Genomic DNA, 54,962 nt, shown 5'->3' on the forward strand with positions numbered 1-54,962 from the left:
GGAAGGACAGTTGCAGGTCCGGGAGGCGGACGCGCGGGGTGATGTCGCAGAACCGGACGTCCTTGCGGGTGACCAGCCGCATCCGGGCCGGGCCGAGACCGACTCCGACGTCGCACGCCGCCAGGCCGATGATCGTGTGGATGTCGCGGGACGTCGTGGCGGCGTCCAGCGCGGCCGCGCCGGCGCCGAACAGGTCGCGCAGGCGCGCGGCCACGGCGGGTTCCTGCGCGGGCGCCGACATGATCAGCCGCTCGGCCGCGAGCTGTTCGAGCCGGATCTCCGAGCGGCCCGCGAAGGGGTGTGCGGTGCCGACGGCGGCGACCAGGTGGTCGGCGCCGATGGGGACGGTCACCAGGCCGTCCACGTGCGCGCCGCGCGGGGCGCCGCGGCCGACCGCGACGTCGAGTTCGCCCGCGACCAGGGCAGCCGTCCCGTCCGGGCTGCTCAGCTCCCGCAGGTCGAGCCGGACGTCCGGGCGGGCCTTGCGGAACCGGCCCAGCACGCCGGGCAGCGGGTCCAGCAGGGCCGAGCCGATGAAGCCCATGCGCAGCTGCCCCGTTTCGCCGCGGCCCGCGCGGCCGGCCTCGACCGCCGCGGCCGTCATCTCGCCCAGCGCCCGCCGGGCCCGGGCCAGGAACGCGGTGCCGGCCGCGGTCGGGAACACCCCGCGGGGCGTGCGGTCGAACAGCCGCTCGCCGACCTCGCGTTCGACGGCCGCGATCTGGGTGGACAGCGGCGGCTGGGCGATGCCGAGGGACGCGGCGGCGCGGCCGAAGTGCTGGTGCTCGGCCAGCGCGAGGGCGTAGCGGAGGTGACGGGACTCCATACGTTCAGGATATCGCGCGAGGTCGATTCAGATATGAAAGTGGATAGCCTCCTTGTGGCGCGGTGGAGTGGACCTCATGACCGAACCCACCGCTTACGTACTCGTTCACGGTGCCTGGCACTCCTCGCTGCACTGGGCCGCCACCCAGCGGGCATTGGCCGCCCAGGGCGCCGTCGGCGTCGCCGTGGACCTGCCCGGGCACGGCGTGACCGCGCCGCTGCCCTCCGGCTACCTCCGGCCCGGCCAGCCCGGGCTCGCCACCGAACCCTCCGCGCTCGCCGGGCTGACCACCGAGGTGCTCGTCGACGCGCTGATCGCCGAGCTCGCCGAGGTGCGCCGGCGGTTCGCCCGCGTGCTCCTCGTCGCGCACAGCGCGGGCGGCGGCCCGGCTTCGGCCGCGGTCGAACGGCACCCCGACCTGGTCGACCACGTCGTCTACCTGTCGGCGTTCGTCCCCGCCGGCCGGCCGCAGTTCGGGGACTACGTCGCCGACCCGGTCAACGCCGGCGCCGCCCACGCACCCTGGACCGGCGACCCCGGCGTCCTCGGCGCCTTCCGGATCAACCCGCTCTCGCCCGACCCCGCCGAAGTCGAGGCCATCCGGCGGGCGTTCCTGACCGACTGGCCCGCGGACCGGCCGGGCTGGCGCCTGACGCTGCACCCCGACGAACCGGTGGCCTCGCTCGCCGGGGCGTTCCCGGTGACCGCCGGGCGGTGGGGCCGGGTGCCGCGCAGCTACGTCCGGCTGACCGGCGACCTGGCGCTGCCGCCCGCCACCCAGGACCTGATGATCGCCGAAGCGGACCGCCTGACCCCGGAGAGCCCGTTCGCGGTGCATTCCCTCCCCGGCGGGCACTCGCCGTTCCTGACCCGCCCCGCCGAGCTCGCCGAACTCCTCGGCCGGATCGCGAAGCAGGCATGAGGCCCGCCGCGCAAGCCGTGCTGCTGTCGGGGACGTTCGTCCAGCTGATGAGCGTCACCGTGATGCAGCTCGCCGTCCCGCGCATCCGCCACGACCTCGCCGCCGGCTCGGGCGCGGGACAGCTCGCGCTGGTCGGCTACACGCTGACCTATGCCTGCGCGCTGATCACCGCGGCCCGGCTCGGCGACCGGTTCGGCTACCGGCGGGTGTTCGTCACCGGTACGGCCGTGTTCACGCTGGCGTCGCTGGCCGCGGCCGCCGCGCCGGACATCGGGACCCTCGTGGTCGCCCGGCTGGTGCAGGGTGCCGGCAGCGGCCTGGTCGCGCCGCAGATCCTGTCGCTGATCCAGGCCGCGGTGCCCGCGGACCGCCGGGCCGGGGTGCTGGGCCGCTACGGGGCGACGATGGCCGTGGCGTCGCTGGCCGGCCCGCTGTGCTGCGGCGTCCTGCTGCACTTCGACCCCGCCCGGCTGGGCTGGCGGCTGGCACTCGCCCTGCCGGTGCCGGTGGGGATCGTGTCGCTGGCCCTGGTCCGGATCCTGCCGGTCGGGCGCGGCCCGGCGGACGCGAGCCGGGTGGATCCGGCCGGGGCCGCGCTGTCGTTGACCGGGCTGATCCTGCTCGTGCTGCCGCTGACCGTGGGTCAGGACGCGGGCTGGCCGGCGTGGACGTGGGCGAGCCTGGCCCTCGGGCTGGGGCTGCTCGCCGCTTTCGCCGTGGCACAACGGCGAGTGCGGCACCCCCTGGTGCGGCCGGAAGCGCTGACCGCGTCGAGGACCCGGTGGGGCATCGGCGCGGTGTTCCTCTTCAACGCCGGGATCCCGTCGTTCAGCCTGCTGCTTTCCTTGCACCTGCAGGGCGCGCTGCACCGCGACCCGCTGGTGACCGCGTTGACCGTCGCGCCGTACGCGCTCGGTGCTCTGCTGGGCAGCGCGGTCGCCGAGGCCGCGGCACGCCGGTTCGGCGCCGCGGCGCTCGCCGCCGCGTCCGCCGGGCTGGCCGCGGTGTCGCTGCTCCTCATCCCGGCGCTGGCCGGGCCCGCGCCGCTGCTGTGGACGGTGCTGGGAGCCGGCGGGTTCGCGTTCGGGATCTTCACCGCCTCGGCGTTTTCCCTGGTCCTGAACCGGGTTCCGGTGCCCGTGGCCAGTTCCGTGTCGGGGTTGCTGCCGACCGCGCAGCAGCTCGGCGGCACGCTCGGCGTGGCCCTGGCGGGGGTCGTCTACGCCGCCGGGGCGCTGGACGCGGCGATGGGCTACGAGGCCGTCGTGTTCCTGCTCGCGGCCGCGGCCACGGCACGCCTGCGGAAGCCCGCTGCGGAAACCCCCGGAGGTGTGTCGTGGACAAGCTCGCTCTCACGGCCGAAGAACTGCTGAGCACCACCCGCGCGGTGCGGCACCGGCTCGACTTCGACCGGCCCGTCGACCCGGCCGTCCTGCGCCGGTGCGTGGAACTGGCCCTGCAGGCGCCCACCGGCCGCAACCGCCAGGGCTGGCACTTCGTCGTGGTCACCGACCCGGACCGCCGCGCCGCGCTGGCCCGGCTCTGGCGCCTCGGCCTCGGCCGGGACGGCACCCCGATGTCCCCGGACGACCAGCGCCGCGCCGCCGTGAAGGCGGGCTCGATGGAGAAGGTCTGAAGCGGACTGCGCCACTTGGCGGAGAACCTGCACCGCGCGCCGGCGTTGGTGGTGCCGTGCATCGAGGGCCGCACCGACGGCCTCGGCGCGGATCGTCAAGCGGGCCGGTGGGGTTCGCTGCTGCCCGCGGTGTGGAGCTTCATGCTCGCCGCGCGCCTGCACGGCCTCGGCACGGTGTGGACGACCGGGAACATGCCGGTCGAACGGGAAGTCGCCGCGCTGCTGGGCATTCCGCACGAGTCGGTGATGCAGGCCGCGGTGATCCCGGTCGCGCACACCGTCGGAACGGACTTCCGGCCGGCGGCCCGGGTCCCGGTCGACGAGGTCCTGCACTGGGACCGGTGGTGACGCCGGTTCGGTTCCTCGCCGCGGTGCTCGTGTCATCGTGGTCGTTCGATGGCAAGGGGCGACACGGGGGGTGTGATCACGGTGCACGAGCTTTCCGGGAAGGTCCGGCGCTGGGTGGGCGACGTGGTCGGAGGCGGTGCCCCCGTGGCCACCGCCACCGGCCTGCGGCAGGGAGCCAACCCCTGGTTGCTGACGTTCGAACCGGGTGGCCGCCTCGACGCGGCTGTGCTGCGACTCGGGGATCCCGCGGACCCCGGCCAGTGCGGCCGGTTCGCCACCGAGGTCGCGGCATTGCGCGTGGCCGACGACCACCAGCTGCCTGCGGCCCGCCTGATCGCCACGGATCTGGACGGTTCCGTGGCAGGCGAGCTGGCGGTGCTGACCACCGCCCTGCCCGGGCACAGCCGGATCCCCTCGGTCGCTTCCGTCGAGCGGCTCGAGGGCTTGGGGGCCGCCGCAGCCGCACTGCAAGCCGTCCCGTTGGCGCCCCGTGCTGCTCTGCCGCGGCGGACGCGCTCGATCTCGGACGTGGACTTCGCCGCCCAACGCCGGGAAAAGGGCACCACCGCGCTGCTGACGGCTGCCGAAGAACGTCTGGCTCAGCTTTCCGCGCCCACCGGCCCGACGGTCTTCGTGCACGGTGACCTGTGGTTCGGGAACACCCTCTGGTCCGGTGACCGCTGCACAGGCCTGGTCGACTGGGACTGCGCGGGCGCCGGATCGCCGGGAATCGACCTCGGCGGCGCCCGCTTCGACGCGGCCCTGATGTTCGGGTTACCCGCGGCCGAGCAGGTCCGGAAGGGGTGGCAGCGCGCCGCCGGCCGGCGGGCCGAACGGCTCGCCTACTGGGACGTCGTCGCGGCGTCCGGCACGTTGGCCGACATGGCGTTCTGCGTGCCGGCGCTTCACGACCAGGGCAGATCAGACCTCGACGCCGGCCTTCTCGGCCGACGCCGGGACGCATTCGTCGGCGCCGCATTGAGCCGGCTCGATGCCGATGGTTGAACAAGCTCACGGGGCTGAAGAACGTCGTGCAAGGCCGGGACATCTCGGGGCAGATCCATTTCCACGAACGGTCCGACGCCCGCATGGTCGCGGAGTCGTCTCCCGGTGGGAGCCCGGAGGTGCCGAGCCAGGCGCAAGAGCGGAAGCCGCTCCACGCCTGAAAACTGCCGGATCCCGAGTCGGTGGCCTCGTTCTTCGAGGTGCCGCTGGACGCCATGATCAAAATCAAGAAAGAACAGTCCCTGAACCTCGTTCTGACAACGCCGCCGAACATCGGGGACAAATCCGTCCTGGCGGAATCCGGTGCGCTCTGGCTGCTCGCGGAAAAAACCGGCTTCGTGGTCGACCTGTCGTTCGAGCCCGCCCAAGCCCGGAACAACGGCGAATTCCGCACCCTCGCGACCAGTGCGGCCGGCCGTGGCCTCTTCGCTTGACCACGGGTCCGGTCTCAGCCGGGCTGTGGATCGCCGGAGCCGCCGGTGGTGCCGACGCGGTGCAGGACCGCCCCGGTGGCGATGTCCAGGACCTCGATCAGCTGTGGCGAGCGCTGCACCGCGATCCACGGCAGCTCGTGATGGCGGGTCACCGGTCCGGCGAACTCGACGACCGTGCGCACGTCTTCCGCCGTCCGAGCGCGGACGGCGGCTCCTTCGCGGGTCAACAGCGCCGGCCGGTCGCCGATCGTCGTCATGCCCAGTACGTCTTCGGCCGGTGGGACGGCGATGAACGCGTCGGGTCGTTCGTGCCGCCACGCCCGCCACGTGGGTCCGTGCTGGGCGGCGTACCAGAAGTCCGGCCCGAGAAGCACTTGGCCGGCACCGTCGACGGTGGTGTGGAAGGGCACGAAACCGGGCTGGTGCACGACCGCGGCCGACCGGGCGAGCGAGATCCGGCCGCTGTCCCAGCGCAGCTTCCACCACGTGCCCCCGCGGCGGAAGCAGACGCCGAATCGCCACGGCTCGTCCATGTCGAGGTAAAGCGGCGACAGGTCGCGGCCGGCCTCCTCGGCGACGCTGAAGTCGATCGGCACGCGGAGCTTGCGCACGTCGAGGTCTTGGTCGCCCTCGACGTGCACGACCAGCTCCTGCCCGGCTTCGATCAGCGTGATCAGCGAGCTGCCGGTGGAGTGGGACACGTGGATCGCGGCGAGCACGGGGCCCGGCAGCCGGAACTCGGCTGCCGGTGTGCCGCACCGCCACAGCACCAGCTCGCGCGGTCCGTCGCCGCGGGCGAGCATCGAGGGGCCCGAGCTCGGGAAGATCGGGAACCGCAGCCTCGTGCCCCGGACCCCGGATTCGAGCAACCGGACGCATTCCTGTTCGGACGGCGGGGAAACTTCGATCCGCGCGCCGTTCACGGCGACGCGTACGATCCCGTCGTCGCCGTCGGCCACGGTCACCGTGCGTTCGCTCGGCTGCTCCGCACCACCGTGAAAGGTGAACCCGCGTGCGGGCTCTTCCCGCGAGATCAGCCACTCGCGGCCGATCCGGCTCCAGTGGCAAGCGGTGACCGGCAGCGTTGTGACGCTCGCGGCCGTCCGCTCCAGCGCCACGATCACGGCCAGCCGCACCAGATCCAGGCGCGCGGAGGAGTCCGGCAGGCCGTCGAGCAACACCTCGACCCGGCCGCTCTGCGGCGGCACCACCACGGAAATCGCGTCGACCAGGGAGCGGAACTCGCTGCCCAGATCCACGCCGGTGAGTACGGGCAAGCTCGCTCGCGTCATCTGTCCCTCCCCGGACACCGTATCCGGTCCGACATGCTGAGCGGGACCGCGGAAGCCCCTCAGCGGGCCGCGAGCGCCCGGCGCACTTCGTCCGCGCCCAGCACCACCGGGGAGCGCAGCGATCCGACCTCGTCGATCTCGATCTCGACCACGTCTCCCGGCCGCAGGCCTTGGTCGAGGCCCGGTACGACGGACGTGCCCGTCGAGAGCACGGCGCCGTCGGGGAAGTCGTTGTCGCGCCACAGGTATTCGACGAGGGCGGCCGGCTCGCGGTTCAGCTGCGCCGTGCTGGCCTCGCCGGCGAACACCTCGTGCCCGTCGCGCAGGATGCGCATGCGGAGACCGAGCGACTGCGGGGCCGGCACCTCCCACGCCGGCCGCACCCGTGCCGACACCGCGCACGAACCGGTGTAGATCTTGGCCTGCGGGAGGTACAGCGGGTTCTCGCCTTCGATGCTGCGGGAGCTGACGTCGTCGACCACCACGTACCCGGCGACCTCGCCGGTGCCGGTCAGCAGCAGGCCGAGTTCCGGCTCCGGCACGTTGTTCGCGGAATCGGCGCGGATCGCGACCGGCTCGTCGTCGGTGACCACGCGCCACGCCGGCGACTTGAAGAACAACTCCGGCCGCTGCGCGCGGTACACCCGCGCGTAGACGTCCTCGTCGGCGCTCTCCTCGCGGCGGGCCTCCTCGGACCGCCGGTAGGTCACCCCGGCGGCCCACACCTCCATCCGCCCGTCCAGCGGCGGCAGCAGCCGCGTCCCGGCGGCGGGCACGGGCTTTCCGGCGGCCTCGGCCAGTTCGCGGATCTCCGCCACCGGGCGGCGCAGCAGGTCGCTCATCGACGCCACCGCGAGCGGCCGCAGCTGCTCGTCGGTGAGCAGGCCGACCCCGGTGGTCCCGGTTCCGTCGGCGAATCGCACCAGGTGGCTCATGCCGGACCTCCTCGTTCAGGAGCGAACCTACGGAGTGCGGAGCGCGGCGGTCAACGAGTGCCGGACAGCCGGAGGATCCGGCAAACCAGCCCGGTTCCGGGATGACACGCCGTCAAGCGGAGCGCCGGCGGAGAGCGGGCTGCGCGAGTGCCGGCGGAACGTAGGCCACGTCGACGGGCCCGACGTCCGTGCCGGGCGGCACGATCTCGTCGATGCGGTCGAGCAGGTCGTCGTCCAGCACCGTCTCGGCGCCCGCGAGCAGGTCGTCGAGCTGATCGAGCGTGCGCGGGCCGATGATCGCCGACGTGACCGCCGGGTGGGCGGTCGCGAACGCCAGTGCGAGGTGGGGCAGGGGCAGGCCGGCCTGCTCGGCGATCGGGACGAGCGCTTCGACGGCGTCGAGTTTGCGTTCGTCGGTCATGTGCCGCCGCGCCCAGTGCAAGCGGCCGGCCGACGGAGTTTCCGTGCCGCCCCGGCGGAGGCGGCCGGCGAGCAGGCCCATCGCCAGCGGGCTCCACACCAGGACACCGAGTCCGTAGCGCCGGCAGACCGGGAGGATCTCGCGTTCGATCCCGCGGTTGAGGATCGAGTAGTGCGGCTGCTCGGTGCGGAAGCGGGCCAGCCCGCGCCGCTCCGCCACCCACTGGGCCTCGACGATCTCCGACGCGGGCAGGTTCGAATGGCCGATGGCGCGCACCTTGCCCGCGCGGAGCAGGTCGGTCAGCGCGCCCAGGGTTTCCTCGACGTCGGTCCCGGGCTCGGGGTGGTGGACCTGGTAGAGGTCGAGGTGGTCGACCCCGAGCCGGCGCAGCGAGCCCTCGACGGCGGTGACGATCCACCGGCGGGAGCCGCCGCGCTGGTTCGGGCCGGGACCCATGGGGCCGCTGAACTTGGTGGCGAGCACGACGTCGTCGCGACGGCCGCGCAGCGCTTTGCCGAGGATTTCTTCGGTGTGGCCGTGGCCGCCGTAGACGTCGGCGGTGTCGATGGCGGTGATGCCGCCGTCGAGGGCGCGGTGGACGATGCGGGCGCAGTCGCCGGGGTCGGGGTTGCCGTGCGGGCCGAACATCATCGTGCCCAGGGCGTAGGCGCTGACCTGGATGCCGGTGCGGCCGAGCGGACGGGTCTGCATGGGGCTTTCTCCTGCGCGGCAGGTGGGGTGCGGCCGGCGGCGGCCGCACCCCACGGGGATGGTCAGGCCTGGGCGTGTTCGGCGGCGACGTCGACGATCCAGGTGACGCCGAAGCGGTCGGCCAGCATCCCGAAGGCGGGCGCCCACCGGGCGGGGCCGAAGGCTTCGATCACGGTCGCGCCCTCGGCGAGCCCGTCCCAGACGGGGGTGACTTCGTCGACGGTCTCGCCGCGGACGGACAGGAAGAAGGGTTCCCGCGTGATCGTGGTGCCGTTTTCGCGACGCGTCGTGGGCACGGCCGGGGCGGCGGGCGCGTCCCCGCCCGGCACGTCGTAGGCCATGACCCGGAAGCCGTTGTCCGCGGCGACCTGGCCGAACACGACGTGGGTGGCGCCGGGCAGTCCGGCGGGCATCCCGAAGTCGCCGTAGGTGACGACGGTGAGCTGCCCGCCGAACACCGACTGGTAGAACTCCAGGGCTTCACGGGCCTGGCCGTGGAAGTTCAGGTGGGCGACAGCGCTGAGCGACATGGTGATCCGGTCCTTTCCTGGCGCCGGGGGTTCCCGGCGGCGAGAGCCACGATGCCGCCAGTACCGGTCAGGGAACGTCCGCTACTCGTGGCAGTCTGGGGACATGCCTCTCGCGTCCTCGACGACGACCTCCAGCCGGCTGCTGTCGCTGCTGTCCATGCTGCAGGCCCGCCGCGACTGGCCGGGCGGGCTGCTGGCCGAGCGGCTGGGGGTGAGCGAGCGGACGGTGCGCCGGGACGTCGATCGGCTGCGCGAGCTCGGCTATCCCGTCCAGGCGGTCAAAGGACCCGACGGCGGCTACCGGCTCGAGGCGGGCAGCCAGGTGCCGCCGCTGCTGTTCGACGAAGAGCAGGCGGTCGCGCTCGCCGTGGCGCTGCGGATCGCGGTCGGGACGGGCGCGGGCATCGAAGAAGCCGCCGCGCGGGCCCTGGCGACCGTGCGCCAGGTCCTGCCGTCCCGGTTGCGGCAGCGCGTCGACGCACTCGAGCTCAGCGCGGCCGCGCGGGGCACCGAGCCGCAGGTCGACACCGAGGTCCTGCTCGCGCTGAGCGCCGCCGTCCGCGCGGGGGAGGAGCTGCGGTTCGACTACCGCTCACCCGGACGTCCCGGCGACGCCGAGCCCCGCCCGCCGCGCCGCGTGCAGCCGCATCACCTGGTGGTGCGGGGCGGCCGGTGGTACGTCGTCGGCTGGGACCCCGGCCGCGATGACTGGCGGACCTACCGCGTGGACCGGATGACACCGCGCGTCCCGAACGGACCGCGGTTCGCGCGCCGCGAGGTGCCGGGCGGCGACGTGGCCGCGTTCCTGTCGGCCCGGTTCAAGGGCTCCGAGAGCACGGACGCCTGGCCGTGCCGCGCCGAGGTGATCCTCGACCTCCCGGTGGCCGAGGTCGCCCCGTTCGCCGGCGACGGCGTCGCCGAAGAACTCGGTCCGGCCCGGACCAGGCTGACGGCGGGGTCGTGGTCCTGGGCCGCCCTCGCCGCGGCGCTGGCGCGCTTCGACGCGGAGATCGAAGTGGTCACGCCGCCGGAACTGCGGGCGGCGTTCGCCGAGCTGTCCCGGCGCGCCGGCCGCACCGCGGGGCTCGGGTAGCGCCGGCGTCGGCGGCGAGTCCGGCCATCCGGGTGAAGCCGGGACCGGAGCCGCCACGGTGCCGGGAGCCGGGGAGAAGACTGCGGGAACCGTTCAGCCACTGGAGGGAGCTCCATGTCCGCGGTCGCCGACGAAGCTCTGCTGTCCCTGTCCACCCCGGGCGGGCTGGCCGATCCGTACCCGGTTTACGCGCGGCTGCGCGACGAATCTCCCGTCTTCCGCAGCGAAGTCTTCGGCGGCTGGGTGCTCAGCCGGTTCGCCGACTGCCAGCAGGTGCTCGCCGACGGGGAGACCTTCCTGGTGCTGGACGCGCAGTGGCGCGACCGGCACACGCCGGACTGGCGCGACAACCCGGCCATGGCGCTGCTGGCGGACCTCCTGCCGTGGAAGAACCCGCCGGACCACACCCGCGAGCGGCGGCTGCTGGTGCGGGACTTCACCGTCCGGCGCGTCCAGGGGCTGGAGCCCGCGGTCCGCCACGCCGTCGACCGGCTGCTGGACGACTTCGCCGGCGCCACGGCGGACGGGACCGCGGCCGAGTTCGTCACCACGGTGCTCTACCCGCTCGGGATGGCGGTGATCGGCGATCTGGTCGGCGTGCCCGAAGCCGACCACGCCCGGCTCCGCCGCGTCACCGAGCTGATCGGCAAGCAGGTCGACCCGGCGATGCCGGCGGACCTGCGGGCCGAGGTCGACGCGGCCGCCGTCGAGTTCCGCGCCTACTTCGTCGATCTGATCGCGCGGCGGCGTGCGGAACCCCGGGACGACCTGACCTCCGCGTTGCTGGTCCGGCCGGCCGCCGACGCGGAGCTGATGTCCGACGGAGACGTGCTCAACGCGCTCCTCGTGCTGTTCGGCGGCGGCTACGAGACGACCGCGGGCGCGCTGGGCCTCGGGATCCACGCGCTGCTGACCCACCCGGCGCAGTTCGCGCTGCTCGCGGGCGATTCCGGGCTGGCGGCCGGAGCGGCCGAGGAGGTGCTGCGGTGGGACGGGGCCGCCCAGATGAGCCAGCGCGCGGCCGTCCGGCCGGTGGTCATCGGCGGCGTGGAGATCCCGGCGGGGGAGGTGATCGTGGCGCTCAACGGCGCGGCGAACCGGGACCCGGCGCGGTTCGCCGACCCGGACCGGTTCGACATCACCCGCGACGCCGGCCGTGGCCTGTTCTTCGGGCACGGCCTGCACTTGTGCCTCGGCGCGGCACTCGCGCGGCTGGAGATGACCGTTCTGCTCGAACAGCTCGGCAAGCGCTTTCCGGGGTTGCGGATCGCGGGCGAGGTCCGGCGGCGCCCGAACCCGGCCCTGCGCGGGATGGCGGCTTTGCCGCTCACCCGCTGATCTCCGCGGGCACCGGCACTAGGCGGCGTTGTACCGGCGTGCCGCGGGGGTTTCGTCGAGGGTGACGCGGCCGAGGTGGGCCAGGACGTCGAGGTGCGCCTCGATCTCCATCACCGCGGACAGCTGGTGTTCGAGCTGCAGCGCGTCGAGCCGGCGGCGGTGGCGGGTCCACGGCAGCAGCCGCGCGACCTCGTAGGCGTTGGTCGCTCCGGCCACCAGCAGTTCGTTGACTTCGTCGAGCCGTTCGCGGTGGTGCTCGAGGATCTCCCGGACGCGGGTGTGGGTGCTGGCGCCGACGGCTCCGTGCGCGGGCAGCAGCACCGTGTCGGGCCGCCGGAGCAGGAGCTTCAGGGAAGAGATGAACGAGCGCAGCGGAGTCGCTTCGGGAGCGACTTCGAAACCCAGCGAAGGGGTGATGGCCGGCAGCACGTGATCGCCCGCGAACAGCACGCCGGTCGAGGCGTGGGCGTAGACGACGTGCCCGCGGGTGTGGCCCGGCGTCGCGATCACTTCCAGTTCGCCGTCGCGGAGGGGAATCCGGTCGCCGTCGCGGAGCCAGCCGTCGGGCGGCCCGTACGGCGTCCCGGCTTCGGACACGCTGATCGCGAGCACCCGCTCGGCCAGCTCGCCGGCGCCGCAGCGGGCGAGCAGTCCGGGGTGGTTGGGGAACGGGCTGCTCGTGTCGAAGCCTTCGATGCTGAACCGCTCGTTTTCACCGATCCGCAGCGGGACGCCGAGGGTTTCGCGCCACGCGAAGGCCTGGGTGTAGTGGTCCCAGTGGTGGTGCGTCGCGAGGCAGAGCCGCACGTCCCCGAGCCGGTGCCCCAGCTCGGCCAGCGCGGTCGTGACGGCGCGTTCGTTGGCGGGGCTCGCCCAGCCGGGGTCGACGAGCACGAGACCGTCCGGGCCTTCGAGCGCGTAGGCGTTCACGGTGGACAGGCCGGTGATCGGCAGGGGCAGCGGGATGCGGTGGATGCCGGGCGCGACCGCGTGCGCCCCGGGCGTGGTCCAGTCGTCCGGCTGGTCGATCTCGTTCACGGGCATGGGGCTGTCCTAGCTGGTTGCGAAGCGTACGCAAGGACTTTACCGACCAGGCGACCCGCTCGATCACGCTTGTGACATATGTCGTCGGACCGCCGCAGCGTACTCCGTACGAGTGAACTTGAATTTTCAATTTCTCACCCTGGGTAACGATGGTGCGTCACTCGCTCACCGCAACCACCTGCGGAAATGATCGAGAACGTCCGCTTTCGAGGCCGTCCTGTGACCAAGTGTGGCCCCTGACCCCTGTTACGCGCGCGCTTCTTGGGGCGACGGATGGCGCAGAACGTCCCCGCGTGCGGTCGTGCCGCCGCTGCTCCGAAAGAGGCAATCCGTGTCCTACGCCCCCATGCCGCCCTCGTCGGCCATGCCCGTCCCGGCCCAGCCCAAGAACGGCCTCGGCACCGCCGGGTTCGTCCTCGGCCTGGTCGGCCTGCTCTTCGCGTTCATCCCGCTCATCGGGGTCGTCGCGTGGCCGCTGACGATCCTCGGGCTGATCTTCGGCATCATCGGGACGCTGCGGGCGAACCGCGGCCAAGCGAGCAACAAGGGCCTGGCCGTCACCGCGGTCGTGCTCTCGGCCATCGGCCTGATCATCTGCGTGATCTGGACGGCGGCGTTCGGCAAGGTCGTCAGCGACACCGCGAACGGCCTGCCCACCGCGGCGGCGCCGGCCGCCGTCGCCGACGCGGGGTCCGAGCCCGCGAACGCCGCCCCGACCGCGGCGGCGTCGGCCAAGCACACCGTCCTCCTGGAGGTCACGACGGCGGCGAAGGCCAATGTCCAGTGGAGCAGCGGGTTCACCCAGAATTCGCAGGAGGTGCTGGAGAAGGGCAAGACCTGGAGCCAGACCCTGACGATGGACGACCTGGCGTTCACCTCGGTCACGGTGACCGCGGTCGACTTCAAGCTGGGGGCCAAGGACAACACCTGCAAGATCACCGTCGACGGGAAGGTCGTCGTGGAGCAGCACAACAGCGTCGGGGCTTTGTGCACCTACCAGCCCTGACGGGTCGATGACCGGGGGCAAGCGGTCCGAGCTCAATGCCCCGAAGCGTCCGACACGACCAGGACAGGTTCTTCGCTCACGGTGATCGGGTCGCCCGGCTGCACCGGCTCCTCGGTTCCGTCCAGGCGGTCCAGCCGCCGGGTGCCCGCACCCGCCGTCAAGGTGGCGGCGCCGCGATCGGTCCACTGGATCGCGGCGTCGTAGGTGCGTTCCGGCTCGGTCACGGTGAATTCGCACCGCCAGACGTTTTCCGGCAGGCCCGCCGGCGTCCCGTGGCCGCACGACCGGCTCTGGGCGTGGTGCAGCCAGCGTTGCAGCACTTCCACCGCGAGCGCGGCCGCCGTGGGGGCTCCGCCGACCGGCTGCAGCACGATGGGTACTCGCGTTCCGCCCCAGTTGTAGAAGTACATGCGTTCGAGGTTGACCTTGCGCGCGTAGAGGCCGACCAAGAAGAACCTGACCGCGTGGTTGCGCGCGGCGACGTCGTCGAGCGGCGCTTGGGTCGCGATCGAATACGTCGTCCCGGTGTTCCACAGACGCGGGTGCACGCCGGCTTCGTGCAGCACCCGATCGATCGTCGCGGTCAGCTCCAGCATGGCTTCCGGCGGATCGCTCGCTCTCTTCTGGAACAGCTTGACACTCGCGACGTCGCATTGGCCGTACCCGTTCGCCTCCGCGAAGCGCTGGAGGAAGGAAACGCCTTCCGGCGTCCACAGCTGGCCCATGCCCGGGCACACCACCGTCGCTTTCGGGTCGGCCGACCGGATGATGGCAGCGGCCCGGCGGGTCATCTCGACCAAGGTTTCCACGGTGCCCGCGTAGAAGTGCCGGTCGTTGGCCAGCACCCACAGCTCGTAGGCGTCGATCCGTCCCCGGTAGCGGTTCACCACCGAGCTGACGAACAGATCCCAGTCGGCCAGGTCGACGGGCGGGGCCGGGGTGCCCTCCGGGTACGGTCCGGCCGGGCCGTCGGGGCTGGCCCACTTCGGTGTCCCGCCGAAGACGAACAGCGACGGCAGGCCCGCCTCCGCCGCCCCGGCCACCAGGCGGTCGAGCGTGGACCAGTCGAATTCCCCGCGCAGGCGCTGGACTTCCGACCACCTCGTCCCGCTGTCCCAGAACCGGACGGCGCCGACGTGGAACGACGGCATCCGCCCGGTGGCGCTGTTGATCGTGACCCCGAACGAGGTGCTCGGCACCGGGGCCGGCGGCAGGGTCCACGCCGGCCCGCCGATCCGCTGAGCCTGCGCGTCTTCCGCCGGACCCGGGCCGGCCGAGCTCGACGCGAGGAGGAGGGCCAGGAGCCCGGCCATCGCCGTGACGACGCCCGGCAGGAGCCATCGGCGCCGGCGGCGAGGGAAGTGCGCCGGTTCCGCCGGGATCGGAACAGGTGCGGCTTCCCGGCCGAGGTCGTCGGCGACGTCCTTCGCGGGTGCTGTGGCGCGCAGCCACAGGCGGTGCAGCGCGACGACCTCGTCCCGGTTCGCGCCGCACGCCAGCGCGATCCGCTCCACCACGCCGAATTCGCGTGGCGCACTCACCCCTGTGCAGTACCGGTGCACCGCGGACTTGCTCAGGTGGATCTTCCGGCCGATGCCCGTGTAGCTGTGTCCGCTCTCCGCCTTGAGCCGCTCCAGCCGGTCGCCCAAGTCGCGATAACGCGCGTCGCCGGCCATGGTCTCCCGTCCCGTCGGCCAGGCAGTCGCGGGTCCGCCGTCTTCGCGCCCGGCGGGCCCGCGACATCGTGGTGCACCAGTTTATGCGAAGGCGAGCCCGGGCACGGGTGGTTCCGGGCCGTCCCCGGGCTCGGCGACGGCGCAGGTCAGACCGGCCGGGACGTCCCACCGTCCCAACCTCGGACGACGCCGTTGCCGGGCGCGGGGCCCGCGAGCAGAGTGGCCGGCGGGACCGCGGGTGGCGGCGGCACGGGGGATGTCGTCGCACCCGGCGGTCCCTTCCAACGGGAGGAGCGACTGTCATGACCTGGTTCCACCTCGGATCCGCGGCACCCGCGCGCCGCTGGGTCTCCGCTTCCGTGCTGGCGATGACGGCTTGGGCGTCCATCGGCCTGGCGGTCTCGTCCCCGGCCGCGGCCCTGCCCAATCCCGACTGCACGGAAATCCCGGGTCCCGTCGAAGACCTGTGCAGCGTGACCTTGAACAAGACCGATCAGCAGATCGGCGTCACGAGGAACTTCTGCGGGCCGGACGACGCCGGCGGGCCCTGCCCGAACGCGGACCCGGACCGGGACTTCAAAGTACTCGGCCGCGGTGAACGGACGCCCGCCAACGAGGACTGGGACGCGTTCTTCGTGCCGCCGGGGTGCGTCTTCAGCGGCAACATCGACATCCGGCTGACGAACATCGACCGTGATTTCACGATCCCCGGCGGACCGGACGGTTTCTGGGTGCGGGTCCCGCGCACCGCGATCTACGAGATCGAGCAGACGGCCTGCGCCCACCTCACCGACCACGTCGTCCGCCTCCGCAACCAGAACTCGGGACTCTGCCTGCTCGCCCGCAACACACCGGGGGAGAACGCGGTCGTCCAGTACCCGTGCGGCGCGTACGCGGACCAGCGCTGGCAGATGCCGGGCAACGGCGTGGACCTCGTCCAGCTCCGCAACCTCGAGTCGCAGAAATGCGTGGCCACGCGCGGCACCGGCGAGTCACCCGGAATCGCGACCACCTGCGCTTCCCGGTGGGTGGACCAGATCTGGCGGCGCGAACCCGACCCCTCGACGGGGAACTACCGCCTCCGCAACCTCAACTCGGGCCTGTGCCTGGTCGTCCGGGGAACCGCGGCCGAAACCCGTGCACTCCAGTCGACCTGCGGCACTTGGCCCGACCAGTTGTGGACCATGCTGGTCTGACCACCGGGCGCAGGCGATCAACGCACTGACCACGGGCCCGCCGGGTGAGGCGAAGCGCATTCGCTGCCCGGTGGGCCGGGGCCGGGTGCCGGGGTGATCAGACGGTGAGGACGAGCTTGCCCCGGAGGTGACCGGCGTCGAGCGCGCGGTGCGCGTCGGCGATGCGCTCGAACGGGAACGTCTCCTCCACGTGGACCCGGAGCCCGCCCCGCTCCACGAGGTCGACGAGCCCCCGCAGGGCGACCGGGTCCGGGTCGACCGCGATGCCGCTGAAGCGCAGGCCGGCCGCCTCGTACTCGGCGGCGAGCTCCACGTCCTCCTCGGCGACCGCCGTCACCAGGTGGCCGCCCGGGCGGAGCACGCCGAGCGACCGCTCGGCGGTGTCGCCGCCGAGCGTGTCGAGCACGACGTCGACGTCGCGGACCACCTCGGCGAAATCGACCGCCGTGTAGTCGATCACCTCGTCGGCGCCGAACCCTTCGACGAACTCCCGCTTGCCGCCGCTGGCGGTCGTGATCACGTGCGCGCCGAGCGCTTTCGCGAGCTGGATCGCGACGTGACCGACCCCGCCGCCACCGCCGTGCACCAGGACGCGGTCGCCTTCGGTGACGCCGCCGAGGTCGACGAGGCCCTGCCACGCCGTCAGCCCGGCGACCGGCAGCGCCGCCGCCTCGACGTGCGACAGCGACGCCGGCTTGCGCGCCAGGTGCAACGCCGGCGCCGACACGACTTCGGCGTACGCGTTCGCCGCCCGTGGGAACAGCGGCATCCCGAACACCTCGTCGCCGGGCCGGAACCGCCACGTCTGCGGCGCCTCGCCGACCACGCCGCTGATGTCCCAGCCGAGGACGAACGGCGGCCGGCCGAGCAGCGGGAACTCGCCCGCGCGCAGGCGCGCTTCCAACGGGTTGAGCCCGATCGCCTCGACGCGGACGAGAACCTCGGCCGGGAACGGCCGGGGCTCGGGCGCCTCCACGACGGTGAGCACCTCGGGACCGCCGAGCTCCTGCTGGGTGATGGTTCGCATGGCTTCTCCTGGCTCTGGGGAACGAAAACCCAGGCTATGCACCCGATGGGAACCCTCAGGTACCTTTGGCGCCATGAGCGGTTTCGGTCCCGGCGGCCACTTTCTCGCCGACTGTCCGGCGCGGCTGGCGGTCGACCTGCTCGCCGACAAGTGGGCCGCGGTCGTGCTCTACGGCCTCAGCGAGGGCCCGGTCCGCCACGGCGAGCTGATCGAGCTCATCGGCGGCATCTCCCGCAAGATGCTCACCCAGACGCTCCGCCGGCTCGAGGCGCACGGACTCGTCCGCCGCCACGCCTACGCCGAGGTGCCGCCCCGCGTCGAGTACGAGCTCACCCCGCTCGGCGCGACGCTGATCGATCCGATCCACGTGCTGACGGAGTGGGCGAGGGCGAACGGCGACGCGGTGCTCGACGCGCTCGAACCGGCCGCCCGGCCGGACTGACGGCGTACGGATCCGGCGAAGGCACGGCACCGGCGTGGGGGAGTGAGCCTCAGGCGGTGGCCGTCCGGTGCGCGGCCGCGTAGTGCGCGGTGCCGATCGCTCCCGCGACCGCCAGGACGAAGCCGATGCCGGCCGCGGTGGTGAAGCCGGCCCGGACGCGGTCGTCCAGCAGGACCACGCCGATCAGCGAGGACACCGCCGTGTTCGTCGTGAACATGATGGCGGTGACCGCGGTGGCGCGGCCGCGCTGGAGGGCCATCGCGAACGCCGCCGCCGCGACGAGGCCGTTGGCGATCATCGACCACGTCGCCGGCTCCAGGGCGAGGCGCCAGACCGGCCCGGACGCGTCGAGTGTCCGGGCCGAGATCCCGACGGCGCTGAACCCCAGGCCGGCGCAGAAGCCCAGCACGATCGGCGACCAGCGGCCGGGACTGCGCTGAGCGGTGAACGCGATCGCCGCGATCGCGACCGCCACGCCCACCAGCAGCAGCTTCCCGGCGGTCGGCAGCGGCTCCGCCGGACCCGGGTCGGCGGACAGGCCGAGCAGGACCAGGCCCGTGGCGCCGACACCCAGCGCGGCCCACCCGGCGCCGGCCAGCCGGACGCCCAGGATCGCGGAGATCGTCGCGGTCACGCCGACGCTGAACGCGAGCACCGACTGGACGAGGAACAGCGGCAGGCGGTGCAGCGCGGCGGCGGCGAAGACGAACCCCAGCAGGTCCACCCCCACGCCGAGGAAGTAGAGCGGCTGCCGCCGCAGCGCGACCAGGTCCTGGGGCGAGCCGCCGTAGGCGCCGGCCCGCCTGACCCCGGCGGACTCCAGGATGGAGCCGCTGCCCGAGGCGACGGCGGCCAGCACGGCGAGGACGTATCCGAGGATCACGGCCTGAGTCTGTCAGCCCGCCCCCGGGCCACCTCACATCGGCGGCCGCTTCGGCCGCGCACCGGGCGGGAACCGCTACGGCGTCACCGCGAGGGTCGCGCGGTGGGCGAGGTTGGTGTCGATGAGCTTGTCGAGGGAGTCCCGGGTGCGGATCAGCTCGGCGATGTGGCCGGTCAGGCGGTCGCGTTCCTGCCGCATCCGCTGCTCGGCGGCGACGGAGGTGTCCTGGCCGGGGGAGTCGACGCAGGGCAGCAGCTCGACGATCGTGCGGCTGGTGAGGCCCGCGGAGAACATGCGCTGGATGAACCCGACGCGCTCGACCTCGTGCTCGGTGTAGGTCCGCTGCCCGCCGGCGCTGCGGGTGCTGGCGAGCAGGCCTTGCTGCTCGTAGTAGCGCAGGGACCGGACGCTCACGCCGGTCCGGGTGGCCAGTTCGCCGATCCGCACGCCTGCCTCCTGTGAGCCCCGCCACGAACGCTTTCCTCTGACACTGATGTCAGATTCTAGCGTGGGTGGCACGCCCGGTGCGGGCGCCGCCCTCTCAAGGAGCCTGACGTGACATCTCTGTTCGACCGCCACGAAGTCGGCGGCCTGGTCCTGCCCAACCGGGTGGTGATGGCCCCGATGACGCGGGTCCGCGCCGCCGCGGGCGGGCTCGCGACGCCGTCGATGGCGACCTACTACGCCCAGCGCGCGACGGCCGGGCTGATCGTGACCGAGGGGGTGCAGCCGAGCCTGCTCGGGCAGTCGAACCCCGGGACGCCCGGGCTGCACACCGGCGAGCAGGTCGCCTCCTGGCGCCAGGTGACGGCGGCGGTGCACGCCAACGGCGGCCGGCTCTTCGCGCAGATCATGCACGGCGGGCGGGTTTCCCACCCCGGCACCACCGGGCTCCAGCCGGTCGGCCCGTCGGCGGTGCCCGCGGCCGGTGCCGTCTTCACCCCCGCCGGACCCCGGCCGGCGCCGGTGCCGCGGGCGCTGGAACCGGCGGAGGTGCCCGAGCAAGCGCGGTCCTACGCCGACGCGGCCCGCCGGGCCGTCGACGCCGGCTTCGACGGGGTGGAGCTCCACGGCGCCAACGGGTACCTGATCTCGCAGTTCCTGTCGTCGAACGCGAACCTGCGCACCGATCGCTACGGCGGCTCGGTCGCCAACCGGATCCGGTTCGCCGTCGAGGCGGCCGCCGGCACCGCGGAGGCCGTCGGCGGTGCCCGGACCGGCATCCGGCTTTCCCCGGGCGGCACGTTCTGGGGCGTCGAGGAGGCCGACGTCGCCGAGCTGTACCCCGCGCTGCTGCGCGAGCTGGCCGGCCTCGGGCTCGCCTACGTCCACCTCGAGGCCACTGTGGACGAAGACGTCCTGCTGCGGCTGCGGCGGGCCTGGCCGGGCACCCTCGTCGTCAACCCCACGGTCCCGATGGGACCGAAGCAGACCGGGCGCGCCGAGGCCGATCACTGGCTCGGGCTCGGCGCGGACCTCATCAGCTTCGGCCGCGCGTTCATCGCCAACCCCGACCTGGTCGAGCGGCTGCGCACCGGGCTCCCGCTCGCGCCGGTCGACGAAGCGACGTTCTACGAAGGCGGCGACGCGGGCTACCTGACCTACCCGGCGTACCGGCACACGGCGTGAGCGCCCGGCCCGCCGGTCTTCGTCACCCCTCGGCGGCGCGGGCGATCGACCGGGCGAGCCACCCGAACACCAGGTCGTGCGCCGGTTTCTGCAGGTGCCAGTAGGCGTCGCCGAGGCGGCCGGCGGGGGTGAACCGCACCCGCTGCCGCAGCAGGCTCGCGGAGCCGGCCGGTTCCGCGAGCAAGGTCAGCTCGGCGACGCCGGGCAGGCGCATGTCGGCGGTCAGCACGAGCTCACGGCGGGCGTCGTCCCGGTGCCGGACGGTCCAGAAGTCGATGACGTCCCCGGTCCCCGGGTGGTCCGGGCGCCCGCGGTAGAGCCCCGCACCGCCGAGGACCTGGTCGAGCAGGCCGCGCAGGGCCCACGCGGGGCCGGGCGGGAAGCGGCCGCTTTCCCCGCCCAGCGCGGTGATCGCCCGCCACAGCCGCTCCGGGGTGGCGGCCGAGCTCGCGGTGTTCTCCTCCTGGTACGACCGCCCCGGCGGCGCGCCCGGCAGCGGAACTCCGAGTGCCGCCCGCAAGGCGTTGTCGAGGCTGGTGGCGCCGCCGGGCGGGGCGGGCAGGACGGTCTCCACCGGGACGTCGGCCGGGAGCAGGTCGTGCTCGAGCGACGCGAACAAGCCGGCCGCGACGGCGGGGGGAACGGGCGAGGCCACCCCGGCGACGCGGGCGGCGATCCCGTGCGACCACAACGGTGCCGGCAGCGCGAGGGCGGCGGGCCTGCGCAGCACGCGGGCGCACCGGCGAACCAAGTCGTGGTAGCTGATCGTCTCCGGGCCGCTGACGTCGAACCGGCCTCGCAGCGGCGCGGACTCGACGGCGGCCCGGAGGTAGTGCCGGACGTCGGCGAGCGCGACCGGGCGGCTCCGCCGGGCGGTCCACCGCGGCCGCGGCCGGATCGGCAGCCGCGCGGTCCGGGACAGCAGTTCGACCCCGGCCGATCCCGGGCCGAGGATCATCGAGGCCTGCAAGGCGATCGCCGGGACTTCGCCGCCGAGCAGGACGTCGGCCACTTCCGAGCGCGACGCCAGGTGCGGCGACGTCGCGGCCACCGGCCGTGGCCCGCCGAGGTAGACGATCCGCCCGGCCCGAGCCGAGGCGGCCGCGGCGGCGAGGCGTTCGGCGATGACGCGGTCCTGCTCGGTGAAGTCGGTCCGGGCCAGCGAGTGCACGAGGTGGAAGACCACGTCCGCACCGCCGACCGCGGTCTCGAGCGCGCGCGGATCCGCGGCGTTCCCGAGCGTCACCTCGACTTGGTCGGGGAAGCGGTGCTCGGCGGAGCGGGAGAGCACGCGCACCGGGTGCCCGGCGGCGACCAGGTCGGCGACGAGCGCCCGGCCGACGAAGCCGGTCGCTCCCAGTACCGTGCAGCGCGGTGGGCCGGTGCGTCGCGGGGATGTCATCGTGGTCCTGGTCGGGTGGCGGCGTCGGCGTGCGTCCGGCCGGCGAATGCTCCCAGTACCGTGCGGCGCGGTGGGCCGGTGCGTTGTGGGGATTTCATCGGGGTCCTGGTCGGGTGGCGGCGTCGAGCAGGTTCGCGGTCGCCGGTCGTGCGCTGGTGGCGGCGGTGCGCTGGTAGACGGCGGCGAAGCGGCTCGCGACCTCGTGGATGCCGAAGCGTCGCGTGACGGTGGCCCGGCCGGCGGCCGCCATCGCCCGGGCGCGGGCCGGGTCGCCGGCCACGCCGCGGACGAACGTCGTGAGCGCGTCGCCGAATGCGGCGAGGGTGGCGGTGTCGGCGAGCAGGCCGTTGCGGCCGTGGTCGATGTAGTGGCCGAGGCCGCCGCGGCGGGGGCCGAGCACGACCAGCCCGGCGTCCATGGCTTCGAGGACGGCGATGCCGAACTCCTCCTTGCGGCTGGGGCAGACGTAGAGGTGCGGGGTCGGCGCGGGCAGCCAGTGGGCCAGGCCGTGCTCCAGCGAGCGGACGTCCTCGTTGCTCACGGCGGCGAGCACCGCCAGGCGCCCCGCCGCGGCCGGGTAGCGGCTCGCCAGGTCCAGGATACGGGTGAGGATCCGGGATTCGTCGGCGGTCGGGTGCGCGGGGTCGCCGCCGACGAGCACGAGCGCGGTGTGCCGGTACAGGTCGCGGGTCAGCCACGCTTCGACGAGCAGATCCTGGTGCTTGACCGGGTGCAACCGGCCCACGGACAGCATGATCGGCAGGCCGCGGGCTTCGGGGACGAGCCGGGGCAGCCCGGAACCGGGCTCGAACAAGGACGCGATCAGCTGCTCCTGGCGGGCGTCGGCCGCGGCCACGGGTGAGAGCATCGGGATGCCCTCGGCCAGTGACTCCGGCTCCGGGCGCTCCCGCAGCCGGGGGAAGTACGCGGCGAGTTCCCCGGCCGGCCGGCCGGGCAGTCCGATCAGGACGTCGGCGGCCGCCACCAGCCGGTCGGCCACGTACATCCGGTGCAGGTCGAACCGCGCCGCCCCGCGGTCCACCGCGAGGCCGGGCCGGTACCGCTCGGCCAGCGCGCGGTGCGGGTCCGCGGTGAGGGTGAACACGGTCCGCGCGCCCATCGCCCGGGCGGCGTCGGCGACCGCGGCCGAACCGTCGTCGGAGTAGCGCACGTGGACGACGTCGGGGAGGCAGTCCGCGAGCCACAGCAGGTGCCGGGCGAGGAACCCGATCGCGGAGCGGTGCCGGGACAGTGCGGTCTGTGCCGGTGCCCCGGGGGAGTCGACGGGCAGCCGCAGCACCACGTGCCCGTGGTCGTCGGCGTCGATCAGCGCGGCCCGGTCGCGCAGCAGGTCCTGCCCGGCGAGGGTCAGCGTCACGACCCGCGCGATGCCGTCGTGGCGGGACAACGCCGAGCCGAGGTGCCGCAGCAGCACCGTGAGGCCGCCGCTGGCGCCGGCACCGGGCTGGTCGAAGCTGCCCAGCAGCATCGACTGCGCCACCGTCAGCCCGCCCCGGTCCGCCGCCGGGATCGTCCACAACGGACTTTCGAAGCCCTGGCCGGACTGCCGGGCGAGGCACACCGCGGAAAGGGCGTGGTCGAAGGGATCCGCGGCCCCGGCGTGCGCGGCGGCCAGGATTCCGGCCGCCTCCGGCGAGTCGCCGAGCTGGGAGAGGTAGCGCCACGCGGCGTGCCGGTACCCGCGATCGGCCGGAGCGCCGGCCACCGCGCCGACCGGCAGGCAGTGAAGCCCGTGCCGTTCCGCCAGGTCCAGCAGGAGCGCGCCGCGCCGGGGTGACGCACCGGCGAACGCGCCGGCGATCGCCTCGGCCGCGGCGGCCGCGCCGTGCACGGCGACCGCGTCGGCGAACAGGTCGAGGGCGACGGAGCCGGCCAGGTCGTCGAGGGCGGCGTCGCCGGTTTCCGGGGTCGCGGCGAGGACCTCGCCGGCGCCGGGCGCACCGGCTCCGCGGGTGAGGGCGCGCAGCCGGGCCACCGCGCCGTCGGGATCGGCCCCGCTCGGCGGGTCGCCGGCGTACTCGACCAGCGCGGGCCCGGCGAAGTCCGGGTGGAGGGCACGGCGGACCGCGCCGACCCGGACCGGGTCGGCCCCGGGCGTGAACGTGCGAAGGACCGCCAACGGGTCGGCGGTGACGGTGCTCCGGGTGTCCTGAACGATCACTGCGCTGCTCCGATGGCCGGGTCGTAGGGTTGCGGGGGAAGAGGGAGGTGGCCGGGATGACGGCAGCGCGGATCGTGGTGGTGAGCCCGCCGTTCGCTTCGCACGCGCGTCCACTCGCGACGGTGGGGGCGGCACTCGCGGCCGCCGGCGCCGACGTGACTTTCGCCTGTGCGCCGGCCTTCGCGGGCCTGGCCGCCGAGCACGGACTGCCGTTCGCGGCGCTGGCGTTCGGCGACAACGCGAACACGGGCATCGCCGAACGCACCCGCCAGGAAGCCGACGGCGTGCGGCGGCTGGCCGAGTTCCTCGACGCCACCCGCGCCGGCGCGGTGCCCGCCCTGCTGGCCCAGGCCGGGCACCGGCGGGCCGACCTGCTGCCCGACCCCGGCGGCGTGCTCGGCTCGGTCCGGGCCCTCGACGAGCGGCTGCGCCCGGACTGGTACCTGGTCGACCAGCTGGCCTACGCCGTCACGCTCGCGGTGTACGCCCTCGGCCGCCGCTGGGCCGCCTTCTGCCCCGGCCACCCCAGCTACGTCCTGGCAGGGACCGGCCGCTTCTTCGGGCTGCCGCCGTACTGGCCGGACCCGATCCGGCCCACCGACGGCGAACTGGGCCGGTTGCGCGCCGCGGCCGAGGAGAACGACCGGGCGTTCACCGGGCTGTTCGCCCGGTTTCTCGCCGATCACGCCCCGGACCGGCAGGTGCCGCGAAGCGCTTTCGGGCTGACTTCGCCGGAGGCGGTGCTGTTCAACTACCCCGAACTGCCCTGGTTGCCGGACCTCCCGGCCGGTCCCGCCCGGATCTTCGCCGGGCACTGCAGCGACGTCGGGACGGCGGTGCTGCCTGCCGACTGGGCCGAGCGAGCCGACGCGCTGACCGGGGGCGGGCGGCGACGGCTCGTGCTCGTGTCGTTCGGGACGTTCCTGTCCGCCCGGGACGACGTCGTGCGCACGGTGGTCCGCGGGCTGCTCGACGTGCGCGGCGTGTCGGTGCTGGTGGCCGCCGGTGACCGCGCGGCCGGTCTCCGTGCGGAGTTCGACGGCGAGCCGGGGGTCCACGTCGCCGACCAGGTGCCCCAGCGAGCTCTGCTTCCGCGCTCGGCCGCCGTCGTGCACCACGGCGGCAACAACTCCTTCACCGAGTGCCTGGCCGCGGGCGTGCCCGCGGTGGCCCTGCCGTTCTCCAGCGACCAGTTCGCCGTGGCCCACGACCTCGAACGGATTCCGGCCGGCCGGGTGCTCGATCCCCACGGCGTCACCCTCGGCGCGGTGACCGCGGCCGTGACCGAAGTGCTCGCGGCAGCTCGTGGGCACGGCGAAGCCGGGCGCCGGCTGCTCGCCGGACGCGGACCGCGACCGGCGGCGCTCGAACTGCTGTCGGCCATGCGCAGCCTTCCGGCAGTCGATGCAGAAGCGATGCGAAGCTGACCCTCGCGTGCCGTGCATCCACGGCTGATCGGCCACTTCGTGCTTCAATACGCGTTCAAGAGGAGGCCCGATGAGCAGTGCCGCCGGGGCGCGGTCCCTCAGTTCGAGTGAGGTGGCGCGGACGCTGGGCGTGTCGCAGGTGACGCTGCGCACCTGGGAGCAGCGATACGGGATCGGTGCATCGGAGCGCGCGGAGAACGGCCGGCGGCGGTTCACCCCCGAGGACGTCGGACGGCTGCGCCGGATGCGGGCGCTCCAGGCCCAGGGGACCGGCGCGCGCGAGGCCGCCCGGCTGGTGCTGGACCGGTCGGCCGCCGAGGTGACCGCCGGGCAGCGCCGGCAACGGCTCGCCGAGGCCGCGGAGTCGCTCGACCTGGCCACCATGGGCGGTTTGGTCGACGACGCGCTCGGCAGCCTGGGCGTGGCGAAGGCGTGGACCGAGGTCGTCGGGCCCGTGCTGCGAGCCATCGGGGAACGGTGGGCGAGGCACGGCGACCGCACCGCGATGGCCGCGGAGTGGGCGCTGGCCAGTGCGGCCTCCGCGGCGGTGGACCGGTACGACACGCCCGCCCCGGCCGGCCGGGCGCCGATCCTCTTCGTCTGCGGCCCGGCGGAGCGCCACGACCTGCCGGTCAAGATGCTCAGCGCCGCGCTGAACGACGACGGCGCACCGGCGATGTTCCTGGGCGGCCTGGTCCCGCTCGACGTCCTGCGCGTGGTCGCCGCCCGGTTCGAGCCGGGCGAAGTCGTGGTGTGGTCGATGACCGCGCAGTCGGCGGACGTGCGGATCCTGCGCGCCCTGCACGCGGAAGGGGTGCCGGTGCGCCCGGCCGGCCCCGGCTGGCGCGGGCTGCCGACGGTGGGCGAACCGCTCCCGCCGTCATTCACCGGGGCCCTCGCCGCCTTCTCCGCGTGAGAGCGCCGGCCGCGCGAGGGTGCGGGCGGCGGGCTCCTTCCGGCGCGCCGGGACGTCGTTGGCGATGAGCACGGCGGCCCACGGCAGGGGAACGGAGATCGCCAGGAAAGCCAGGGCCAGCCACCAGACGTGCGCGGTGAGCCCGGCGAGGACCAGGCAGGGGATCCGGCAGCCCATCATCACCACGTACTTGCGGCGCCGCCGGGCGAGCTGGTCGTCGGCCGACGGCGCGGCCGAGGTGATGAGGACCGGCCGGCTCACGCGGCGCTCCCGAGTCCGGTGTGGACGGCCAGGACGGCCAGCGGGCCGGCGGTGTTCGCCACGACCTGGACGAGGATCGACCCCGCCTGCCCGGGGAAGTGCGTCGCCGCGGACCAGAGCGAGCCGGCGAGGAGGAAGCAGGCGAGCAGCGCTCCCACGGTGATCGCCGTCCCGCGCAGCCGCCGGTCCCGGCTGTCCACAATGGTCAAGAACAGGGTGGCGTGGACGGTCAGCGCCAGGCCCGCGGCCACCGCCGGTGAATCGAGGGGCAGCCACGCGAAGCTGGTGGTCGTGGCGAAGGCGGACAACAGTGCCGCGCCGGCGGCGAACCCGGCCGCGAGCCGGGCGGTCACCGCGGTGCGGGGCGCGGTGACGGTCATCGCCGCCCCTGGTCCAGTGCCCGGGTTTCCTCCGGCGGGTCCGGGGTCAGCAGCGAGCCGGGGACGGCGTGGCCCGCGGAGCCGAGCTTGTTCATCTTCTTCGGCACCGGCGCGCCCTGGTACTCGAGCGGCACCGCGGCGAGCGGCTGGTGGATCTCGATGAACTCACCGTGCGGCAGCCGTTTGATGATGCCGGTTTCGATGCCGTGGTCGAGGACCTCGCGGTCGGCCCGCTGCAGGCCGACGCAGAGCCGGTAGGTGAGGAAGTAGGCCAGCGGCGGGGCGACCAGCAGCCCGATCCGCCCGGCCCAGGTCGTCGCGTTCAGCGACAGGTCGAACTGCACGGCGAAGATGTCGTTGAAGCTGGACAGGGTGAGCACGAGGAAGAACGCGATCGCCATCGCCCCGATGGAGGTGCGCACCGGGACGTCCCGCGGCCGTTGCAGGAGGTTGTGGTGCGCGGTGTCGCCGGAGAGTTTCCGTTCCAGGAACGGGTAGCTCAGCAGCAGCGTGACGAGGACGGCGATGCCGATGGCGCCCGCGAAGAAGACCGGGGGCACGGTGTGGTCGCCCAGGTAGAGCTCCCACGGCGGCCACACGCGCAGCAGCCCGTCGGCCCAGCCCATGTACCAGTCCGGCTGGGACCCGGCGGAGACCTGGGAAGGATTGTACGGGCCGAAGTTCCACACCGGGTTGATCTGGAACAACCCCGACATCAACGCCAGCACACCCACGACCAGCGTGAAGAACGCCCCGCCCTTCAACGCGAAGTACGGCATGATCCGCACCCCGACGACGTTGGTCTCCTTGCGCCGCACCCCCGGGAACTGGGTGTGCTTCTGGTACCACACCAACGCCAGGTGCGCCCCCACCAACGCCAGCATGATGCCCGGCAGCAGCAGGATGTGCAGCGTGTACAACCGCGGGATGATCTGATCGCCCGGGAACTCCCCACCGAAGAGCGCCCAGTGGATCCAGGTGCCCATCACCGGCACCGACAGCACGATCCCCGACAGCGTCGCCCGGATACCGGTACCCGAGAGCAGGTCGTCCGGCAGCGAATACCCGAAGAAGCCTTCGAAGCAGCCCAGGATCAGCAGCAGCCCGCCGATCACCCAGTTCGCCTCACGCGGGCGCCGGAACGCACCCGTGAAGAAGATCCGCAGCATGTGCACGGCCATCGACGCCACGAAGATCAGCGCCGCCCAGTGGTGCAGCTGCCGCATGAACAGCCCGCCGCGCACGTCGAAGGAAATGTCCAGCGTCGTGCGGAACGCCTGCGACATCTCCAGGCCCTGCATGTTCTTGAAACTGCCCTGGTACACGACCTCCTGCATCGAGGGGTCGAAGAACAGCGTCAGGTACACCCCGGTCAGCAGCAGGATGATGAAGCTGTAGAGCGCGATCTCCCCGAGCAGGAACGACCAGTGCGTCGGGAACACCTTGTTCATCTGGTGCCGCAGCCCCTTGGCCGCGTGGTACCGCTGGTCCGCGTTGTCCGCGGCCTCCCCCACGTGCCGCTCCACGGCACTCGACCCCTTGGTCGGCGTGGTGAGTGAACTCATCGGACTCTCCCGGGATCGGTCGCGTGGCTCTTCGATCGTCACACCGGTACGCCGGGAATGCACGCCGTTGCATCGAATGTGCATCGCAATGACCGGGCGAAATGAGCACAAAACCCCAGGACGACGTAGGGTTGTGCGTAGTACTGAGTCGTAACTGCATCGGAGGAGCGCGTGGTCGCGGAGTTCTCGGGCGTCGTCTCCGCCCCCTTGGCCGAGGTGTTCGCCTGGCACAGCCTGCCCGGCGCGTTCACGCGGCTCGCCCCGCCGTGGCAACCGATCCGGATCGGGACGGAGGCGGGTTCCCTGCGCGACGGGACGGCCGAGCTGGTCCTGCCCGGCGGGCTGAAGTGGGTCGCGGCGCACGAGCCCGCCGGCTACCGGCCGCCGCACCAGTTCGTCGACCGGCTGGCCACGCCGGTGCTCTCCGCCGTGCTGCCGTGGCGCCACACCCACCGGTTCGAAGCCGACGGCCCCGGCCGCACCGTGCTCACCGACCGCGTGGAGACGCCGGTGCCGGCGGCGGCGCTGCGCTCGATGTTCGCCTACCGGTACCGCCAGCTGGCCGCCGACCTCGCCGCGCAGCGGAGGTACTGGCACGAGCCGCTGACCGTCGCGGTCACCGGGGCGAGCGGGCTCGTGGGCACCGCGCTGACGGCGCTGCTCACCACCGGCGGGCACCGGGTGATCCGCCTGGTGCGGCGGAGCGCGCGCACCCCGGACGAACGGACGTGGCGGCCCGAAGAACCGGACGCGGACCTGCTCGCCGGCGTCGACGCGGTGGTGCACCTGGCCGGGGCTTCGGTGGCCGGGCGGTTCGACGAGCGCCACCGGCGGGCCGTGCGGGACAGCCGGATCGGCCCGACCCGGAAGCTCGCCGAACTGGCCGCCCGCACCGCGGACGGGCCGGGGGTGTTCGTCTCGGCCTCTGCGGTCGGCTTCTACGGGCCCGACCGCGGCGACGAGGTGCTGACCGAAGACAGCGAGCGCGGCGCGGGCTTCCTCGCCGACGTCGTCGAAGAGTGGGAGACGGCCGCCGAACCCGCGGCCGCGGCGGGGATCCGCCAGGTCCGGGTGCGCACCGGGCTGGTGCTCAGCCCGCGCGGAGGCGTGCTCCGGGTGCAGCGCCCGCTGTTCGCCGCCGGCCTGGGCGGGCCCCTGGGCAGCGGCACGCAGTGGATGCCGTGGATCGGCCTCGACGACCTGGCCGACATCTACCTGCGGGCGGTCACGGACCGGGCCCTGTCCGGAGTGGTGAACGCCGTCGCCCCCGAACCGGTGCGCAACAACGAGTACACGCGAACCCTCGCCCAGGTGCTGCGCCGCCCGGCGGTGCTGACCGTGCCGCCCATCGGCCCGCGGCTGCTGCTCGGCCGGGCCGGGGCCCGTGAGCTGGCGTTCGCCGACCAGCGAGTGTTGCCGGGGCGCCTGCTCGGTGCCGGGCACGAGTTCCGCCACTCCCGGTTGCGTGACGTGCTCGCCCACCTGCTGGGCGCGACGACCGGCGCGGACGCGAAACCGGTTGTGGAAGCACGGAAATGATCGCGCCCGGTCCGGTGTGGACAGAGCGCTGACCTGATCGGAGGATCCTCTTGCTGCTCGACACCCTGCTCGACCGCACCGTGGTCGCCGGCTACTCGCGCCTCGGCTACGTGCTGCGGCGCCGGGCCTGGGCGGCGGACGATCCCGCGCCGGACGCGCTGCGCGGCCGGGTGGCGCTGGTGACCGGGGCGAGCTCGGGGCTCGGCGAGGCGACGGCCGCCGGGCTGGCCCGGCTGGGCGCGGAAGTGGTGCTGGTGGTGCGCGACCTCGAACGCGGGGAGCGGGCGCTGGGCCGCGTCCGCGCGCTCGCGCCCGCCGCGAAAGTCCGGACGGCCCGGTGCGACGTCGCCGATTTCGCTTCGGTTCGCGAGTTCGCGGCCGGGGAGCCGCGAGCCGACGTTCTCGTCCACAACGCCGGGGTGCTGCCGCCGCGCCGGGAAGAAACCGGGGCCGGCCACGAGATCACGCTCGCCACGCACGTGCTCGGGCCGCTGCTGCTGACCGAACTGCTGCGTCCCGCGTTGCGCGCGTCGGCGGACGCCCGGGTGATCTGGGTGTCCTCGGGCGGGATGTACACCCAGCCGCTCGCGGTCGACGACCCGGAGTACCGCACCGGCCGCTACCGCGGCGCGACCGCGTATGCGCGCACGAAGCGGATGCAGGTCGAGCTCACGCCGGTGCTCGCCGAACGCTGGCGTGCGGACGGTATCGCCGTGCACAGCACCCACCCCGGGTGGGCGGACACCCCGGGACTGGCCGCGTCGCTCCCGTCGTTCCGGCGGCTCGTCGGACCCGCGCTGCGCAGGGCCGCGGAAGGCGCCGACACCGCCGTCTGGCTCGCGGCGACCGAGCCCGGCCCGCCGCCGGGCCGGTTCTGGCACGACCGCCAGGACCGCCCGGCGCACCTGCTCCCCGGCACCCGCCCCGCGGCGGGCGACGCGGAGCGGCTGCTGCGGTACTGCCTGGCTGCCGTGAGCCGCTGAGCACGGCGGACCGGTTCAGCGGCCGGCTCCCCGGGGTGCCGGCGACGAGCTGAACTGGTTCTGCCAGCTGGCCTGGGCACCCGAGTCGCCGATGCGGTAGACGTCGTAGACCGCCGCGCCGGCGGCCGCGATCGACAGCACCGAAAGCACCACCGTGACCGCCGTCGAGGCCGGGCCGAGGAACGTGCGGCGACCGGGTGCCTCCGCCGGGCCGGCCGCTTGGGCGCGCAGGCTTTCGCGGCGGCGCCACCAGACCGCGAGGGCCAGCACCGCCACCGGGATCGCGACCCAGAGCGCGGTGTCGCCGAGTTCGGTGTGGGTGCGCACCAGCGGCGTCGGGGCGACCCGGCGTTCGAGCCATTCCCCCGCCTCGGTGGTGATCGGCACCAGGACCACGACGAGGACCGACAGGATCGCGTTCGGCCCGGCGAGCTTGCCGCGCGCGGCGGGCCACAGGGCGCTGAGCACCAGGAGCAGGGCGGAAAGCGGCAGCAGCACGACGATGGCGTGCACGAGCAGGACGTGGGCGGGCAGGCCGTTGACGGTCGTCATGGGTTCCTTCGTGCCGGGGGTGACGGGTTCGGGGGCGGACGCCGCATCACGGCGCACGGGCGAGCGCGGCGACCTCGTAGCCGGGCGCGCGGGTGGCCACCCACGCCTCGACGTCCGGGCCGCCGCGCGCGAAAGCGGCGGTGGCGAACACGTCGGCCCACAGCAGGGTGGGCCCGGTGACCGTGACGGCGAGCAGCTCGCCCGCGTGGGTGCCGGTGTGCGGATCGACGATGTGCGCGCCGCGAGCGGCCGAGCCCGACGTCGCGACGCCGCCGGTGCGCAGGTCGAGGAGAGTGAGGAACGCGCCGGGGCCGGTGGGGTCTTCGACGGCGACGTGCCACGGCGGGGCGGTCGTGACCCCCGCCCGGGCGGTGATGTCGCCGCCGACGTTGAGGTAGTGGTCGAACCCGCGGAGGTGGTCGAGCAGCGCGGCGGCCTTCTGGGCCGCCCACCCCTTGACGAGGCCGGCCGGGTCGAAGCCGCCGGGCAGCCAGGCGTCGAAGTACCCGCCGGTGCGTTCGCGCGCCTCTTCGCACAACGCCGTGACTTCGCGGAGCCAGGGGTGCCAGTGGTCGCGGGGGGAGGGAGCCGCGGCGGAGCGCGCTCACCTGGCTGTCGGGGCGGTAGGTGCTGAACAGCTCGTCGGCCGCCCGCAGGAGCCCGAACACCGCCGTCACGGCCGGCTCGACCGCGGGGTCGGAGTCGATGCGCGGCCCGCGCAGGTGGAGGCTCGCCCGGGTGCCCATGACCGGCCGGGTCCAGGACCGGCGGTGCCGGTGCGCGGTGGTCACCCGTGGGCCTGGTCGATCGCCGACTGCAGGGACTGCCGGTAGCCCTCGGAGGTGTAGGTGGCGCCGGTGACCGTGTCGATCTGCGCGCTCTGGGCCTGCAGCGCCTCCTGGTTCAGCTCCGGTACGGCTTCGGAGTTGATCCGGACGTCGCGGCCGCTTTCCTGCGGGTACTCGACGGCCTGCGCGTCGGTGATCTTGCCGCCGGCCACGGTGATCCGGACCTGGACCGGGCCGTAGCGGGTGTCGGCGGCGTCGCCGGTGAACGTCCCGGCGCCGCCGGGGGGAGCGGCAGTGGCCGGGCTCGTGGTCCGCGACGGCGGGGTGGCGCCCGGCGGACGGCCGGTCGCGACCGGGGTCTGGCCGGTGCTGGTGCGGTAGCTGAACAGCAGCACGACGACCGAGACCGTCGCCGCGAGGGTGATGGCGATCCTGCGCATCGGAAGTCCTTTCCTACCAGGCGAACCGCTCGGCGTGGACGCGGTCGGCGGGGACTCCGGCGCGGCGGGCGCTGTCGAGCACCGCACCGGTCCAGGCGTCGGGGCCGCACACGTAGACGTCGTGGCCGGCGATGTCGGGGACGAGGTGGCGCAGCACCTGCTCGTCGGGCACCGGGGCGTACCCGGCGGGCAGCCAGGACGCGCGGTCCCGCGAGCGCCGGCCGAGCAGGTGGTGGATCCGGATGCCGCGGCGGGCGGCGAGGTCTTCCAGCTCCCGCCGGAACAGCAGGTCCGCCGCGCGGCCGGCCCGCTGGAACAGCACGGCCTCCCCGGGGCGGTAGGGGAGTTCGTCCAGGAGCGCGCGCAGGGGCGTGATCCCGATGCCCGAAGCGAACAACGCGATCTTCTGTCCACTTCGGACGGCTCCGGTCAGCCGGCCGTACGGGCCTTCGAACAGCGCGGGGGTGCCGGGGCGCAGGGTGGCGAGCCGGCGGCTGCCCGCACCGAGGTCCTTCGCCGTGATGCGCAGCCGGTGCCCGTCGGGGGCGGCCGAAAGGGAGAACGGCTTGCCGCGCGTCCAGCCCGGCCCGGCCGCGAACCGCCAGACGAAGAACTGACCGGCCGCCACGGGAAGGCGGTCGAGGGCCCGGCCGCGCAGGTACACCGAGACGACACCGCGGCCTTCGGGCACGACCTGCTCGACGACCAGGCGGTGCCGGGCGTTGCGCCACACCGGCAGCCCGACGCGGAAGACGAGCACCGCGCCCGCGGCCGAGGCGTAGGCGGTCCACCAGAAGGCGGTCGCCGCGGGGGACGCGGTGAAGTCGGCCCCCGTCCACAGCTGGTGCGGCAGGGCGAGGCCGGTACCGAGGTAGGCGTAGAGGTGCAGCAGGTGCCAGGACTCGTAGCGCAGCCGCCGCCGGGCCGCGCGCACCGACGTCACGGCGACCACGCCGAGCGCGGCCGTTCCGGCGGCCGCCAGGAGCATGCCCGGGTAGGTCGTGATCAGGGCCCACGCCTCGGCGACCACGCCGGACCGATCGGCCGCCGCGTACCCGAGGGTGATGAGCACGAGGTGCGCGGCCAGCAAGGTGATCGAGGTGAACCCGGCGAGCCGGTGGCGGCGGGCGAGCTCGTCCTGGCCGTAGCTGCGCTCGACCCAGGGGATGCGCGCCATCAGCAGCACCTGCAGCAGCAAGAGGTCCGCCGACAGCAGCCCGGTGAGCCGGCCGGCCGAGGTGAAGAAGCCGGCACCGAGGTCCTGCAGGCCGCGCCCGGACACCCAGAGCGCGACCACGAACAGGACGCTCAGCCAGGCGGTCAGGCCCGCGGCGTCCCGCCACCACGCGCGGGTCGCGGGCCGCGCGAGGCGGGGGACGACGAGAGTGGCGGACATCGGGCTCCTCGGGGTGATCGCTTCGGGATCCACCCTTCCGGAGCCCGGTGAGCCGTCGACGTGACCAGGGTGAGAGTTCGGTAAGAGCCTGATGCATCAACCAGGATTGATGTATGGTGCCCGGGTGACCGGAGCCGACCTCCCACCGCCGTTCGTGCGGCTGGCCGCGGACCCGCTGCGCTGGCGGATCCTGCGGGAGCTGGCGGTGAGCGACCGCCGCGTGCGCGAGCTCGTGGCCGCGGTCGGGCAGCCGCAGAACCTGGTCTCCTACCACCTGGGCAAGCTGCGCGCGGCCGAGCTGGTGACGGCGCGGCGGAGCAGTTTCGACGGCCGCGACACCTACTACCACCTCGACCTGCGCCGGTGCGCGGCCGCGCTGGCCGAGGCCGGCTCCTCGGTGCACCCCGGCCTGACCGTCGCGGGCACCGGGCCGGTGGCGCGGCCGTCGGTGCTGTTCGTGTGCACCGGCAACAGCGGCCGGTCGCCGATGGCTGCGGCGTTGCTGCGGCACCGGGGCGGGAGCGCGCTCAGCGCGGGCAGCCACCCGAAGCCACTGCACCCCGACGCGGTCCGGGCGCTGGCCGAGCGCGGCATCGCGCTCACCCACGAGCCCACGCACCTGGACGCGGTGCGGCGACGGCGGTTCGACTGGGTGGTCAGCCTGTGCGACAAGGTCCGCGAAGTCTGCCCGCCGTGGCCCGGGCGGCCGCGGACGATCCACTGGAGCATCCCCGACCCGGCGCGCGAAGCGGACTGCCTCCCGGCGTTCCGCCGCGTGGCGGCCGACCTCGACGACCGGATCCACTTCCTGGTCCGGCAGTCCGCCACCCCGCGAGACGAGGAGATCGGAGCATGACCGAAGAGCTGGTGAGTGTGCGCTACCTGGTCGACGACGTCGAGCGCGCCGTCGCGTTCTACACGGGACGGCTCGGGTTCACCGAGCGGTTCAGCGTGCCGGCCTTCGCGGAGGTGACCCGCGGCCGGCTGCGGCTGCTGCTGAGCGGCCCGGACAGCTCGGCGGGCCGCGCGCTGCCCGACGGCACGCGGCCCGCGCCCGGTGGCTGGAACCGGATCCACTTCGTCGTCGACGACCTCGACGCCGAGGTCGAGCGGCTGCGGGCGGCCGGGGTGCCGTTCCGCAGCGAAGTGGTCACCGGACCGGGCGGACGGCAGATCGTCTTCGACGACCCGGCGGGCAACCCCGTCGAGCTGTTCCAGCCGGCCCGGTAGGCGTCGTGGCACCTCGTTCGCCGGTGGCGCTGGAACGCCGGCTGGGCACCAAGGACGCCGTGGTGATCGGCCTCGGGTCGATGATCGGGGCCGGGATCTTCGCCGCGTTCGGCCCGGCCGCGAAGGCCGCGGGCACGGGCCTGCTGGTGGGCCTGGCGCTGGCGGCGGCGATCGCGTACTGCAACGCGGTCGCTTCGGCTCAGCTCGCCGCGCAGTACCCGGTGTCCGGGGGCACGTACGTCTACGGGCGGGAACGCCTCGGGCCGTGGTGGGGGTTCACCGCCGGCTGGGGGTTCGTCGCCGGCAAGACCGCGTCGTGCGCGGCGATGGCGCTGACCTTCGCCGCCTACGCCGTCCCCGGCCCAGGCTGGGCGCAGCGGCTGGTCGCCGTCGCGGGCGTGCTCGGCCTGGCCGCGCTGAACTACCGCGGGATCACCAAGACCGTGGCGCTGACGCGGATCCTGGTCGGCACCAGCCTGGTCGCGCTGGCGGTGGTGGTGGCCGGGATCGCGGCCGGCGACGGCACCACGACCCGGAACCTCGGCGGCTTCGCCGCACTGGCTTCGGGCGGCTGGTACGGGGTTCTCCAGTCCGCGGGCCTGCTGTTCTTCGCGTTCGCCGGGTACGCGCGGATCGCGACGCTGGGGGAGGAGGTCCGCGACCCGCGGCGGACCATTCCCCGCGCGATCCCGATCGCGCTGGCCCTGGCGGTGGCGGTCTACCTCGTCGTCGCGGTCGCGGTCCTGCTCGCCGCCGGGCCGGGCGCACTGGCGGACGCGGCCGCTCCCCTCGTCACCGCGCTCGACCGGGCCGGGACCGGGGCGCTGACCCCCGCGGTCCGCGTCGGCGGCGCGCTGGCCGCCCTCGGCGCCCTGCTCGCCCTGATCGCCGGGATCGGCCGGACCGGGATGGCGATGGCCCGCGAGCGCGACCTGCCCACCTGGCTCGCGGCGGTCCACCCGCGGTTCCGGGTGCCGCACCACGCCGAACTCGCGCTGGCCGCGGTCGTGTCGGTCCTCGTGCTCACGGTGGATCTGCGCGGGGTGATCGGCTTTTCCTCGTTCGGCGTCCTGGTCTACTACGCGATCGCCAACGCGTCGGCGTTCACGCAGCGGGCCCCGGACCGGCGGTGGCCGCGGTGGCTGAACGTCGCGGGCCTGCTCGGCTGTGTCCTGCTCGTCGCCACCTTGCCCTGGGTGTCCGTGTGCGCCGGCGTGGCGGTGTTCGCGGCCGGGCTGGGCGGCCGGGCGGTCGTCCGGTGGTTCACCGGAGGTGCTCGGCGCCGACGGTGAAGCCGACCACGGCACCGCCGCCCGGGCGCGGCTCGGCGAACACCGTGCCACCGTGGGCGAGGGCGATGTCCCGCACGATGGCCAGCCCCAGCCCGGAACCGGGCAGGCCGCGAGCGCTGTCCGCGCGGTGGAAGCGGTCGAACACGCGGGCCGGCTCGTCGTCGCCGATGCCGGGGCCGCGGTCGAGCACCGCCACGCGGCCGTCGCGGACGACGACCTCGATCGGGCCGTCGGGCGCGAACTTCACGGCGTTCTCCAGCAGGTTCGCCACCGCGCGTTCCAGCGCTTTCGCCTGGCCGGTCACCGCCGACGGACCGGCTTCGACGGCGATGGCGCGCCCGGACCGCCGCCGCACGCGATCGGCCGCGTGCCCGGCGATCTCGCCCAGGTCGACCGGCCCGGCCTCCTCGGCCTCGTACCGGCGCGTGGCCAGCTCGACGAGCTCGTCGACCAGGTGGGTCAGCTCGCGGGTTTCCCCGTCGACGTCGTCGAGCAGCCGGCCGCGCGACTCGGGGCTGAGCTCGGCGAACCGGCGCAGGACGCTGGCGTTGGTGCGCAGGCTGGTCAGCGGCGTCCGCAGTTCGTGGGCGGCGTCCTGGACCAGGCGTTCCTGGTCGGCGCGGGCGTCGGCGAGCCGGCCGAGCATCCGGTCGAACGAGGTCGCGAGCCTGCCGACCTCGTCGCGGCCGCCGGCGGGCACGGCGACGTCGTCGAGGCGGCCGTCGCTGACCTGCTCGGTCACCTCGGTCAGCCGGACCAGCCGCCGGGTGATCCGCCGGGCCAGCAGCCAGCCGGCCAGCGCGGCGGCGGCCAGCACCAGCGCGCTGACCCCGGTGATGCGGGTGGCCAGGCCGCTCAGCACGTGCCGCGACTCGTCGACGTCGATGCCGAGCTGGACGGCGCCGCGGCCGGGCCCGAGCGCCACGGTGATCACCCGGTAGTCGTCGCGGCCCGCCGTGAAGTCCCAGTAGCGGTGGGCCCCGAGCGCCCCGGTCGCGGCCAGCGCGCGGTCGTCGCCGTCGACGGGGAGGCGCACCCGGCGCCCGCCGACCGGCCGGGTGGCGCCGTCCGGGCCGATGGACTGCGCCACCATCGGCTGGGCTTCGTCGTGGTCGTCGTCATCGGGGCCGCGGGTGACCGGGCTCGGGGCGAGGACCTGCGTCGCACCGGCCGCGACTTCGGCCGACGTCGTCAGCAGGGACCGGTCGAGCTCGGCGTCGATCCGCTCCGAGGCGGCCTGGTAGCTCAGCACCCCGACGAGGATCGCCGCCGCCGCGCCGACGCCGGCGAACGCGATCGCGAGCTTGCTGCGCAGGTTCACGCCGGCCGCACCGAGTAGCCGACGCCGCGGACGGTGTGGATCAGCTCCGTCGCGCCCGCCTGGTCCAGCTTGCGCCGTAGGTATCCGATGTAGACGGCGAGGTTCTTGGAGTCCGCGCCGAACTCGTAGCCCCAGATGCGCTGGTAGATCGTGGCGCGGTCCAGGACGATGCCGGCGTTGCGCACCAGCAGTTCCAGCAGGTCGAACTCGGTCTTCGACAGCGGGATCTCGGTGCCCTGCCACCACACCCGCCGGGCCGCCGGGTCGACCGCGAGCTCACCGAGCCGCAGCGTGCGCCGGGCTTCCGGCTCGGGCGAGGTGCGGCGCAGCAGGGCGCGCAGGCGGGCGAGGAGCTCGTCGAGCTCGAACGGCTTGGGCAGGTAGTCGTCGGCCCCGGCGTCCAGGCCGGCCACCCGATCGGGGGTCTCGACCCGCGCGGTGAGCATGAGGATCGGGGTGGGATCGCCTTCGGCGCGCAGCACCCGGCAGACGCCGAGCCCGTCGACGCCGGGCATCATCACGTCGAGGATCAGCACGTCGAAGTCGTCGCGCCGGGCGGTGGCCAGCGCGCCGACCCCGTCGGTCACCTCGGTGACGTGGTAGCCCTCGAGGTCGAGGGCCCGCACGAGGGACTCGCGGATCGCGCGGTCGTCGTCGGCGAGCAGGACGCGGTGCGGCATGCCCGCCATCATGCCCGCGCGCGTCCGGCGGGGCGTTTCGGTGTGCGGGCGAGGGGCAGCGGTCGTCAGGGCGAGCCGTCCGCCGCGGAGCGGGTGAGCCGCCTGCCTTCGATCCGGTCGACGTCGATCCGGAGCAGCCGATCGCGGGGAGCGGGAGCCCACGAGCGCAGACCGGCACCGAGCTGGGCCGCCACGGTCGCGACGTCCGTCGTCAGGGTGGCGACGCCGCTCGCGATCACGCTCCAGCCGGTGTGCCCGGCCTCGTCGTAGGCGTCGGTTTCGAAGGTGACCGGCTGTCCGTCGAGGCCGTCGGCCCAGGAGCTCCGGCCCGCGCGCAGCCAGATCGTGTCGCCGGCGAGGGTGAAGTTGACCGGCCGGATCGCCGGCCGCCCGGCGCGGATGAACCCCAGCCTGCCGAGGGGGACGGAGGCGAGCAGGGCGCGGCAGCTGCCGGGGCCCAGCACGTGCAGTTCCGAAGTGCTCACCGGTTCCTCCGGTCTCGAACTCCGCCGATGGGGGAATCCTCGGCGGGCGCGGGGGAAACCCCCAGGGACCGAGGTCACCCGACGGCGGGACCGAAGTCACCGCGCCGCCGGCCCCTGGTGGCCGTTCAGGCCGCGCACGACATCCCGGTTCGGCCCGTTTCCCGGCCACTCGCGCGACCCGGGTGGTGGCATTCCGGCAACCGGACCGCTCCGGTTTCGGTCGGCTGCCGGCGTGGCCGATTCCCGAAACACCCCGCCCGGGCACGACGACGGGGAAAAGCGCGCGGGACGCGGCAGATCCCGCGGTGACCGCGTCCGGCCCCGGAAGTCACCACCGCGCGGACCCCCGGCCGGAATTCCCGGTGACGAAGAATCTCGATCCCGCACGGGGTGTTGCCCGCGCGGCACCGGTCGAGGAGAGTGGTGCGGGCGTTCCGTGGGGTGCGCGGGGAGTGGCTGTGGTGCGCGAGAACCTGCGTCGGTCGGGCAAGCCCGTTTTGTGGTTCCTGGTGGCGGGCAGCGGGTACGCCGCGGGCGCGCTGGTGGCGTTCACCGTGCTCGACTCCGCCGCGGGGCCGACGTTCTTCCCGTCCGCGGGGTTCAGCCTGGCGTTGCTGTGCCTGCTGCCGCGCCGGCTCTGGCCGTCCGTCGCCGCCGGTGTCGCGGTGGCCGAACTCCTCGTGGACCTCAGCCAGGGCCTCGGCCTGGTCGCCGCCGGCGGGTTCGTCCTCGCGAACACCGCCGAGCCGGTGCTGGGTGCGCTGCTGCTCGGGGCGGCCCGGCCGTCCGGGACCTGGCCGGGGATGGTCCGGTTCGTCGGCGCCGCGGTGCTCGCGGCCCCGGCGGTGGGAGCCGTGCTCGGCGCGAGCACGTCCTGGCTCGTGGGCGACGGCGGCGTGGCGTGGTGGACCGTCGCCGGGCGCTGGTGGGTCGGTGACGGGCTGGGTGTCCTGGTGGTCGGGACCGCCGCGCTGGTCTGGGGCGGACGCGGTCCGTGGCGGGGCCGGCGCACCGGAGCCATCCTGGCCGCGATCGCCATGGGCGGCTTCGCGGTCCTGGTGTTCTGGGCGGACGTCGGGGCCGCGGGCTACGCCGGTGTTGTCGTGTTCGGCTGGGCCGCCCTGTGGTGGGGCCTGCGGGCGGTGACCGCGGGCGGCGTGGTGGTCGCCTTCGTCGCGACGGCCGGCACGGCGGCGGGGCGCGGGCCGTGGGCCGGTGGCACCCCGGTGGACGGGCTCGTCCACCTCCAGGTGGTGCTGGCCGTCGTGCTGCTGGCGATGCTCGCGCTCGCGGTGACGGTCACCGAACGGGACGCGGCGGTGCGCGTCGCCGCGGCGGCGGAAGAGCGGCGACGGCGAGCGCAGTCGGTGGCCGAGGCCGAGCACGCGGCGCACGAACGGGCGCGGGGCCTGCAGTCCGTGGCGGACGCGCTGGCGGCCGCGCACGCGATGCCCGCCATCGTCGCCGCCTTCACCGGGATCCACGACAGCGAGCCGGTCGACGCGGCGATCGGGGTGCTCGCCGAAGGCGGTGAACTCCAGGCGTGGACCCGGGCCGGCACCGGACCGGTGACCGTGCCGTCGGCCGCGCCCGAGGCCGGCGTGGTGCGGGCGGGCGAGCCCCTTTTCCTTTCCGGTGCGCGGCCGGTCCCGGGCACCGTGCTGCCCGCGTGCGCCGCAGCGATCCTGCCGCTCAGCACTTCGGGTCCGGTGTTCGGCTTCCTGGGCCTGTACTTCCGCGAGACGCGCAAGTACTCCGAAGCCCGGCGCGTCGTCCTGCTGACGATGGCCGCGCAAGCCGCGCAGGCCGTGCACCGCGCTCAGCTGTACGAGGCCGAGCAGCGCCTCCGGCAGCGGGCGGAGGACGGGGAACGGCGGCAGCGGCTGATCGGGGACGTGCTGGCGGCGATCAGCACCCCGGGCACGACCGAGGAACGCGCGCAGCGGCTCGTCGATTCGCTCGTACCCGCCCTCGCGGACTTCGCGGTCGTGGAGTTCGGCGACGACGAGGACACGGTCGTCGTCGCGGCGCACCGCGACGGGCCGGTGGCCGCGCGTCCGGAAGCCGCGGTGCCCGCGGTGAAAACGGTCTTGGCGACCGGCGAACCGGTCGTCGTCCCCGATCTGCCCGGGACCGGTGCGGGCTCGCTGGCCGCGGTGCCGATGACCGCCGAGGGTGCGGTGCGAGGCGCGCTCGTGCTGGGGCACACCGGATCCGGCAGGCACCGCACGCCGGAAGACCTCGCCCTGCTGTCCGACCTCGCCGTCCGCGCCGCGCTCGTCCTGCACGCGGCGCGCAGCGCGGATCGCGAACGGTCGGTCGCCTGGACGCTCCAGACCAGCCAGCTGCCCCGGTTCTTGCCCGCTTCGCGCGGCGTGGCGGCGGCCGCGCGCTACCGCCCCAGCCAGCGGAACCTGTCGATCGGCGGCGACTGGTACGACCTGGTCACCCACCCGGACGGGCGCCTCACGGTCACGATCGGGGACGTCGTGGGGCACGGGCTGGCCGCCGCGGCGGTGATGGGGCAGATGCGCAGCGCGGCGACGGCGCTGATCCTCGCCGAGCTGCCCCCGGCGGCGGTGCTGGACCGGCTGGACCTGGTCGCGGGCCGCACGGCCGGCGCCGAGCACGCCTCCGCGCTGGTCGCCGAGCTCGACCCGGCGACCGGCCGGTTCCGCTACGCGGCCGCCGGGCACCCGCCGCCGGTGCTCATCGCCCCGGACGGCACGGCGGCCCTGCTCGACGGTGCCCGGTCTTCGCTCCTTTGCCTGCCGCCGCTGCGCGGGCGCCCGCAGGCCGAGCTGACGGTCCTGCCCGGCTCCGCCCTGGTCTGCTACACCGACGGGCTGATCGAACAGAACCGGTTGCCGGTCAACGAGGCGTTCGCTGGCCTGCTGGCGGCGGCGACCCGCCACGCCCGCGCGGCCCCGGGCGACCTGTGCGACGGCCTCCTCGACGCGCTCGTCGGCGGCACCGCCGCCCGGGACGACATCGCCGTGGTGTGCCTGCGGTACCTGCCGGTTCCGGTGGGGCGCCCGGAACCGGCGCGGAACCTCAGTTCCGGTCTCGGTGCGCCCGGGTGAGGTCGGCGAACGAGCCGATCACCGCGGCGCGCTGCTCGATGACCGCCAAAGCGTACGTGAGCACCAGGTGAGCGGTCCGGGCCTGCTGGGCCTCGGGCTCGTCCGCGCCGGTGCTGCCCAGGACGAGGTTCGCTTCGCGGCGTAGCCACCGGTTGCGCTCGCGGCGGAGGACGGCGACCTCGGGCTGCGGGGCGGCAGGTTCGGGAAAAGGTGCGTCAGGCATGGGTGGATCTCCTCGGAGAAGTGCTCGTCGGCCCGAGGATAACGAGGCTTTCCGCAATTCGCCGACCGGTGCTGCGATGGAATTTCTCCGGTATCCGGTATTTCGGCGTCGAATGTGTTCGGAGATTTGCCGGAGTCGGAAATTGGCTTGCCGCCGGCCGGTTGTTCCTGCGGGGCAACTGAATCGGAGCGGGTGTGGCGCCGTGATTCTCGGCCCTGTTCTATTTCGGGAGCCGAGAATCTTCGTCGGGTTTCGGCCGGCGCGACGCGGCTGGGTGATGGATCACATCGCCGACGCGACGAGCTTAGATGAGCTAGTATCTAGGTTAACTAGATTCTTTTGTGGTGATCTCAACGGGTAGTGAGGCATGGAACGTCTGGCTGAGCAGCTGAGAGCGGTCATCGTGGCCACCGACGACTACCGCCGTGCGATGGCGTCCGCGCTCGGCGTCGGCGTGCACGAGGCCGCCGTCATGGGCGAGTTGCTGCACGAGGGGCCGTTGCCGCCGTCGGCGCTGGTGAAACGCCTGGGCATCGCTTCGGCGAGCGTGACCGCGCTTCTCGACCGGCTCGAGGTCGCCGGGTTCACCCGCCGGGAACGGCACCCGACCGACCGGCGCAGCGTGCTGGTCGTCTTGACGCCCGTCGGCCGCGCGGCCATCGAAGCCACTTTCGGCCTGTTCCGCGACGACGTCCACCAGTCGGTCAAGCGCTCGGAGCCGGGTCACATCCGGGAGTTCACCGATGTGCTCGCGAAGATCGCCCAAGCGCTGCGGGAAAGGGCCGCTCAGCCGGCTTCGATCGGAGACGCGCTCACCGAACGGGTCCGGTCGGCCGGTGCGCTCACCGACCGGACCGCCGGACCGGCCGGTTAGCCGGGACCAGGACACGGCGGGTTCCCGCTGTGCGCGGTCCCCGGCTTCGCCGGCCGGAAACCGCCGCCCGGGCCGGTGGACCGCTCAGGACGTGGTGCGCACGAGGTACACCGGGCAGGCCGCGTTGTGCAGCAGTGCCTGGCCGGTGGAACCCAGCAGCAACCCCGGGAAGCCGCCGCGGCCGCGGTCGCCCACGACGACCAGCTGGGCGGTGGCGCTGCGCTCGATCAGCTCGTGCCGGGGGTGGCTGCGGACCACGACCCGCTCGATGCGGACTTCGCCGGCGTCGTGGTCGCCGGTCAGGCCGGTGAGCAGCCGCTGGCCGGCGTCGGTGAGGGTCCGCGGGTCCAGGTGCCGTTCGGTTTCCGGGCGCGGCGGGTCGTCCGCCGACGCGTGCACCACGACCAGGTGGGCGTGCCGGGCCCGGGCTTCGGCGACCGCGGTGGCGAGGATCCGGCTGCTCGGTTCGCTGCCGTCGATCCCGGCGACGACCGGCCGGTCCGCCGCGCCGGGCTCGTCCCAGGTCTCACCGCGGACGACCACCACGTCGGAGCCGGCGTGCGCGCCGACCGCCGAGGCGACGGAGCCGGAGAGCAGGCCGGTGAGCCGCCCGCGGCCGCCCGAACCGACCACGACGAGCGAGGCCTTCCGCGACGCCTCGATCAGCGCCTGCGCGGCCCGGTCGGGGTCCAGCCGGGTGGTCACGTCGGTGGCGCCCTGGGCTTCGGCGATCTCCCGCGCGGCGCGCAGGTAGCGGTGCCCGTGCGCGCGCAGGACGTCCTTCATCTCCTCCGGCGGCGGGACGACGCCGCCGGCGAGCAGCGCCGAAAAGTCGAGGGCGTGCACGATCTCCAGCGGGACGTCGTGCAGGCGGGCGGCGCGGCCGGCCCAGCGGACGGCGTCGAGCGCCTCGCCCGATCCGTCGACTCCGGTCACGATCGGCTGCTGCGTCGTGGTCATGACGGCTCCTGAATCCGGGTGTCGGGATCCGACCGTAGGGCGCACCGGGGTTTCCCGGCTGCGGCCGGAAGTCCCCCGGCGGTGGGACTTCCGGCCGCAGCCCGGCGGAGCGCCCGGCCCGCATCCTCGGTCGCATGAACTCCGCCACCGCAATGCCCGGTCTCGCGCGCCTGCGCCACTACCGGCGCGCCTGGCTGCGCGGAGACGTCGTCGCGGGCGTCACGGTCGCCGCCTACCTCGTGCCCCAGGTGATGGCCTACGCGGAGGTGGCCGGGCTGCCGCCGGTCGCCGGGCTGTGGGCCGCGTTCGGCCCGCTGGCGGTGTACGCGCTGCTCGGTTCGTCGCGGCAGCTTTCGGTCGGGCCGGAGTCGACGACGGCGCTCATGACGGCGGCGGTCCTGATGCCGCTGGCCGCGGGCGACCCCGGGCACTACGCGGCGCTGGCGGCGGTGCTCGCGATCATGGTCGGCTGCCTGTGCCTGGTCGCCGGGCTGGCCCGGCTCGGCGTGCTCGCCGACCTGCTGTCGAAGCCGGTGCTGACCGGGTACCTGGCCGGCGTGGCCGTGCTGATGGTCGCCGGGCAGCTCGGCAAGATCACCGGCGTGCCCGTCCACGGCGACGGGTTCGCCGCGGAGATCGGCTCGCTGCTGGCCGGGCTCGGGCAGGTGCGCTGGCCGGTCGTCGGGCTGGCGGCCGGCGTGCTGGCCCTGCTCTTCCTGCTGGAGCGGTGCACGCCGTGGCTGCCCGGGCCGCTCGTCGCGATGGCCGTGGCGACCGCGGCCGCCACGGCGTTCACGGGCGTCGACGTCGTGGGGGCGTTGCCGGCCGGGGTGCCACCCGCGGTCTCCGGGGTGTCCGCGGCCGACGTCGGGCAGCTGGTGCTGCCCGCGGTGGGCATCGCGATCGTCGGGTTCTCCGACAACGTGCTGACGGCGCGGGCGTTCGCGGCCCGCCGGGGCGAGGAGATCGACGCGGACCAGGAGCTGCGGGCGCTCGCCGCGGCGAACGTGACCGCGGGGCTGCTGCACGGCTTCCCGGTCAGCAGCAGCGGCAGCCGGACGGCGCTCGGCGCGGCGGTGGGCGGCCGGACCCAGCTGCATTCGCTGGTCGCGCTGGTCGCGGTGGTGCTCGCCGCGCTGTTCGCGCGGCCCCTGCTGGCGGCGTTCCCCAAAGCGGCTCTCGGTGCGCTGGTGGTCTTCGCCGCGTGGCACCTCGTCGACGTGGGCGAGCTGCGGCGGTTCGCCCGGTTCCGGCGCAGCGAGCTGGTGCTCGCCCTGCTGACCACCGCCGGGGTGCTCGGGCTGGGCGTCCTCTACGGCGTGCTGGCCGCCGTCGGACTGTCCATCCTGGACCTGCTGCGCCGGATCGCCCGCCCGCACGACGGGATCCTCGGCACCGTCCCGGGGCTGGCCGGCATGCACGACGTCGACGACTACCCGGCGGCGACGACCGAACCAGGGCTGGTCGTGTACCGCTACGACGCTCCGCTGTGCTTCGCGAACGCCGAGGACTTCCGCCGCCGCGCCCTCGCGGCGACGGCCGGGGAGACCCGGTGGTTCGTGCTCAACGCGGAGGCGAACGTCGAACTGGACGTGACCGCGGCGGACGCGCTCGACCGGCTACGGGCGGAACTCGGCAGGCGAGGGGTGGTGTTCGCGATGGCGCGGGTGAAGCAGGACCTGCGGGACGACCTGGTCGCCGCGGGACTGGTGGCGAAGGTGGGGGAGGAGCGGATCTTCCCGACGCTGCCGACGGCGGTGGCCGCCTACCGCGCGGGCACCGCGGCCCGCGAGGACCGGGCCCGGCCGGTCGCGCCGCCGCCGCGGCCGGGGCATCCTGGCTCCGGGGACCCGCGACCGGAGGAGGCTCGTCCGTGAACCTGCCGACGACGATGACCGCCTGGCGGGTCACCCGGCCCGGGCCGATGGCTTCGGGGCCGCTGGAGCGGTCGCGGGTGCCGGTGCCGCGGCCCGCGTCCGGGGAGCTGCTGGTGCGGGTCCTCGTGTGCGGGGTGTGCCGGACGGACCTGCACGTCTCGGAAGGCGATCTGCCGGTGCACCGGCCGGGGGTGACGCCGGGCCACGAGGTCGTCGGCGAGGTCGCCGGGCTCGGGGCGGCGGTGACCGGGTTCGCCGTGGGTGACCGGGTGGGGATCGCGTGGCTGCGGGAAACCTGCGGCACCTGCCGGTTTTGCGCGCGGGGACGGGAAAACCTCTGCCCGGGCTCGCGCTACACGGGCTGGGACGCCGACGGCGGGTACGCGGAGTTCGCGGTCGTGCCGGCGGCCTACGCCCTGCCGCTGCCGGGTGGCTACGCCGACGACGAGCTGGCGCCGCTGCTGTGCGCCGGGCTCATCGGGTACCACGCGCTGGCCCGCGCCGAGGTCCCGGACCGGGGCCGGCTGGGCATCTACGGCTTCGGCGGCAGCGCGCACCTGACCGCCCAGGTGGCGATCGCCCGCGGCGTCACGGTCCACGTCATGACGCGGGGCGCCGAAGCGCGAGAACTCGCCCTGGCGCTGGGAGCGGCGTCAGCCGGCGACGCCGCCGACCCGCCGCCGGAGCCCCTGGACTCGGCGATCCTGTTCGCCCCGGCCGGTGAGCTGGTCCCGCCGGCGCTGGCCGCCCTCGACCGCGGCGGCACCCTGGCGATCGCGGGTATCCACCTGTCCGGCGTGCCGCCGCTGGACTACCAGCAGCACCTGTTCCAGGAGCGTCAGGTGCGCAGTGTCACGGCGAACACGCGGGCCGGCGCCCGCGAGTTCCTCCGCTTCGCCGGGGCGCACCACCTGAGCGTGAGCACGGTGCCTTACGCACTGGCCGAAGCGGATCGGGCGCTGACGGACCTCGCCGCGGGCCGGGTCACCGGCGCGGCGGTGCTGCGGGCCGGCTGACCCGGGCACCAGCCGGACGGTCACGGCCGCCCCGGCCCGGTGGCATGGCGTTTCGCTGGCATCGCGGGAACCTCCTCCGGGCCAGGATCCCGCCGGCGCGGGCTCGTCAGGAGCGGCCGAAGGTCACCTGGCGCGGGGACGAACGACCGCAGCGGCCGCCTTCGGGCGCGACCTACCGTCGGGTTCACGAACTGGAACCCCCGGAGGGACAAGTCATGAGCGCTACCGGAAACGCCCCGATCGTGGTGGCCGTCGACGGTTCCGAGACCGCCGCCGCGGCCGCGCTGTGGGCAGCCGGGGAAGCGGCCCGCCGGCACGCTTCGCTGCTCGTCTTCACCGCGTACGGCTACGAGGACGCGGCGTTCGGCGGCAAGGTCTACCCGCCGTCGGACTGGCTGGCGGTCAAGGAAGCCGAAGCCGACCAGCTGCTGCGGCGGACGCGGGCGTCCCTCGAAGCCGCCGTCCCCGGGCTGGCGATCGAGACCGGGGCCAGTGACCGCGGTCCGGTTCCGGCGCTGCTGGAGGTGTCGGAGCGGGCCCGGATCCTCGTCACCGGTGAGCCCGTCGGCCCGATCGCGGGCCTGTTCAGCGGTTCACCCGACGTCGACCTGGCCGCGAAGGCGCACTGCCCGGTGGTCGTCGTGCGCGGGGACGAGAGCGTGGACGGCCCGGTGGTCGTCGGCGCCGACGGCAGCCCGCTCAGCGAAGCCGCGATCGCGTGGGCCTTCGAAGAGGCCTCGCTCCGCAACGCCCCGCTCGTCGCGCTCTACACCTGGCACGACGGCGACACCGCCGGCCTGTTCAGCGACGGCAACGTCGCGTTCCAAGGGGAATCCCTGCAGGACTCCGGCCGTCGGCTGCTCGCGCAGCGGCTCGCCGGCTGGTCGGAAAAGTACCCGGAAGTCTCCGTCGAACGCCGGGTCGAGCACGACAAGCCGCGGTCCCGCCTGCTTTCGGCGAGCCGCGGTGCCCAGCTGGTCGTCGTCGGCAGCCGCGGCCGCGGCGGCTTCACCGGGCTCGTCCTCGGCTCGACGAGCCAGGCGCTGCTGCACCACGCGGCCTGCCCGGTGATGGTCGTCCGCACCGACAAAGCCTGAAGGAGTACCACCATGACCACCACCACGACGGTGTCCGCGGTGATGACCGCCGACCCGATCACCGTCACCACGCGGACGTCGTTCAAGGACATCGCCGAGCTGCTCACCGGCAACGGGATCAGCGCCGTCGGCGTCGTCGACAAGACCGGCGCGCTCGTCGGCGTCGTCTCGGAAGCCGATCTCCTGCCGCACTTGTGGGAGGCCCCGAAGCCGCGCCGGCGCCGGCGCCTGGCCCGCAAGGCGACGGCGTGCACGGCCGAGGACCTGATGACCAGCCCCGTCGTCGTGATCGACGCGGAGGAGTCCCTATCGGTGGCGGCGGCGACGTTCGCGCGCACGGGCGTGCGGCGGCTCTTCGTGCTGCGCAACGGGAAACCGGCGGGCGTGCTGTCCCGCCGCGACCTCGTCCGGGTCTTCACGCGCGGCGACGCGGACCTCGAGCGGGAAGTCCGCGACCGCGTCCTGCGCGAGCGGCTGAACCTCGGGCCGGACCGCGTGCGGGTGGCGGTGCGGGCGGGGATCGTGACGGTCGTCGGCCGCGTGGAGCGGCGCAGCGACATCGACCCGGTGACGCGGCTGATCGAGGAGCTGTCCGGGGTGGTCGAGGTGCGCAACCGCCTGGACTACGTGTGGAACGACGTGGCTTGAGCCGCTTCGCGTGCGGGCCGCCCGCACCGGAAGGAACCGAAGTGAAGGCACGAGACATCATGACGAGGCCCGTGGTCCGGGTCGGCCCGGCGACACCGGTCCGCGAAGCGATCGTGCTGCTGACCGAGCACTGCGTCGCCGCCTTGCCGGTGGTGGGTGACGACGACGCGGTGCTCGGCGTGTTCACCGAGGCCGACGCGCTCCGCAGCGGTGTCGCGGGGAACGGGCCGGACCCCGACGCGCTGGTGGCGGCGACGATGACGGCACCCGCCGAGACGGTCGGGCTCGACACCGACGTCACCGAGATCGCCCGGCGCATGCTGGGCGACCGGTTGCGCAGCATCCCGGTGGTCGACGACGGCGTGCTCGTCGGCATCGTCAGCCGGCGCGACATGCTGAGCCCGCTGGTGCGCCAGGACGACTCGGTCGCCTCGCACCTCAACGCGCTGCTCACGGACTACACGGGACACCGCGGCCGGTGGGCGGTCTCCGTCACCGGCGGGATGGTGACGATCCGGGGCGCGTTCACCGACGAGGCCGAGCGCCGGGTCGTCGCGGCGCTGGCGAGGACGGTCTACGGCGTCGTCGGCGTCGAGCTGGGGGAGAAAGCCCCGCTGCGGACGTGAAGAAAGGAAGACCCCGATGCGCGCACGCGACCTGATGACCTCGCCGGTGCTCACCGTGCACCCGTGGACGTCCGCCAAGGAAGCGGCCGGACTGCTGTCGACGCACGGCTTCACCGCCCTTCCCGTCGTGGACGACGACGACCGGCTGGTCGGCATCGTCACCGAGGCCGACCTGATCCGCGGCCGCGTCCCGGCCGATCCCCGCTCCGCGCGCGAAATCCGGGGAACCGCCGCCGGCCGGACGGCCGGTGACCTGATGACCACCCCCGTCACCGCCATGAGCACCGGGACCGACGTCGCCGACCTGTGCCAGGCATTGGTGGACGCCCGGATCCGGGCGATGCCGATCGTCGACGGCGCGGCCGTCGTCGGCATCGTCACCCGCGGCGACGTCGTGCGCGTGCTCGCCCGTGACGACGCCGAGATCGCCCGGGACGTCAAGCACCGCTTGGAGATCTACGGGGGCGGCGGCCGCTGGGCGGTCGAAGTCCGCGAAGGCCGCGTGCACATCACCGACCGGTTCGACGACGACTCCGACCGGCACGTCGCCCGGCTGCTGGCGCTCGCCGTGCCGGGGGTCGTCGCCGCCGACACCGCCTACGCGGGTGAGGAGCCGGCCCGATGACCGCCATCGACCCGCGGATCACCGCGGGCGTGGACGGCTCGGCCGGGGCGAGGGCCGCCGTCGCCTGGGCCGCCAGGATCGCGTCCCTGCGGCACCTGGAGCTGAAGATCGCGCACGGCCTGCGGGTGGCCGGCCGCTACTACGGCGGCGGCCTGTCCGGCGCCGGTGCCGAGACGCTGTTCGACGCGATCCGCGCCGACGGCGAACGCGCCGTCGCCGATGCCCGGGCGCTCGCCGCGGCCGTGGACCGGGACCTGACCATCACGAGCCAGGTGCACAACGACCCGCCGGTGCCGGCGCTGATCGACGAGTCCCGGCACGCCCGGCTGCTCGTCGTCGCCCACACCGGGGCCGGCGGGTTCACCGGGATGCTGGTCGGCGGGACCGCGGCTTCGGTGGCCGCGCACGCGCACTGCCCGGTCGCGGTCGTGCGGGGCAGGCACGGGGCCACGGCCGTCCCGGAAGCGGGCCCGGTCGCGGTCGGCATCGACGGCAGCCCGAACAGCGAACCGGCCATCGCCGTCGCGTTCGAGGAAGCCTCGCTGCGGGGTGTCCCGCTGGTCGCGGTGCACGCCTGGACCGACACCACCGCGGAGGACCCCCGCGGCCCGACCCGGCCGGAGGCCGGCGAAGCGGCCGAAGACCGGCTGCTGACCCAGCGGCTCGCGGGCCGGCCGGAGAAGTACCCGGACGTCGGGATCCGCCGGGTGCTCGTGCGCGACCGGCCGCGGCACGCGCTGCTCGACGTCTCCGCGGAAGCCCAGCTGGTCGTCGTCGGCAGCCGCGGCCGCGGCGGCTTCACCGGGATGGTGCTGGGGTCGACCAGCCAGGCCCTGGTCCAGCACGCCCGGTGCCCGGTGCTCGTCGTCCGCCCGCAGCGGAAGGGGTGACCGCCCGCCGGACCCGCGCCGGGCGACGCCCCTCAGCCGTGCGTCAACGCGGCCGAGACGGCCCAGAGGCGCTCGGCCGCGGCGGGGTCGAGCGCCCACCGCTTCACGCCGTGCGGGTGGTCGGCGAGTTCGGCGTCGTCGGGCACCGTGCGGGCCTCTTGGCAGTCGTCGAGGTAGTGGCCGCCGGTCCGGGCGAACTGCGGTGCGACGGCGGCGGCGACGCTCGTCGCCGCGCCCTGCCCGACGGTCTTGTAGGTGAAGACGCCGGCGGCTTCGGCCGCGGCGAGGGAATCCTTCTGCGCCTGGGTGAAGTTCCGCTGCAGCCCGGTCGCGACGCCGCCGGGGTTCACCGCGTTGGCGAAGACGCCGTCGGCCGCCCAGCGGCGGGTCGCGCCGACCGCGAACAGCGCGTTCGCCGTCTTCGACTGCGCGTACGCGATCTGGGGGTCGTAGGCCCGGCGCGCGAAGTGCAGGTCGTCGAAGTCGACGCCGGCGCGCATGTGCGCGGTGGAGCTGACCGAGACGATCCGGGCTTCGCCCCGCTCGGCTCCGCCACGGGCGAGCGCGGCGTGCAGCCCGGTGGCCAGTGCGAAGTGGCCGAGGTGGTTCGTCGCGAACTGCAGCTCCCACCCCCGCGGGGTGTGGGCCGGCCCGCCGGTGACGAGCCCGGCGTTGTTGACGAGCAGGTGCAGCGGACCGGCCCAGCTCCCGGTGAACCGCCGGACGGCCGCCGGGTCGGCGAGGTCGAGCGGCGAGACGCGGGGGCGGTGCGCGGCGCCGGCCTGCGCGATCGCGGCGGCGACGGCATCGCCCGCGGCGGTGTTCCGGACCGCGAGGGTCACCTCGGCACCGGCGGCGGCCAGCGCGCGGGCGGTTTCGGCGCCGAGACCGGAGGACGCGCCGGTCACGATCGCCCGCACGCCGGCGAGGTCGACGCCGGCCAGCACGTCGTCCGCGGTCGAAGCGGCGGAGAACGGGGTGGTGATGAGCGGTCGCGTGGTCACCCCGTCGACTATACAGACTGAACAGAAGTTGTTTAGTGCGTCGCGTCCGCGTACGGTCGGTCCCATGGCCGGAACACCGAACGCCACCGAGGCCGGCCGCCGGGCGGCGGTGCTCGAATCGGCGCTGCTCACCTTCGCGCGCCACGGCTACCGGAAGACCTCCATGGCGGAGGTGGCGCGCGCGGCCCGCATTTCCCGGCCGGGCCTGTACTTCCTGTTCGACTCCAAGGAGGCGCTGTTCCGGGCCGCGGTCACGCGCGCGCTGGAGCACGACCTCGCCGCCGCCGAACGGCTCCTCGCCGACACCGGCAGGCCGGTGCGCGAACGTCTGGTGGACGCGTTCGACCAGTGGGCCGGCCGCTACGCCGGCCCGCTGGGCCGGGACGTCCCCGGCGTCATCGAGCAGAACCCGGAGCTGCTCGGCGCGATCGTCCGGACCGCCCCGGAGCGCTTCGAAGAACTCGTCACCGACGCGGTCGCCGCGGCGCTGGGCAATGCGTCCGCGAGCGCGGTCGCGCAGACCCTGATCAGCGTTTCGGCCGGGCTCAAGCACCAGGTGGACACCCGCGAGGCGTACGTCGCGCGCTTCGCCACCGCGGTGGGTCTCCTGGTCGCTTGACGGGCCGGGGTCAGTGGATCCGGTACGGCTGGACGACCTCGGTCCGCCAGCCGCCGGGGTCCGGCTGCGCTTCGGGGGACGTCAGGTAGACCTCCCACGCCGCGCCGGCGAGTTCGCCGTCGTGTTCGTGCACCCAGCACGCGAGCGCGCCGTACGCCGGTTCCATCCGGTCGTACGGCCCGGCGTGGACCGTCTCCACGACCGGCCCGCCGGGCAGCCTCGACGGGCGGACCCCGCCGGCGGGCTCGATGGCGGCGGCGACCGGGAAGCCCGCTTCGACGCGGAACCGGCCCTCGGACTCGTGGTGGTAGCGGGCGAACGGCGGCCCGGCCGGCGCCGAGCCGCGGGCGGCCAGGGCTTCGGCGACGGCGCGGTACTGCCGGCCGAGCCAGGGCCCGATCTCCGCGACGTCGAGGGTCGCCACGGCCACCGCGGTCGGCTGCTCGTTCCGGTTCCGGACCCGGACTTCGTACGTCTGCATCCCGGTAGCTTCCCGGCGGCCGCGCCCGCGGCCCCAGAGTCGTCCGTCCCCACCCGGCGGGTCCATGGTCCCGCTTCACCGCGGGGCGGGCTCGCGGGGTGCTCGCTCCCGATCGGTGCGGTCCAGGCACACCGCCGGGAGCGAGGGGAACTCCGCGGGCCGGTGGGTGACGATCAGCGCCGACCGGCCCGCGGTCGCCGAGAGCACGTCGGCGGCCAAGGCGGCCGCGGTGGGCGCGTCCAGGTGGGCCGTCGGCTCGTCGAGCAGGAGGATCGGGCGGTCCGACAGCAGCGCCCTGGCCACGCCGATGCGCTGGCGTTCGCCGCCGGAGACCGGGGTGCCGTGGGTGCCCAGCGCCGTGTCCAGGCCGTCCGGCAGCCGGGAGAGCCACGGCGTCAGCTGCGCCAGGTCCAGGGCGGCCCGCAGGTCGGAGTCGGGCGCGGAAGGCCTGGCCAGGCGGAGGTTTTCGCGCAGCGTGCTGTCGAACAGGTGCGTCTCGGGACCGCACCAGGCGAGCTGCGCCCGGACGGAGTCCCCGGCGTAGCCGAGCGTGTCGGTGCCGTCGAGCAGGACCCGGCCCGCCGACGGGTCCAGGTAGCGCATCAGCGCCGCGAGCACCGTGCTCTTGCCCCCGCCCGAGCGCCCGGTCAGGGCGAGCCGGCGGCCGTGGCCGAGGCGGAGGTCCACGTCCCGGACCGCGTCGGCCCCGGCCGCCGGCCAGCGCACCGACAGGTGCTCGGCCGCCAGCCCGGCCGCGGCCGGTGCGGCGGCGGTGGCCGGCGTGTGGGGTGCGGGAAGGGCGTCGAGCTCGGCGAGCCGGCGCGCGGAACCGGCGGCCCCGAGCAGCCGCTGCGCCGCCTCCGGCAGGCCGGCCACCAGCTCGGCCGTCGCCAGCGGCGTCAGCGCCAGCACGGCGAGCGCGGGGCCGGGGAGCGTCCCCGCGCGCAGGGCGGCGATCCCCAGCACCAGGCACGCCACCGACGTCAGCCCGACGCCCAGGGTCGCGATCCCGCCGCCGAGCCCGCGCCAGGCGGCGGACCGGCGCTGGAGTGCCGTCACGGCCAGGTCGAGCTCTCGCAGCCGCGAGTGCCGGCGGGTCGCCGCGTCGTGGACGATCAGCTCGGCCGACGCCTGCAGCAGCTCCACCGTGCCCGCCGTGAGCTCCGCACGCAGGCGGCCGGTTTCGCGGTGCGCCCGCCGGGTCGCGAGCGCCGCGACGACCGGGGCGAGGACACCCGCGGTGGCCAGGCCCAGCGCCGCCGCGACACCCGCGCCGGGCAGCAGGACGCCGAGGGTGACCGCCGTTGCCGTGAGGACGGCGAACGTCGACACGCCCGGCACCAGGCCGCGCACGAGGACGTCCTGCTGACTGTCCACATCGGACACCAGTCGGTGCAGCAGGTCGCCCCGGCGCAGGCGGGCGGTGCCCGCCGGGCCGATCCGGACCAGCTGCGCCCACACCCGCACCCGCAGCTCCGCCAAGGCGCGCAGCGCGACGTCGTGGGACAGCAACCGCTCGACGTAGCGGAAGATCCCCTTCGCCAGGCCGAACGTCCGCACCGCGACGATCGCCACCAGCAGGCTCAGCACCGGCGGGTGCAGGGCCGCGCTCGCGATCAGCCACGACGACGTCGCGGTGAGCGCGACACCGCAGCCCAGCGCGGCGGTCGCGGCGAGGCACGCCAGGGCCAGGCGCACCCGATGGG

Annotated in this window: 54 protein-coding genes and 1 pseudogene (2 of these 55 running past the window's edge); 28 read left to right on the forward strand and 27 right to left on the reverse strand. The window is 74.4% G+C overall.

All coding sequences use genetic code 11. From position 1 onward, the window contains the following. Positions 1-826, reverse strand: the 5' portion of a protein-coding gene (locus tag AB5J73_RS27615) for a LysR family transcriptional regulator (protein WP_370961575.1). It extends 125 nt beyond the left edge of the window; only the first 826 of its 951 coding nucleotides appear in the window; it begins with the start codon at positions 824-826; the stop codon falls past the left edge of the window. Positions 827-902: 76 nt separating this feature from the next. Between AB5J73_RS27615 and AB5J73_RS27620 the strand changes: the two genes are divergently transcribed. From AB5J73_RS27620 to AB5J73_RS27640, 5 genes and pseudogenes are all read left to right on the forward strand, one after another. Continuing rightward, on the forward strand, positions 903-1,748 hold the full coding sequence (locus AB5J73_RS27620; RefSeq protein ID WP_370961576.1) for an alpha/beta fold hydrolase: 846 nt from the start codon (positions 903-905) through the stop codon (positions 1,746-1,748). Then, positions 1,745-3,121 (forward strand): MFS transporter, encoded by a 1,377-nt coding sequence (locus tag AB5J73_RS27625; protein WP_370961577.1) that lies wholly within the window; start codon positions 1,745-1,747, stop codon positions 3,119-3,121. The genes AB5J73_RS27620 and AB5J73_RS27625 overlap by 4 nt, the downstream gene beginning before the upstream one ends. A 14-nt stretch (positions 3,122-3,135) precedes the next feature. Beyond that, positions 3,136-3,732 (forward strand): annotated as a pseudogene (locus tag AB5J73_RS27630) (nitroreductase family protein). Between the two features lie 144 nt (positions 3,733-3,876). After that, positions 3,877-4,737 carry an aminoglycoside phosphotransferase family protein gene (locus tag AB5J73_RS27635; protein WP_370961578.1) on the forward strand — a complete coding sequence of 287 codons (861 nt, stop codon included), beginning with the start codon at positions 3,877-3,879 and terminating at the stop codon, positions 4,735-4,737. A gap of 182 nt (positions 4,738-4,919) precedes the next feature. Beyond that, a complete protein-coding gene (locus AB5J73_RS27640) occupies positions 4,920-5,171 on the forward strand; it encodes a hypothetical protein (protein WP_370961579.1) in 252 nt (83 codons plus the stop codon). 14 nt (positions 5,172-5,185) lie between these two features. Here the strand turns inward: AB5J73_RS27640 and AB5J73_RS27645 are convergent, their stop codons facing one another. From AB5J73_RS27645 to AB5J73_RS27660, 4 genes are all read right to left on the reverse strand, one after another. Then, positions 5,186-6,463: a hypothetical protein gene (locus AB5J73_RS27645; RefSeq protein ID WP_370961580.1), complete on the reverse strand. Its 1,278-nt coding sequence runs from the start codon at positions 6,461-6,463 to the stop codon at positions 5,186-5,188. A gap of 59 nt (positions 6,464-6,522) precedes the next feature. Continuing rightward, entirely contained in the window at positions 6,523-7,398 is an 876-nt protein-coding gene (locus AB5J73_RS27650) for a fumarylacetoacetate hydrolase family protein (protein WP_370961581.1), read from the reverse strand. 112 nt (positions 7,399-7,510) lie between these two features. Beyond that, entirely contained in the window at positions 7,511-8,530 is a 1,020-nt protein-coding gene (locus tag AB5J73_RS27655) for an aldo/keto reductase (RefSeq protein WP_370961582.1), read from the reverse strand. A gap of 62 nt (positions 8,531-8,592) precedes the next feature. After that, entirely contained in the window at positions 8,593-9,060 is a 468-nt protein-coding gene (locus AB5J73_RS27660; protein WP_370961583.1) for a VOC family protein, read from the reverse strand. A gap of 103 nt (positions 9,061-9,163) precedes the next feature. On the opposite strand from AB5J73_RS27660, the gene AB5J73_RS27665 reads away from it, so the two are divergent. Both AB5J73_RS27665 and AB5J73_RS27670 read left to right on the forward strand, forming a co-directional pair. After that, positions 9,164-10,153 carry a helix-turn-helix transcriptional regulator gene (locus AB5J73_RS27665; RefSeq protein ID WP_370961584.1) on the forward strand — a complete coding sequence of 330 codons (990 nt, stop codon included), beginning with the start codon at positions 9,164-9,166 and terminating at the stop codon, positions 10,151-10,153. A 114-nt stretch (positions 10,154-10,267) separates the two neighbouring features. Continuing rightward, positions 10,268-11,491 carry a cytochrome P450 gene (locus AB5J73_RS27670; protein ID WP_370961585.1) on the forward strand — a complete coding sequence of 408 codons (1,224 nt, stop codon included), beginning with the start codon at positions 10,268-10,270 and terminating at the stop codon, positions 11,489-11,491. 18 nt (positions 11,492-11,509) lie between these two features. On the opposite strand, the gene AB5J73_RS27675 is transcribed toward AB5J73_RS27670, so the two are convergent. Next, complete coding sequence (locus AB5J73_RS27675; RefSeq protein WP_370961586.1) at positions 11,510-12,535, reverse strand: MBL fold metallo-hydrolase; 1,026 nt, start codon at positions 12,533-12,535, stop codon at positions 11,510-11,512. Positions 12,536-12,866: 331 nt separating this feature from the next. On the opposite strand from AB5J73_RS27675, the gene AB5J73_RS27680 reads away from it, so the two are divergent. After that, entirely contained in the window at positions 12,867-13,541 is a 675-nt protein-coding gene (locus AB5J73_RS27680; RefSeq protein WP_370961587.1) for a DUF4190 domain-containing protein, read from the forward strand. A gap of 32 nt (positions 13,542-13,573) precedes the next feature. Here AB5J73_RS27680 and AB5J73_RS27685 read toward each other — a convergent pair whose 3' ends face one another. Beyond that, positions 13,574-15,217: a helix-turn-helix domain-containing protein gene (locus tag AB5J73_RS27685; RefSeq protein ID WP_370961588.1), complete on the reverse strand. Its 1,644-nt coding sequence runs from the start codon at positions 15,215-15,217 to the stop codon at positions 13,574-13,576. 302 nt (positions 15,218-15,519) lie between these two features. On the opposite strand from AB5J73_RS27685, the gene AB5J73_RS27690 reads away from it, so the two are divergent. Continuing rightward, positions 15,520-16,413, forward strand: coding sequence for an RICIN domain-containing protein (locus AB5J73_RS27690; protein ID WP_370961589.1), 894 nt, complete (start codon positions 15,520-15,522; stop codon positions 16,411-16,413). Between the two features lie 97 nt (positions 16,414-16,510). On the opposite strand, the gene AB5J73_RS27695 is transcribed toward AB5J73_RS27690, so the two are convergent. Further along, positions 16,511-17,440 carry an NADP-dependent oxidoreductase gene (locus AB5J73_RS27695; RefSeq protein ID WP_370961590.1) on the reverse strand — a complete coding sequence of 310 codons (930 nt, stop codon included), beginning with the start codon at positions 17,438-17,440 and terminating at the stop codon, positions 16,511-16,513. Between the two features lie 73 nt (positions 17,441-17,513). Here AB5J73_RS27695 and AB5J73_RS27700 point away from each other — a divergent pair, with 73 nt between their 5' ends. Beyond that, positions 17,514-17,882 (forward strand): winged helix-turn-helix transcriptional regulator, encoded by a 369-nt coding sequence (locus AB5J73_RS27700; RefSeq protein ID WP_370961591.1) that lies wholly within the window; start codon positions 17,514-17,516, stop codon positions 17,880-17,882. A gap of 49 nt (positions 17,883-17,931) precedes the next feature. Here the strand turns inward: AB5J73_RS27700 and AB5J73_RS27705 are convergent, their stop codons facing one another. Further along, positions 17,932-18,765 carry a hypothetical protein gene (locus tag AB5J73_RS27705; RefSeq protein ID WP_370961592.1) on the reverse strand — a complete coding sequence of 278 codons (834 nt, stop codon included), beginning with the start codon at positions 18,763-18,765 and terminating at the stop codon, positions 17,932-17,934. Between the two features lie 75 nt (positions 18,766-18,840). Continuing rightward, entirely contained in the window at positions 18,841-19,212 is a 372-nt protein-coding gene (locus AB5J73_RS27710) for a MerR family transcriptional regulator (RefSeq protein WP_370961593.1), read from the reverse strand. A 108-nt stretch (positions 19,213-19,320) separates the two neighbouring features. Here AB5J73_RS27710 and AB5J73_RS27715 point away from each other — a divergent pair, with 108 nt between their 5' ends. Next, positions 19,321-20,394 carry an alkene reductase gene (locus AB5J73_RS27715; RefSeq protein WP_370961594.1) on the forward strand — a complete coding sequence of 358 codons (1,074 nt, stop codon included), beginning with the start codon at positions 19,321-19,323 and terminating at the stop codon, positions 20,392-20,394. A gap of 22 nt (positions 20,395-20,416) precedes the next feature. Here AB5J73_RS27715 and AB5J73_RS27720 read toward each other — a convergent pair whose 3' ends face one another. Beyond that, positions 20,417-21,796: a DUF2867 domain-containing protein gene (locus tag AB5J73_RS27720; protein WP_370961595.1), complete on the reverse strand. Its 1,380-nt coding sequence runs from the start codon at positions 21,794-21,796 to the stop codon at positions 20,417-20,419. 94 nt (positions 21,797-21,890) lie between these two features. Beyond that, the gene (locus tag AB5J73_RS27725) at positions 21,891-23,978 is read right to left on the reverse strand and encodes a glycosyltransferase family 4 protein (RefSeq protein WP_370961596.1); all 2,088 of its coding nucleotides are present in this window, start codon (positions 23,976-23,978) and stop codon (positions 21,891-21,893) included. 56 nt (positions 23,979-24,034) lie between these two features. Here AB5J73_RS27725 and AB5J73_RS27730 point away from each other — a divergent pair, with 56 nt between their 5' ends. Together AB5J73_RS27730 and AB5J73_RS27735 are read left to right on the forward strand one after the other, a co-directional pair. Further along, the gene (locus tag AB5J73_RS27730; RefSeq protein ID WP_370961597.1) at positions 24,035-25,405 is read left to right on the forward strand and encodes a glycosyltransferase; all 1,371 of its coding nucleotides are present in this window, start codon (positions 24,035-24,037) and stop codon (positions 25,403-25,405) included. 70 nt (positions 25,406-25,475) lie between these two features. After that, on the forward strand, positions 25,476-26,321 hold the full coding sequence (locus AB5J73_RS27735) for a MerR family transcriptional regulator (RefSeq protein ID WP_370961598.1): 846 nt from the start codon (positions 25,476-25,478) through the stop codon (positions 26,319-26,321). Here the strand turns inward: AB5J73_RS27735 and AB5J73_RS27740 are convergent. From AB5J73_RS27740 to AB5J73_RS27750, 3 genes are read right to left on the reverse strand one after another with little or no spacing between them, the layout of a single operon-like run. Then, positions 26,286-26,582 (reverse strand): DUF3099 domain-containing protein, encoded by a 297-nt coding sequence (locus tag AB5J73_RS27740; RefSeq protein ID WP_370961599.1) that lies wholly within the window; start codon positions 26,580-26,582, stop codon positions 26,286-26,288. The genes AB5J73_RS27735 and AB5J73_RS27740 overlap by 36 nt on opposite strands. Further along, entirely contained in the window at positions 26,579-26,962 is a 384-nt protein-coding gene (locus AB5J73_RS27745; RefSeq protein WP_370961600.1) for a hypothetical protein, read from the reverse strand. The genes AB5J73_RS27740 and AB5J73_RS27745 overlap by 4 nt, the downstream gene beginning before the upstream one ends. Continuing rightward, entirely contained in the window at positions 26,959-28,527 is a 1,569-nt protein-coding gene (locus tag AB5J73_RS27750; protein WP_370961601.1) for a cytochrome bc complex cytochrome b subunit, read from the reverse strand. The genes AB5J73_RS27745 and AB5J73_RS27750 overlap by 4 nt, the downstream gene beginning before the upstream one ends. Before the next feature lie 171 nt (positions 28,528-28,698). Between AB5J73_RS27750 and AB5J73_RS27755 the strand changes: the two genes are divergently transcribed. Continuing rightward, complete coding sequence (locus tag AB5J73_RS27755) at positions 28,699-30,066, forward strand: TIGR01777 family oxidoreductase (RefSeq protein ID WP_370961602.1); 1,368 nt, start codon at positions 28,699-28,701, stop codon at positions 30,064-30,066. Positions 30,067-30,116: 50 nt separating this feature from the next. Further along, positions 30,117-31,049, forward strand: coding sequence for an SDR family NAD(P)-dependent oxidoreductase (locus tag AB5J73_RS27760; protein WP_370961603.1), 933 nt, complete (start codon positions 30,117-30,119; stop codon positions 31,047-31,049). A gap of 15 nt (positions 31,050-31,064) precedes the next feature. Here the strand turns inward: AB5J73_RS27760 and AB5J73_RS27765 are convergent, their stop codons facing one another. The 4 genes from AB5J73_RS27765 to AB5J73_RS27780 all read right to left on the reverse strand — a co-directional run bounded on the left by AB5J73_RS27765 (position 31,065) and on the right by AB5J73_RS27780 (position 34,225). Continuing rightward, positions 31,065-31,601, reverse strand: a complete 537-nt coding sequence (locus AB5J73_RS27765; RefSeq protein WP_370961604.1) for a DUF2231 domain-containing protein — start codon at positions 31,599-31,601, stop codon at positions 31,065-31,067. 46 nt (positions 31,602-31,647) lie between these two features. Beyond that, positions 31,648-32,139, reverse strand: a complete 492-nt coding sequence (locus AB5J73_RS27770; protein ID WP_370961605.1) for an FAD:protein FMN transferase — start codon at positions 32,137-32,139, stop codon at positions 31,648-31,650. Positions 32,140-32,388: 249 nt separating this feature from the next. Beyond that, positions 32,389-32,829 (reverse strand): FMN-binding protein, encoded by a 441-nt coding sequence (locus AB5J73_RS27775; RefSeq protein WP_370961606.1) that lies wholly within the window; start codon positions 32,827-32,829, stop codon positions 32,389-32,391. A gap of 13 nt (positions 32,830-32,842) precedes the next feature. Continuing rightward, positions 32,843-34,225 (reverse strand): ferric reductase-like transmembrane domain-containing protein, encoded by a 1,383-nt coding sequence (locus tag AB5J73_RS27780; RefSeq protein ID WP_370961607.1) that lies wholly within the window; start codon positions 34,223-34,225, stop codon positions 32,843-32,845. 124 nt (positions 34,226-34,349) lie between these two features. Between AB5J73_RS27780 and AB5J73_RS27785 the strand changes: the two genes are divergently transcribed. From AB5J73_RS27785 to AB5J73_RS27795, 3 genes are all read left to right on the forward strand, one after another. Next, positions 34,350-35,081, forward strand: a complete 732-nt coding sequence (locus tag AB5J73_RS27785) for an ArsR family transcriptional regulator (RefSeq protein WP_370961608.1) — start codon at positions 34,350-34,352, stop codon at positions 35,079-35,081. Beyond that, complete coding sequence (locus tag AB5J73_RS27790; RefSeq protein ID WP_370961609.1) at positions 35,078-35,455, forward strand: VOC family protein; 378 nt, start codon at positions 35,078-35,080, stop codon at positions 35,453-35,455. The genes AB5J73_RS27785 and AB5J73_RS27790 overlap by 4 nt, the downstream gene beginning before the upstream one ends. 80 nt (positions 35,456-35,535) lie before the next feature. Continuing rightward, the gene (locus AB5J73_RS27795) at positions 35,536-36,747 is read left to right on the forward strand and encodes an APC family permease (RefSeq protein WP_370973358.1); all 1,212 of its coding nucleotides are present in this window, start codon (positions 35,536-35,538) and stop codon (positions 36,745-36,747) included. Here the strand turns inward: AB5J73_RS27795 and AB5J73_RS27800 are convergent. Genes AB5J73_RS27800 through AB5J73_RS27810 form a run of 3 tightly spaced genes read right to left on the reverse strand, consistent with a single transcriptional unit; the run spans position 36,719 to position 39,233 of the window. Beyond that, positions 36,719-38,068, reverse strand: a complete 1,350-nt coding sequence (locus AB5J73_RS27800; protein ID WP_370961610.1) for an ATP-binding protein — start codon at positions 38,066-38,068, stop codon at positions 36,719-36,721. The two genes, AB5J73_RS27795 and AB5J73_RS27800, sit on opposite strands and share 29 nt — an antisense overlap. After that, positions 38,065-38,757, reverse strand: coding sequence for a response regulator transcription factor (locus AB5J73_RS27805; RefSeq protein ID WP_370973360.1), 693 nt, complete (start codon positions 38,755-38,757; stop codon positions 38,065-38,067). Before AB5J73_RS27805 ends, AB5J73_RS27800 begins: the two co-directional genes overlap by 4 nt. A gap of 56 nt (positions 38,758-38,813) precedes the next feature. Continuing rightward, the gene (locus AB5J73_RS27810; RefSeq protein ID WP_370961611.1) at positions 38,814-39,233 is read right to left on the reverse strand and encodes a pyridoxamine 5'-phosphate oxidase family protein; all 420 of its coding nucleotides are present in this window, start codon (positions 39,231-39,233) and stop codon (positions 38,814-38,816) included. Between the two features lie 461 nt (positions 39,234-39,694). On the opposite strand from AB5J73_RS27810, the gene AB5J73_RS27815 reads away from it, so the two are divergent. Then, positions 39,695-42,316 (forward strand): SpoIIE family protein phosphatase, encoded by a 2,622-nt coding sequence (locus tag AB5J73_RS27815; RefSeq protein WP_370961612.1) that lies wholly within the window; start codon positions 39,695-39,697, stop codon positions 42,314-42,316. On the opposite strand, the gene AB5J73_RS27820 is transcribed toward AB5J73_RS27815, so the two are convergent. Further along, positions 42,288-42,539 carry a hypothetical protein gene (locus tag AB5J73_RS27820; RefSeq protein ID WP_370961613.1) on the reverse strand — a complete coding sequence of 84 codons (252 nt, stop codon included), beginning with the start codon at positions 42,537-42,539 and terminating at the stop codon, positions 42,288-42,290. The two genes, AB5J73_RS27815 and AB5J73_RS27820, sit on opposite strands and share 29 nt — an antisense overlap. Before the next feature lie 367 nt (positions 42,540-42,906). On the opposite strand from AB5J73_RS27820, the gene AB5J73_RS27825 reads away from it, so the two are divergent. After that, a complete protein-coding gene (locus tag AB5J73_RS27825) occupies positions 42,907-43,413 on the forward strand; it encodes a MarR family winged helix-turn-helix transcriptional regulator (protein WP_370961614.1) in 507 nt (168 codons plus the stop codon). Between the two features lie 84 nt (positions 43,414-43,497). Here the strand turns inward: AB5J73_RS27825 and AB5J73_RS27830 are convergent, their stop codons facing one another. Continuing rightward, positions 43,498-44,373 carry a universal stress protein gene (locus AB5J73_RS27830; RefSeq protein ID WP_370961615.1) on the reverse strand — a complete coding sequence of 292 codons (876 nt, stop codon included), beginning with the start codon at positions 44,371-44,373 and terminating at the stop codon, positions 43,498-43,500. A gap of 134 nt (positions 44,374-44,507) precedes the next feature. On the opposite strand from AB5J73_RS27830, the gene AB5J73_RS27835 reads away from it, so the two are divergent. From AB5J73_RS27835 to AB5J73_RS27865, 7 genes are all read left to right on the forward strand, one after another. Further along, the gene (locus AB5J73_RS27835; protein ID WP_370961616.1) at positions 44,508-46,250 is read left to right on the forward strand and encodes a SulP family inorganic anion transporter; all 1,743 of its coding nucleotides are present in this window, start codon (positions 44,508-44,510) and stop codon (positions 46,248-46,250) included. A gap of 14 nt (positions 46,251-46,264) precedes the next feature. Beyond that, positions 46,265-47,266 carry a zinc-binding alcohol dehydrogenase family protein gene (locus tag AB5J73_RS27840; protein WP_370973362.1) on the forward strand — a complete coding sequence of 334 codons (1,002 nt, stop codon included), beginning with the start codon at positions 46,265-46,267 and terminating at the stop codon, positions 47,264-47,266. A 215-nt stretch (positions 47,267-47,481) separates the two neighbouring features. After that, positions 47,482-48,363, forward strand: a complete 882-nt coding sequence (locus AB5J73_RS27845) for a universal stress protein (protein WP_370961617.1) — start codon at positions 47,482-47,484, stop codon at positions 48,361-48,363. A 12-nt stretch (positions 48,364-48,375) separates the two neighbouring features. After that, positions 48,376-49,011: a CBS domain-containing protein gene (locus tag AB5J73_RS27850; RefSeq protein WP_370961618.1), complete on the forward strand. Its 636-nt coding sequence runs from the start codon at positions 48,376-48,378 to the stop codon at positions 49,009-49,011. Between the two features lie 41 nt (positions 49,012-49,052). Beyond that, positions 49,053-49,637 (forward strand): HPP family protein, encoded by a 585-nt coding sequence (locus AB5J73_RS27855; RefSeq protein WP_370961619.1) that lies wholly within the window; start codon positions 49,053-49,055, stop codon positions 49,635-49,637. 16 nt (positions 49,638-49,653) lie between these two features. Next, positions 49,654-50,262, forward strand: a complete 609-nt coding sequence (locus AB5J73_RS27860; RefSeq protein ID WP_370961620.1) for an HPP family protein — start codon at positions 49,654-49,656, stop codon at positions 50,260-50,262. Next, positions 50,259-51,152 (forward strand): universal stress protein, encoded by an 894-nt coding sequence (locus AB5J73_RS27865; RefSeq protein WP_370961621.1) that lies wholly within the window; start codon positions 50,259-50,261, stop codon positions 51,150-51,152. Before AB5J73_RS27860 ends, AB5J73_RS27865 begins: the two co-directional genes overlap by 4 nt. Positions 51,153-51,184: 32 nt before the next feature. Here the strand turns inward: AB5J73_RS27865 and AB5J73_RS27870 are convergent, their stop codons facing one another. Then, the gene (locus AB5J73_RS27870; RefSeq protein ID WP_370961622.1) at positions 51,185-52,156 is read right to left on the reverse strand and encodes an SDR family NAD(P)-dependent oxidoreductase; all 972 of its coding nucleotides are present in this window, start codon (positions 52,154-52,156) and stop codon (positions 51,185-51,187) included. 64 nt (positions 52,157-52,220) lie between these two features. Between AB5J73_RS27870 and AB5J73_RS27875 the strand changes: the two genes are divergently transcribed. Continuing rightward, positions 52,221-52,775, forward strand: coding sequence for a TetR/AcrR family transcriptional regulator (locus AB5J73_RS27875; protein ID WP_370961623.1), 555 nt, complete (start codon positions 52,221-52,223; stop codon positions 52,773-52,775). 10 nt (positions 52,776-52,785) lie between these two features. Here the strand turns inward: AB5J73_RS27875 and AB5J73_RS27880 are convergent, their stop codons facing one another. Next, positions 52,786-53,256, reverse strand: coding sequence for a GyrI-like domain-containing protein (locus AB5J73_RS27880; protein WP_370961624.1), 471 nt, complete (start codon positions 53,254-53,256; stop codon positions 52,786-52,788). A gap of 75 nt (positions 53,257-53,331) precedes the next feature. After that, positions 53,332-54,962: the 3' end of a thiol reductant ABC exporter subunit CydD gene (gene cydD, locus AB5J73_RS27885; protein ID WP_370961625.1), read on the reverse strand. Its footprint extends 1,738 nt past the window's final position; the window shows 1,631 of its 3,369 coding nt (coding positions 1,739-3,369); its start codon lies beyond the right edge, outside the window — the gene reads right to left on this strand; the stop codon is at positions 53,332-53,334.

It is taken from the genome of Amycolatopsis sp. cg9 (genome assembly GCF_041346945.1).
In the GTDB taxonomy this organism is placed as follows: Bacteria; Actinomycetota; Actinomycetes; order Mycobacteriales; family Pseudonocardiaceae; genus Amycolatopsis.

What these genes read in the sequence shown, in the direction of transcription:
- AB5J73_RS27765 (WP_370961604.1), bottom strand. Translation starts at nt 31,601, where the DNA reads ATGACGACCGTCAACGGCCTGCCCGCCCACGTCCTGCTCGTGCACGCC.
- AB5J73_RS27720 (WP_370961595.1), bottom strand. Translation starts at nt 21,796, where the DNA reads ATGACATCCCCGCGACGCACCGGCCCACCGCGCTGCACGGTACTGGGA.
- AB5J73_RS27650 (WP_370961581.1), bottom strand. Translation starts at nt 7,398, where the DNA reads ATGAGCCACCTGGTGCGATTCGCCGACGGAACCGGGACCACCGGGGTC.
- AB5J73_RS27735 (WP_370961598.1), top strand. Translation starts at nt 25,476, where the DNA reads ATGAGCAGTGCCGCCGGGGCGCGGTCCCTCAGTTCGAGTGAGGTGGCG.
- AB5J73_RS27655 (WP_370961582.1), bottom strand. Translation starts at nt 8,530, where the DNA reads ATGCAGACCCGTCCGCTCGGCCGCACCGGCATCCAGGTCAGCGCCTAC.
- AB5J73_RS27790 (WP_370961609.1), top strand. Translation starts at nt 35,078, where the DNA reads ATGACCGAAGAGCTGGTGAGTGTGCGCTACCTGGTCGACGACGTCGAG.
- AB5J73_RS27835 (WP_370961616.1), top strand. Translation starts at nt 44,508, where the DNA reads ATGAACTCCGCCACCGCAATGCCCGGTCTCGCGCGCCTGCGCCACTAC.
- AB5J73_RS27745 (WP_370961600.1), bottom strand. Translation starts at nt 26,962, where the DNA reads ATGACCGTCACCGCGCCCCGCACCGCGGTGACCGCCCGGCTCGCGGCC.
- AB5J73_RS27875 (WP_370961623.1), top strand. Translation starts at nt 52,221, where the DNA reads ATGGCCGGAACACCGAACGCCACCGAGGCCGGCCGCCGGGCGGCGGTG.
- AB5J73_RS27850 (WP_370961618.1), top strand. Translation starts at nt 48,376, where the DNA reads ATGACCACCACCACGACGGTGTCCGCGGTGATGACCGCCGACCCGATC.
- AB5J73_RS27625 (WP_370961577.1), top strand. Translation starts at nt 1,745, where the DNA reads ATGAGGCCCGCCGCGCAAGCCGTGCTGCTGTCGGGGACGTTCGTCCAG.
- AB5J73_RS27690 (WP_370961589.1), top strand. Translation starts at nt 15,520, where the DNA reads ATGACCTGGTTCCACCTCGGATCCGCGGCACCCGCGCGCCGCTGGGTC.
- AB5J73_RS27775 (WP_370961606.1), bottom strand. Translation starts at nt 32,829, where the DNA reads ATGCGCAGGATCGCCATCACCCTCGCGGCGACGGTCTCGGTCGTCGTG.
- AB5J73_RS27830 (WP_370961615.1), bottom strand. Translation starts at nt 44,373, where the DNA reads ATGACCACGACGCAGCAGCCGATCGTGACCGGAGTCGACGGATCGGGC.
- AB5J73_RS27860 (WP_370961620.1), top strand. Translation starts at nt 49,654, where the DNA reads ATGCGCGCACGCGACCTGATGACCTCGCCGGTGCTCACCGTGCACCCG.
- AB5J73_RS27670 (WP_370961585.1), top strand. Translation starts at nt 10,268, where the DNA reads ATGTCCGCGGTCGCCGACGAAGCTCTGCTGTCCCTGTCCACCCCGGGC.
- AB5J73_RS27880 (WP_370961624.1), bottom strand. Translation starts at nt 53,256, where the DNA reads ATGCAGACGTACGAAGTCCGGGTCCGGAACCGGAACGAGCAGCCGACC.
- AB5J73_RS27620 (WP_370961576.1), top strand. Translation starts at nt 903, where the DNA reads ATGACCGAACCCACCGCTTACGTACTCGTTCACGGTGCCTGGCACTCC.
- AB5J73_RS27795 (WP_370973358.1), top strand. Translation starts at nt 35,536, where the DNA reads ATGATCGGGGCCGGGATCTTCGCCGCGTTCGGCCCGGCCGCGAAGGCC.
- AB5J73_RS27840 (WP_370973362.1), top strand. Translation starts at nt 46,265, where the DNA reads ATGACCGCCTGGCGGGTCACCCGGCCCGGGCCGATGGCTTCGGGGCCG.
- AB5J73_RS27825 (WP_370961614.1), top strand. Translation starts at nt 42,907, where the DNA reads ATGGAACGTCTGGCTGAGCAGCTGAGAGCGGTCATCGTGGCCACCGAC.
- AB5J73_RS27665 (WP_370961584.1), top strand. Translation starts at nt 9,164, where the DNA reads ATGCCTCTCGCGTCCTCGACGACGACCTCCAGCCGGCTGCTGTCGCTG.
- AB5J73_RS27700 (WP_370961591.1), top strand. Translation starts at nt 17,514, where the DNA reads ATGAGCGGTTTCGGTCCCGGCGGCCACTTTCTCGCCGACTGTCCGGCG.
- AB5J73_RS27845 (WP_370961617.1), top strand. Translation starts at nt 47,482, where the DNA reads ATGAGCGCTACCGGAAACGCCCCGATCGTGGTGGCCGTCGACGGTTCC.
- AB5J73_RS27675 (WP_370961586.1), bottom strand. Translation starts at nt 12,535, where the DNA reads ATGCCCGTGAACGAGATCGACCAGCCGGACGACTGGACCACGCCCGGG.
- AB5J73_RS27805 (WP_370973360.1), bottom strand. Translation starts at nt 38,757, where the DNA reads ATGGCGGGCATGCCGCACCGCGTCCTGCTCGCCGACGACGACCGCGCG.
- AB5J73_RS27820 (WP_370961613.1), bottom strand. Translation starts at nt 42,539, where the DNA reads ATGCCTGACGCACCTTTTCCCGAACCTGCCGCCCCGCAGCCCGAGGTC.
- AB5J73_RS27685 (WP_370961588.1), bottom strand. Translation starts at nt 15,217, where the DNA reads ATGGCCGGCGACGCGCGTTATCGCGACTTGGGCGACCGGCTGGAGCGG.
- AB5J73_RS27660 (WP_370961583.1), bottom strand. Translation starts at nt 9,060, where the DNA reads ATGTCGCTCAGCGCTGTCGCCCACCTGAACTTCCACGGCCAGGCCCGT.
- AB5J73_RS27865 (WP_370961621.1), top strand. Translation starts at nt 50,259, where the DNA reads ATGACCGCCATCGACCCGCGGATCACCGCGGGCGTGGACGGCTCGGCC.
- AB5J73_RS27730 (WP_370961597.1), top strand. Translation starts at nt 24,035, where the DNA reads ATGACGGCAGCGCGGATCGTGGTGGTGAGCCCGCCGTTCGCTTCGCAC.
- AB5J73_RS27645 (WP_370961580.1), bottom strand. Translation starts at nt 6,463, where the DNA reads ATGACGCGAGCGAGCTTGCCCGTACTCACCGGCGTGGATCTGGGCAGC.
- AB5J73_RS27780 (WP_370961607.1), bottom strand. Translation starts at nt 34,225, where the DNA reads ATGTCCGCCACTCTCGTCGTCCCCCGCCTCGCGCGGCCCGCGACCCGC.
- AB5J73_RS27695 (WP_370961590.1), bottom strand. Translation starts at nt 17,440, where the DNA reads ATGCGAACCATCACCCAGCAGGAGCTCGGCGGTCCCGAGGTGCTCACC.
- AB5J73_RS27750 (WP_370961601.1), bottom strand. Translation starts at nt 28,527, where the DNA reads ATGAGTTCACTCACCACGCCGACCAAGGGGTCGAGTGCCGTGGAGCGG.